The organism is Natronococcus sp. JC468, assembly GCF_012163165.1.
Taxonomy (GTDB): Archaea; Halobacteriota; Halobacteria; order Halobacteriales; family Natrialbaceae; genus Natronococcus; species Natronococcus jeotgali.
The window spans coordinates 57,672-112,838 of record NZ_JAAVUO010000004.1 but is presented as its reverse complement, the minus strand read 5'-3'; the positions used below and the strand labels follow the sequence as shown (position 1 = coordinate 112,838).

At 68.6% G+C, this 55,167-nt stretch carries 53 protein-coding genes (1 of these 53 cut by a window edge); 24 read left to right on the top strand and 29 right to left on the bottom strand.

What is annotated here, in order from left to right; translation table 11 throughout:
• Together GWG54_RS04085 and GWG54_RS04080 are read right to left on the bottom strand one after the other, a co-directional pair.
• Positions 1-56, bottom strand: partial view of a type II toxin-antitoxin system VapC family toxin gene (locus GWG54_RS04085; protein ID WP_167936561.1) — the 5' end (the start) only. The gene continues 337 nt to the left of window position 1, outside the view; the window shows 56 of its 393 coding nt (coding positions 1-56); its start codon is at positions 54-56; its stop codon lies off the left edge, out of view.
• Complete coding sequence (locus GWG54_RS04080; RefSeq protein ID WP_167936560.1) at positions 53-298, bottom strand: antitoxin VapB family protein; 246 nt, start codon at positions 296-298, stop codon at positions 53-55. The genes GWG54_RS04085 and GWG54_RS04080 overlap by 4 nt, the downstream gene beginning before the upstream one ends.
• Positions 299-497: 199 nt before the next feature.
• Between GWG54_RS04080 and GWG54_RS04075 the strand changes: the two genes are divergently transcribed.
• Together GWG54_RS04075 and GWG54_RS04070 are read left to right on the top strand one after the other, a co-directional pair.
• A complete protein-coding gene (locus GWG54_RS04075; protein WP_167936559.1) occupies positions 498-710 on the top strand; it encodes a hypothetical protein in 213 nt (70 codons plus the stop codon).
• Positions 711-758: 48 nt separating this feature from the next.
• Complete coding sequence (locus tag GWG54_RS04070; protein WP_167936558.1) at positions 759-2,324, top strand: cobyric acid synthase; 1,566 nt, start codon at positions 759-761, stop codon at positions 2,322-2,324.
• Here GWG54_RS04070 and GWG54_RS04065 read toward each other — a convergent pair.
• A complete protein-coding gene (locus GWG54_RS04065; protein ID WP_167936557.1) occupies positions 2,321-2,680 on the bottom strand; it encodes a CopG family transcriptional regulator in 360 nt (119 codons plus the stop codon). The genes GWG54_RS04070 and GWG54_RS04065 overlap by 4 nt on opposite strands.
• A 123-nt stretch (positions 2,681-2,803) precedes the next feature.
• On the opposite strand from GWG54_RS04065, the gene GWG54_RS04060 reads away from it, so the two are divergent.
• Both GWG54_RS04060 and GWG54_RS04055 read left to right on the top strand, forming a co-directional pair.
• Positions 2,804-3,055, top strand: a complete 252-nt coding sequence (locus tag GWG54_RS04060; RefSeq protein ID WP_008425199.1) for an MTH865 family protein — start codon at positions 2,804-2,806, stop codon at positions 3,053-3,055.
• Between the two features lie 169 nt (positions 3,056-3,224).
• The gene (locus GWG54_RS04055) at positions 3,225-5,198 is read left to right on the top strand and encodes a bacterio-opsin activator domain-containing protein (protein WP_167936556.1); all 1,974 of its coding nucleotides are present in this window, start codon (positions 3,225-3,227) and stop codon (positions 5,196-5,198) included.
• A 152-nt stretch (positions 5,199-5,350) separates the two neighbouring features.
• Here GWG54_RS04055 and hutH read toward each other — a convergent pair whose 3' ends face one another.
• On the bottom strand, positions 5,351-6,961 hold the full coding sequence (gene hutH / locus GWG54_RS04050) for a histidine ammonia-lyase (RefSeq protein ID WP_167936555.1): 1,611 nt from the start codon (positions 6,959-6,961) through the stop codon (positions 5,351-5,353).
• A gap of 92 nt (positions 6,962-7,053) precedes the next feature.
• On the opposite strand from hutH, the gene GWG54_RS04045 reads away from it, so the two are divergent.
• Complete coding sequence (locus tag GWG54_RS04045) at positions 7,054-7,407, top strand: DsrE family protein (protein WP_167936554.1); 354 nt, start codon at positions 7,054-7,056, stop codon at positions 7,405-7,407.
• 83 nt (positions 7,408-7,490) lie between these two features.
• Here GWG54_RS04045 and hutI read toward each other — a convergent pair whose 3' ends face one another.
• The 3 genes from hutI to hutU are packed head-to-tail and all read right to left on the bottom strand — an operon-like array spanning position 7,491 to position 11,520.
• Complete coding sequence (gene hutI / locus GWG54_RS04040) at positions 7,491-8,729, bottom strand: imidazolonepropionase (RefSeq protein WP_167936553.1); 1,239 nt, start codon at positions 8,727-8,729, stop codon at positions 7,491-7,493.
• Positions 8,726-9,733 (bottom strand): formimidoylglutamase, encoded by a 1,008-nt coding sequence (gene hutG, locus GWG54_RS04035; protein WP_167936552.1) that lies wholly within the window; start codon positions 9,731-9,733, stop codon positions 8,726-8,728. The genes hutI and hutG overlap by 4 nt, the downstream gene beginning before the upstream one ends.
• Positions 9,730-11,520, bottom strand: coding sequence for a urocanate hydratase (gene hutU / locus GWG54_RS04030; protein WP_167936551.1), 1,791 nt, complete (start codon positions 11,518-11,520; stop codon positions 9,730-9,732). The genes hutG and hutU overlap by 4 nt, the downstream gene beginning before the upstream one ends.
• Before the next feature lie 315 nt (positions 11,521-11,835).
• Between hutU and GWG54_RS04025 the strand changes: the two genes are divergently transcribed.
• Complete coding sequence (locus GWG54_RS04025) at positions 11,836-12,645, top strand: hypothetical protein (RefSeq protein WP_209438255.1); 810 nt, start codon at positions 11,836-11,838, stop codon at positions 12,643-12,645.
• 24 nt (positions 12,646-12,669) lie between these two features.
• Here GWG54_RS04025 and GWG54_RS04020 read toward each other — a convergent pair whose 3' ends face one another.
• The 3 genes from GWG54_RS04020 to GWG54_RS04010 form a co-directional block, all read right to left on the bottom strand.
• Entirely contained in the window at positions 12,670-13,044 is a 375-nt protein-coding gene (locus GWG54_RS04020) for a winged helix-turn-helix domain-containing protein (RefSeq protein WP_167936549.1), read from the bottom strand.
• 148 nt (positions 13,045-13,192) lie between these two features.
• A complete protein-coding gene (gene otsB / locus GWG54_RS04015; RefSeq protein ID WP_167936548.1) occupies positions 13,193-14,023 on the bottom strand; it encodes a trehalose-phosphatase in 831 nt (276 codons plus the stop codon).
• 1 nt (position 14,024) lies between these two features.
• Positions 14,025-15,620, bottom strand: coding sequence for a trehalose-6-phosphate synthase (locus GWG54_RS04010; RefSeq protein WP_167936547.1), 1,596 nt, complete (start codon positions 15,618-15,620; stop codon positions 14,025-14,027).
• A 160-nt stretch (positions 15,621-15,780) separates the two neighbouring features.
• Between GWG54_RS04010 and GWG54_RS04005 the strand changes: the two genes are divergently transcribed.
• Positions 15,781-16,941: a Xaa-Pro peptidase family protein gene (locus GWG54_RS04005; RefSeq protein WP_167936546.1), complete on the top strand. Its 1,161-nt coding sequence runs from the start codon at positions 15,781-15,783 to the stop codon at positions 16,939-16,941.
• A 133-nt stretch (positions 16,942-17,074) separates the two neighbouring features.
• Here GWG54_RS04005 and GWG54_RS04000 read toward each other — a convergent pair whose 3' ends face one another.
• Both GWG54_RS04000 and GWG54_RS03995 read right to left on the bottom strand, forming a co-directional pair.
• The gene (locus tag GWG54_RS04000; RefSeq protein ID WP_008418277.1) at positions 17,075-17,281 is read right to left on the bottom strand and encodes a cold-shock protein; all 207 of its coding nucleotides are present in this window, start codon (positions 17,279-17,281) and stop codon (positions 17,075-17,077) included.
• A 151-nt stretch (positions 17,282-17,432) separates the two neighbouring features.
• Complete coding sequence (locus GWG54_RS03995) at positions 17,433-18,266, bottom strand: alpha/beta fold hydrolase (protein ID WP_167936545.1); 834 nt, start codon at positions 18,264-18,266, stop codon at positions 17,433-17,435.
• A 107-nt stretch (positions 18,267-18,373) separates the two neighbouring features.
• On the opposite strand from GWG54_RS03995, the gene GWG54_RS03990 reads away from it, so the two are divergent.
• Entirely contained in the window at positions 18,374-18,601 is a 228-nt protein-coding gene (locus GWG54_RS03990; protein WP_167936544.1) for a DUF5795 family protein, read from the top strand.
• Positions 18,602-18,874: 273 nt separating this feature from the next.
• Here the strand turns inward: GWG54_RS03990 and GWG54_RS03985 are convergent, their stop codons facing one another.
• Positions 18,875-20,521, bottom strand: coding sequence for a hypothetical protein (locus GWG54_RS03985; RefSeq protein WP_167936543.1), 1,647 nt, complete (start codon positions 20,519-20,521; stop codon positions 18,875-18,877).
• A 355-nt stretch (positions 20,522-20,876) separates the two neighbouring features.
• Between GWG54_RS03985 and GWG54_RS03980 the strand changes: the two genes are divergently transcribed.
• The 3 genes from GWG54_RS03980 (at position 20,877) to GWG54_RS03970 (ending at position 24,211) form a co-directional block, all read left to right on the top strand.
• Positions 20,877-22,046, top strand: a complete 1,170-nt coding sequence (locus GWG54_RS03980) for a sugar phosphate nucleotidyltransferase (RefSeq protein WP_167936542.1) — start codon at positions 20,877-20,879, stop codon at positions 22,044-22,046.
• Positions 22,046-23,845 carry a glutamine--fructose-6-phosphate transaminase (isomerizing) gene (glmS, locus tag GWG54_RS03975; RefSeq protein ID WP_167936541.1) on the top strand — a complete coding sequence of 600 codons (1,800 nt, stop codon included), beginning with the start codon at positions 22,046-22,048 and terminating at the stop codon, positions 23,843-23,845. Before GWG54_RS03980 ends, glmS begins: the two co-directional genes overlap by 1 nt.
• Before the next feature lie 183 nt (positions 23,846-24,028).
• A complete protein-coding gene (locus GWG54_RS03970) occupies positions 24,029-24,211 on the top strand; it encodes a hypothetical protein (protein WP_167936540.1) in 183 nt (60 codons plus the stop codon).
• 184 nt (positions 24,212-24,395) lie between these two features.
• Here GWG54_RS03970 and GWG54_RS03965 read toward each other — a convergent pair whose 3' ends face one another.
• Both GWG54_RS03965 and GWG54_RS20760 read right to left on the bottom strand, forming a co-directional pair.
• A complete protein-coding gene (locus GWG54_RS03965) occupies positions 24,396-24,962 on the bottom strand; it encodes a metal-dependent hydrolase (RefSeq protein WP_167936539.1) in 567 nt (188 codons plus the stop codon).
• 46 nt (positions 24,963-25,008) lie between these two features.
• Positions 25,009-25,404, bottom strand: coding sequence for a hypothetical protein (locus GWG54_RS20760; protein WP_245242740.1), 396 nt, complete (start codon positions 25,402-25,404; stop codon positions 25,009-25,011).
• On the opposite strand from GWG54_RS20760, the gene GWG54_RS21130 reads away from it, so the two are divergent.
• Positions 25,388-25,513 (top strand): hypothetical protein, encoded by a 126-nt coding sequence (locus GWG54_RS21130; RefSeq protein WP_275040349.1) that lies wholly within the window; start codon positions 25,388-25,390, stop codon positions 25,511-25,513. The genes GWG54_RS20760 and GWG54_RS21130 overlap by 17 nt on opposite strands.
• A gap of 26 nt (positions 25,514-25,539) precedes the next feature.
• On the opposite strand, the gene GWG54_RS03955 is transcribed toward GWG54_RS21130, so the two are convergent.
• Positions 25,540-26,250, bottom strand: coding sequence for a CatB-related O-acetyltransferase (locus GWG54_RS03955; RefSeq protein WP_167936538.1), 711 nt, complete (start codon positions 26,248-26,250; stop codon positions 25,540-25,542).
• A 389-nt stretch (positions 26,251-26,639) separates the two neighbouring features.
• Here GWG54_RS03955 and GWG54_RS03950 point away from each other — a divergent pair, with 389 nt between their 5' ends.
• On the top strand, positions 26,640-27,926 hold the full coding sequence (locus tag GWG54_RS03950; protein WP_167936537.1) for a polysaccharide deacetylase family protein: 1,287 nt from the start codon (positions 26,640-26,642) through the stop codon (positions 27,924-27,926).
• A 59-nt stretch (positions 27,927-27,985) separates the two neighbouring features.
• Here the strand turns inward: GWG54_RS03950 and GWG54_RS03945 are convergent, their stop codons facing one another.
• The 3 genes from GWG54_RS03945 to GWG54_RS03935 all read right to left on the bottom strand — a co-directional run bounded on the left by GWG54_RS03945 (position 27,986) and on the right by GWG54_RS03935 (position 32,056).
• Positions 27,986-29,182, bottom strand: coding sequence for a nitrate/nitrite transporter (locus GWG54_RS03945; RefSeq protein ID WP_167936536.1), 1,197 nt, complete (start codon positions 29,180-29,182; stop codon positions 27,986-27,988).
• Positions 29,183-29,464: 282 nt separating this feature from the next.
• Complete coding sequence (locus GWG54_RS03940) at positions 29,465-30,811, bottom strand: orc1/cdc6 family replication initiation protein (RefSeq protein ID WP_167936535.1); 1,347 nt, start codon at positions 30,809-30,811, stop codon at positions 29,465-29,467.
• A 990-nt stretch (positions 30,812-31,801) separates the two neighbouring features.
• Complete coding sequence (locus GWG54_RS03935; RefSeq protein ID WP_167936534.1) at positions 31,802-32,056, bottom strand: PRC-barrel domain-containing protein; 255 nt, start codon at positions 32,054-32,056, stop codon at positions 31,802-31,804.
• Between the two features lie 559 nt (positions 32,057-32,615).
• Here GWG54_RS03935 and GWG54_RS03930 point away from each other — a divergent pair.
• Positions 32,616-33,074, top strand: coding sequence for a hypothetical protein (locus GWG54_RS03930; RefSeq protein ID WP_167936533.1), 459 nt, complete (start codon positions 32,616-32,618; stop codon positions 33,072-33,074).
• Positions 33,075-33,146: 72 nt separating this feature from the next.
• Here the strand turns inward: GWG54_RS03930 and GWG54_RS03925 are convergent, their stop codons facing one another.
• Positions 33,147-34,286: a sugar-transfer associated ATP-grasp domain-containing protein gene (locus GWG54_RS03925; protein ID WP_167936532.1), complete on the bottom strand. Its 1,140-nt coding sequence runs from the start codon at positions 34,284-34,286 to the stop codon at positions 33,147-33,149.
• A 299-nt stretch (positions 34,287-34,585) separates the two neighbouring features.
• Between GWG54_RS03925 and GWG54_RS03920 the strand changes: the two genes are divergently transcribed.
• Positions 34,586-35,302, top strand: coding sequence for a phosphoadenosine phosphosulfate reductase family protein (locus GWG54_RS03920; RefSeq protein ID WP_167936531.1), 717 nt, complete (start codon positions 34,586-34,588; stop codon positions 35,300-35,302).
• Between the two features lie 25 nt (positions 35,303-35,327).
• Positions 35,328-35,684, top strand: coding sequence for a hypothetical protein (locus GWG54_RS03915; protein WP_167936530.1), 357 nt, complete (start codon positions 35,328-35,330; stop codon positions 35,682-35,684).
• A gap of 29 nt (positions 35,685-35,713) precedes the next feature.
• On the opposite strand, the gene GWG54_RS03910 is transcribed toward GWG54_RS03915, so the two are convergent.
• The 6 genes from GWG54_RS03910 to trxA all read right to left on the bottom strand — a co-directional run bounded on the left by GWG54_RS03910 (position 35,714) and on the right by trxA (position 41,401).
• The gene (locus GWG54_RS03910) at positions 35,714-37,231 is read right to left on the bottom strand and encodes a tripartite tricarboxylate transporter permease (RefSeq protein ID WP_312854250.1); all 1,518 of its coding nucleotides are present in this window, start codon (positions 37,229-37,231) and stop codon (positions 35,714-35,716) included.
• A complete protein-coding gene (locus GWG54_RS03905; protein ID WP_167936529.1) occupies positions 37,210-37,743 on the bottom strand; it encodes a tripartite tricarboxylate transporter TctB family protein in 534 nt (177 codons plus the stop codon). The genes GWG54_RS03910 and GWG54_RS03905 overlap by 22 nt, the downstream gene beginning before the upstream one ends.
• A gap of 3 nt (positions 37,744-37,746) precedes the next feature.
• Positions 37,747-38,772, bottom strand: a complete 1,026-nt coding sequence (locus GWG54_RS03900; protein ID WP_167936528.1) for a tripartite tricarboxylate transporter substrate binding protein — start codon at positions 38,770-38,772, stop codon at positions 37,747-37,749.
• 319 nt (positions 38,773-39,091) lie between these two features.
• A complete protein-coding gene (locus GWG54_RS03895) occupies positions 39,092-39,796 on the bottom strand; it encodes a sugar phosphate nucleotidyltransferase (RefSeq protein WP_167936527.1) in 705 nt (234 codons plus the stop codon).
• A 196-nt stretch (positions 39,797-39,992) separates the two neighbouring features.
• The gene (locus GWG54_RS03890) at positions 39,993-41,045 is read right to left on the bottom strand and encodes an NAD(P)/FAD-dependent oxidoreductase (RefSeq protein ID WP_167936526.1); all 1,053 of its coding nucleotides are present in this window, start codon (positions 41,043-41,045) and stop codon (positions 39,993-39,995) included.
• The gene (gene trxA / locus GWG54_RS03885) at positions 41,042-41,401 is read right to left on the bottom strand and encodes a thioredoxin (protein ID WP_167936525.1); all 360 of its coding nucleotides are present in this window, start codon (positions 41,399-41,401) and stop codon (positions 41,042-41,044) included. Before trxA ends, GWG54_RS03890 begins: the two co-directional genes overlap by 4 nt.
• A gap of 470 nt (positions 41,402-41,871) precedes the next feature.
• Between trxA and GWG54_RS03880 the strand changes: the two genes are divergently transcribed.
• The 4 genes from GWG54_RS03880 to GWG54_RS03865 all read left to right on the top strand — a co-directional run bounded on the left by GWG54_RS03880 (position 41,872) and on the right by GWG54_RS03865 (position 46,404).
• Entirely contained in the window at positions 41,872-43,038 is a 1,167-nt protein-coding gene (locus GWG54_RS03880) for a glycosyltransferase (protein WP_209438254.1), read from the top strand.
• Complete coding sequence (locus GWG54_RS21260; RefSeq protein WP_167936524.1) at positions 43,035-44,198, top strand: glycosyltransferase; 1,164 nt, start codon at positions 43,035-43,037, stop codon at positions 44,196-44,198. Before GWG54_RS03880 ends, GWG54_RS21260 begins: the two co-directional genes overlap by 4 nt.
• Positions 44,195-45,097: a glycosyltransferase family 2 protein gene (locus tag GWG54_RS03870; protein WP_167936523.1), complete on the top strand. Its 903-nt coding sequence runs from the start codon at positions 44,195-44,197 to the stop codon at positions 45,095-45,097. Before GWG54_RS21260 ends, GWG54_RS03870 begins: the two co-directional genes overlap by 4 nt.
• 65 nt (positions 45,098-45,162) lie before the next feature.
• Entirely contained in the window at positions 45,163-46,404 is a 1,242-nt protein-coding gene (locus GWG54_RS03865) for an O-antigen ligase family protein (protein WP_167936522.1), read from the top strand.
• Positions 46,405-46,453: 49 nt separating this feature from the next.
• Here GWG54_RS03865 and GWG54_RS03860 read toward each other — a convergent pair whose 3' ends face one another.
• Positions 46,454-47,896: an O-antigen ligase family protein gene (locus GWG54_RS03860; RefSeq protein WP_312854249.1), complete on the bottom strand. Its 1,443-nt coding sequence runs from the start codon at positions 47,894-47,896 to the stop codon at positions 46,454-46,456.
• A 259-nt stretch (positions 47,897-48,155) separates the two neighbouring features.
• On the opposite strand from GWG54_RS03860, the gene aglF reads away from it, so the two are divergent.
• A complete protein-coding gene (gene aglF, locus GWG54_RS03855; RefSeq protein WP_167936521.1) occupies positions 48,156-48,893 on the top strand; it encodes a UTP--glucose-1-phosphate uridylyltransferase AglF in 738 nt (245 codons plus the stop codon).
• A 117-nt stretch (positions 48,894-49,010) separates the two neighbouring features.
• Here the strand turns inward: aglF and GWG54_RS03850 are convergent, their stop codons facing one another.
• Positions 49,011-50,438 (bottom strand): O-antigen ligase, encoded by a 1,428-nt coding sequence (locus GWG54_RS03850; protein ID WP_167936520.1) that lies wholly within the window; start codon positions 50,436-50,438, stop codon positions 49,011-49,013.
• A gap of 220 nt (positions 50,439-50,658) precedes the next feature.
• Here GWG54_RS03850 and GWG54_RS03845 point away from each other — a divergent pair, with 220 nt between their 5' ends.
• Positions 50,659-51,657, top strand: a complete 999-nt coding sequence (locus GWG54_RS03845) for an SDR family oxidoreductase (protein ID WP_167936519.1) — start codon at positions 50,659-50,661, stop codon at positions 51,655-51,657.
• A 116-nt stretch (positions 51,658-51,773) separates the two neighbouring features.
• A complete protein-coding gene (locus tag GWG54_RS03840; protein ID WP_167936518.1) occupies positions 51,774-53,237 on the top strand; it encodes a flippase in 1,464 nt (487 codons plus the stop codon).
• A 40-nt stretch (positions 53,238-53,277) separates the two neighbouring features.
• Here the strand turns inward: GWG54_RS03840 and GWG54_RS03835 are convergent, their stop codons facing one another.
• Positions 53,278-53,955: a hypothetical protein gene (locus GWG54_RS03835; RefSeq protein ID WP_167936517.1), complete on the bottom strand. Its 678-nt coding sequence runs from the start codon at positions 53,953-53,955 to the stop codon at positions 53,278-53,280.
• Positions 53,956-54,171: 216 nt separating this feature from the next.
• Between GWG54_RS03835 and GWG54_RS03830 the strand changes: the two genes are divergently transcribed.
• A complete protein-coding gene (locus tag GWG54_RS03830; RefSeq protein WP_167936516.1) occupies positions 54,172-55,128 on the top strand; it encodes a glycosyltransferase in 957 nt (318 codons plus the stop codon).
• The last annotated feature ends 39 nt before the right edge of the window (positions 55,129-55,167 follow it).

Sequence of the window (55,167 nt, the reverse complement as noted above, 5' to 3'; positions counted from 1 at the left end):
GTAGCGTTCTCGTTGCCCTGCATCAGGTGGATGAGGACGTCGGTATCGACGATCACGAGTCGAGTTGTTCAGTGAACCGATCGAGTCGCGCCCGTGACTGGGTTTCCCGCTCGTCGATCGCCTCTCGCATCTCTTCGGCTTCCTCGTCCGAGAGGATTCCTGCCAGGTCGAGCAGCGATCGTTCGCCGGCGATTCGTTCGACGGTATCCGAGAACGATTCTCCCTCCTGTTTGCGACTCTTGAGTCGCTGGTACGCCTCCTCGGTGAGTCGGACGTTCCGGTACTCGGTTTCTCCCATGCACACACATGTGTGCAGATCGGTGTTAACTGTTCTGTCGCAGATCGCGGAGCATCCACCTGTCTTACCAATACCGATCGAGCGGTGAACGATCGCCCCGAGCACGGGATCAGCCGCCTCGAGAACCTGTCAGGAGCGCCGAAAGCGCCCTTCGCCTGCAAGGGCAGGGAAAACCGGCCACGGCTGCGACGGCGTACACATGAAAGTCGTCTACAAGCCGGGCAACGCCTACGAGGAGATCAACTGCTACGACTTCCGGGAGTACGAACAGGGCGTCGTCCTCCACGACGAGGAGGGGTACAACATCGGCTACGTCCCCCACGAGATCCTGAGCCACATCGAACCCCACGCCGAGGAGGAGGTCGGCTTCGAGAGCGACGAGCGTGGCGGGGAGGAAGACGACGGGGAGTAATCGCTCGAACCGACAGGACGATACTCCGCCCCGCTCGAGTTCGGGGCGATGACGCGGACCCTTCTGGTCGCCGGCACCGCGAGCCACGTCGGCAAGTCGACCGTGGTCGCTGGCCTCTGCCGATACCTGGCCGACCGGGGCGTCTCGGTCGCGCCGTACAAGGCACAGAACATGAGCAACAACGCCCGCGTCGTGGTCCGTCCGGAAGCGAGCGACGACCCGGACGGTACGAGCGACGGGAACGACCGCTGGGGAGAGATCGGCGTCTCCCAGTTCGTCCAGGCTCGAGCCGCGCGGATCGCGCCGACGACCGACTCCAACCCCGTCCTGCTCAAGCCCCGCGGCGACGGCGAGAGCCAGCTCGTCGTCGGGGGTCGGGCCCGCGAGCACGTCCCCGCGGGCAGCTACTACGAGGAGCACTGGCGCGAGGCCCGCGCGGCCGCCGTCGACGCCTACCGTCGGCTTGCGGCCGACAACGAGGTGATCGTCGCCGAGGGCGCCGGCAGCATCGCCGAGATCAACCTCCACGATCGGGACCTGGCGAACCTCGAGACGGCCCGCTTCGCCGACGCCGACGTCCTCCTGCTGGTCGACATCGAGCGCGGCGGGGCCTTTGCGAGCCTCTACGGGACGATCGAGCTGCTGCCCGACGATATCCGCGAGCGGGTCGTCGGCGCCGCGATCACCAAGTTCCGGGGGGACCCCGCGCTGCTCGAGCCCGGCATCGAGGAGATCGAATCGCGAACTGGAGTACCAATCCTGGGCGTGCTCCCCTACGACGATCCGGGGCTGCCCGAGGAGGACAGCGTCGGCCTGCCCGGGCCCGGCGAACGGGGCGTCCTCGGCGCCGACGGCGTCCCCGCGGAGCGACGGCTCACGATCGCCGTCCCACGGCTCCCGCGGCTCTCGAACGCGACCGACCTCGAGGCGCTTTCGACCGAGTCCGGCGTCGCCGTCGAGTTCGTTCCCCTCGAGGAGAACGGCGCGGACGGGAGCCACGATCCCCTGGCCGACGCGGACGCGGTCGTCCTCCCGGGGACGAAAAACGCCGTCGACGACCTGCGCGCGCTCCGGGCGTCGGCCGTCGGTCCGGCCCTCGAGCGGTTCTCGGGCCCGATCGTCGGGCTCTGCGGCGGCTACCAGCTGCTGGGCGAGCGGATCACCAACGCCGCGCTCGAGGGGGTCGGCGACGAGGACGTCCTCGAGGGCCTGGGCCTGCTCCCGGTCGAGACGCGCTTCGAGCCCGACAAGCGCCTCGAGCGGACCGCGGTGACCGTCGACGGCTCGGCGTCGCCGCTGCTCGCGGCCGCCGACGGCGCCGTCGCGCGAGGCTACGAGATCCACGCCGGCCGCACCCGGGCGCTCGAGGCGGTCGACCGACCGCTGGGCGAAACGAGTGCGGCTCGCGGGACGGTCTTCGGTACCTACCTCCACGGGCTGTTCGACGCCGCGCCGGTCCGGGAGGCGTTTCTCGAGACCGTCGCGGCGTCGGCGGGGATCGATCGCCCCGACGACTCGAGCGGGGGCGACGACGCGCGGCCGGCGGATCGGGCCGCGTCGCTGGTCGCGGACAACGTCGACCTCGCGGCGCTCGGGGCGCCGTTCGACGACTAGTCGCGGTAGGTCCCGAGCAGTTCCTCGAGGACGAGACTCTCCCGGTCGGTCGGCTCGTAGTGGTCGTCGATGAAGGTCTCGGCGGCCTCGTAGTCGCCCCGAAGCCCGTGTTTGCGGACGGTGATGACCGCCTCGAGGAAGAACGATTCGCCGTCGTCGTCCTCGGGAATGTCGAGTTCGGCCTTGATCTCGTCGAAGTTGAAGGTCTCGACGTCGTGGTCCGGATCGACGAGCGTGAGCACGTACTCGGCGGAGAAGCGGTAGAACTCGGACTTGCTCTCGAACATACCGTCGTCGACGAGGCCGTCGATCCGGTCGACGACCGCGTCGGGATATCTGACGGTATCTTTCGCCATACCGGAACCGTTCATAGCGGTGACCTATTACTGTTTCGGGCGTCGAGCGCAGAACGAACCGGTCGCTCGCGGCTTGGAGTTCACAACAGGTTTATTATTTATCATCCGCAATTGGGGGACGCGATGGCAGACAAATCCGAACTCCGCGACCAGATGATCGACGCGTTCAAAGGCGCAGACTACCCCGTCTCGAGCCCGATGGACCTCGTTCCGGCCCTGCCGAACGGACCGGGAACGACGTTCGAGTCCGGCGATTTCTCGATGACGGCCATGGAACTCAACACCAAGACCACCGGCGGGGACTTCCCCTACGACGAGCCCGAACCGCTCGTCGACGACATCCTCGAGGACCTCGAGGAGCAGGGAGAGATCTGAGGCGAGCGGGACGTTCGAACGGGCCGTTTTCTCGCGGCGGGTCGCGGACCGGGCGGCGACCGCCGGATATGAGTACTGCGAATGGCCAAGCACTTACGTCGGTGGCCGGTGACGTTCCCGAAGAAGTCCGACCGACGCGGACGGTCGCCGGAAACTGGTTCGAGACGCTATGCAAGACGTAACCACCGACGCGACGGTCGCCCTGATCACGGAGTCCACCGAGAGCGAACTGTCGACGGCACTCGAGACGACGTCCTCGCTTCGCGTCCGGACGATCCCGCCCGATCGGGCCCTCGAGTCGCTTCGGGGGGCCGCCGGCGAGGAACCCGCGGCAGTCGTCCTCGCGTCCGATCGCCCGGCGACGATCCGATCGGTCCTCGACGGCGTGCAGTCGGCGCTGCAGGTGGCGCCGGTCGTCGTCGCGCCGCCCGAGGGCAGCGAACGCGCCGCGGCGGCCGCGCTGCGGGCGGGCGCGACCGAATACGTCGCGGCGGACGATCCCGAATCGAAGGCCGACCGGATCGTCGAGATGATCGCCGACCCGTCGATCGACGAGTCGGCGGCGTACCACCGCATCCTGGCGAACGAGCTCCCCGACGAGGCGTTCGTCATCGGCGAGGACGGCACGTACCTCGAGTCGAAGGTCCGTCCCGAGGCGGCGGCGCTGTACTCGACGCCCGTGGACGGGCTCGTCGGGCAGACGCTCGAGTCGGTGTTTCCCGAGGACGTCGGCGAGCGACTGCAGTCGTCGCTCGAGCGCGCGATCGAAACCGACGCGACCCAGTCAATCGAGTACGGCGCCGACACGACCGAGGGACGGCGCCGGTACGAGGCCCGGATCGTGCCGATCGACGGTCGGATCGGGGGACAGCGCGCGGTCGTCTGGCTGGCCAGGGACATCACGGAGCGGGCCGAGCGCGAGCGAGAGCTACAGTCCCGCCGGGATCAACTCGAGACCGTCAACCGGATCAACCAGGTCGTCCGGCAGGTGATCGAGACGCTCGTGGAGGCGCCGACCCAGGAGACCATCGAGCGGAAGGTCTGCGAGCAACTGGTCGAGTCGGAGCTGTACTGCGGCGCCTGGATCGCCGAGCGCACCGGGGAGGGAAAGCTCGCCTATCGAACCGGCGACGGCACCGCCCGGACCTACCTCGAGGCCGTCGAGAACTGCGACCCGCAGGATCAGCGGCCGGCCCAGCGGGCGGTCACGACCGGCGAGATCCAGTCGATCGACGACGTGCCCGGCGACGAGTCGGTTCCCGAGGAGATCCGCGAGGCCGCCCGCGCCGACGGGATCGACGCCGCCGTCGTCGTCCCGATCAGGCACGGCGGGACGACCTACGGCGTCCTCGCGGTGGTCGCGAACCGGAACGACACCTTCAGCGAGAGCGAGCGAAGCGGGTTCGAGCTGCTCGGGGAGACGACCGGGTTCACCATCAGCGCGGTCAAGAACCGACAGCTGCTGTTTTCCGACACCGTCCTCGAGCTCGAGTTCCGAATCGACGACGGCGATACCTTCTCGTTCGACCTCACGAGGGAGTACGACTGCAGGATGTCGATGGAGTGGGCCGGATCGACCGCCGACGGCCGAATCTTCCAGTACCTGACCGTCGACGGGCTCGACGGGGAGACCGCCCTCGAGGAGGCCGAGAACCACGACTCGATCGAGGCGTGTCGGCTCATCTACGACGGCCCCGACCGCTGTACGCTCGAGATCAGATTGCGGGAGTCGGGCGTGCAGACCCTCTTTTACCACGGCGCGACGATCCGGGACGTGGTCGTCGAGGACGGCTCCGCGTCCGTCCTGGTCGAGGTGCCCCGCGACGCCGACGTCCGGGAGGTCGCCGAGGCGTTGAAGTACGTCTACGAGGAGACCGAACTCGAGGCTCGCCGGGAGGTCGACCACCCCGTCAGGACGGCCGCCGAGCGCCGCGACGACGTGTTGGATCGGCTCACCGAGCGACAGCTGGCGACCCTGCGACTCGCCTACTACAGCGGCTTCTTCGAGTGGCCCCGCGAGAGCACGGGCGAGGAGATCGCGGAGGCGATGGAGGTCTCGCCGCCGACGATGCACCAGCACCTCAGGAAGGGTCTCAAGACGGTACTCGGCGAACTGTTCGAGGAGAACGGCGGCGCGATGTGAAAACCGGCGGCGGCGGTGGAAACGGTAGGTGGTGGCGTTTCGAACGGTTCCCGTCGCGCCGGCGCCTTCGACCGACGAAGGCGGATTCGGGTAGGTGCTCGAGCGCTATAAGGGTAAAGAATCGGCTGACAGCGCGGGGACACGACCGCTCGTCACTCCCGTTCCGACCGTCCGTCGGTCGCGCGGGCGATCGCCTCGTCGACCAGTCCACGCGCGAGCAGCGCCGCGGCTCGATCGACGTCGGTGTGGACGGGACGATCCGCCTCGAGGGAGGGGACGACCCCCCGAACTAGCTCGCAGACGGCGCTCGTCCCGACGCCGAGCGAGAGCGAGTCGTCGGTCTCGAAGGCGTCGTCGACGTACTCCGCGGCCTGGGCCGCACAGACGAGTTCGGCGCCGACGACCTGCGTCGCGTTCTCGACGGCCCGTCGGGCGTGCAGCGCCGACTGGGCGCTCATGCTGACGTGGTCCTCCTGGCCGCCGCTGACGGGCGTGTTGTCCGCCGAGGCCGCGCCCAGCGACCGAAGTTCGTTGACGAGCGCCGCCGCGGTGTACTGGGCGATCATGTAGCCCGACTCGACGCCGCCGTCGGCGGCGAGAAACGGCGGCAGGTGGGGTTCCTGGAGGTTGGGGTTCAGCAGGCGGTCGATCCGTCGCTCGCTGATCGCCGCGAGGTCGGTCAGCGCGAGGCGTGCGTACTCGAGACGTAGCGCCAGCGGCGTCCCGTGGAAGTTCCCGCCCGAGAGCACCGCCGCGCGGTCGGTGCCCGAGGCGCGGTCGTCGACCCGGTCGCCCGCGAACACCAGCGGGTTGTCCGTCGCGCTGTTGAGTTCGATGGAGACGGCGTCCCGGAGGTGAGTCAGGGCATCGCGGACCGCGCCGTGGACCTGCGGGAGACACCGCAGCGAGTAGGCGTCCTGGACCCGATCGCAGTTGCGGTGGGCCTCGACGATCTCGCTGCCCGCGGTGAGCTCGCGGACCGCCCGGGCGCTCTCGAGCTGGCCCGCGTGGGGGCGGGCCTCGTGGATCGCCGCGTCGGCCGTCGCCGTCGTTCCCAGTGACGTCTCGATCGTCAGCGCGCCCGCGGCGTCCGCGCCGCGGACGAGTCGCTCGCCGTCGACGACCGCGAGGGCCGCCAGTCCGGCGGTCAGCTGCGTTCCGTTGATCAGCGCGAGCCCCTCCTTGGGCTGCAACGAGAGGGGCTCGAGGCCGATTGCGGCGAGCGCCTCGTCGCCGGGGAGCCGGCGCTCGGCTTCCTCGCTCGTCCCCTCGACGACCGCTTCCCCCTCGCCGATCAGCACCAGCGACAGGTGAGCCAGGGGCGCGAGGTCGCCGCTGGCGCCGAGACTTCCGCGGGACCTGACGACCGGGTGGACCCCCTCGTTGCAGATCGCGACGAGGTGGTCGATCACGGTCTCGCGGATCCCCGAGTAGCCCGTCACGAGGGCGTTGATCCGGGCGACCAGCATCGCGCGGACCTCCTCGCGCTCGAGTTCGCGTCCCGCCCCGGCGGCGTGGCTGCGCAGCAGGTTCGTCTGGAGCTGCTCGAGCTCCTCGGGCGGGATGCGCTCGTCGACCAGCTCGCCGAAGCCCGTGTTCAGCCCGTAGACGGCCTCGCCGCTCTCGATCACGTCCTCGACGCGGGCTCGGGACTCCCTGACCCGCTCGCGGGCCGTCTCGGCGACCTCGATTCGAGCCCCGTCGCGTGCGACCGCGGCGACGTCTTCGGGCGCGAGCGACTCGCCGTCGAGGACGACGGTCATCGGAACACACCCCCGGTTGGGGCCGTCGCTCGTGGGCGGCCCGCACACGAACGCCCAACGGACATCGGTACGGGGATCCGAGTGGCGGTTACATGCCAAACGCAGCGATCGTCATTCTCGCCGGCACGGAATCGGCGTCCGACCTCGGCCGCGTCGTCAACGGCCTCCAGACCGCCAAGGAGTTCGACGACGCCGGCGACGACGTCGAGATCATCTTCGATGGAGCGGGCACCCAGTGGGTGGGCGAACTCGAGGACGAGGACCACGACTACCACGCGCTGTACGCCGACGTCGCGGAGCACGTACAGGTCTGTGAGTACTGCGCGGGCGCCTACGACGTCGAGGACGAGGTCGAGAAGAGCGAGGCCGACCCCATCGACGAGTACGAGGGCCACCCGAGCATCCGCTCGCTCGTCGACGACGGCTACGAGATCATCACCTACTGAGGCTCCCTTCTGCGGGTTCGATCCGACCGACGATCCGATCCGCGCGGTCGGCGATGGGTCGACCACCGCCGCCGTCGCAGCCGTCATTCGTACACCACCTCCCCCGACTTGAGCACCGCCTCGACCGCCGACGTGTCGAGCCGGTAGGCGACGTGGACGTACGACGGCGCCTCGAGTACGACGGCGTCGGCGGGCGCGCCCTCCCGGAGGGTTCCGGTCCCGTCCTCGAGGCCGAGCGAAAGCGCCGCGTTCCGGGTCGCGGCCAGCAGCGCCTCCGCGGGCGTCAGCCCCATCTCGACGGCGCCGAGCGTCTGGACGAACTCCACGCTCCGGGAGTGACAGTTGGGGTTGAAGTCAGTCGCCAGCGCGACGGGCGCGCCCGCCTCGAGGAACGCCCGCGCGTCGGCGTAGCCCTCGCCGAGGCCGAAGGCGGTTCCCGGGAGCAGGACGGGGACGACCTCGCTCTCGACGAGCGCGTCGACGTCCTCGTCGGTCGCACACAGCAGGTGGTCGGCGCTGACGGCGCCGAGCTCGGCCGCGAGCGCCGCGCCGCCGAGGCGGGTGAACTCCTCGGCGTGGATCTTCGGCGCCAGCCCGCGCTCGCGGCCGGCCTCGAGCACCCGACGGGACTGGTCGACGTCGAAGACCCCCTCCTCGCAGAAGACGTCGCAGAAGGCGGCGATCCCCTGCTCGGCGACCGCGGGGAGCTGCTCGCCGATCACCTTGTCGACGTACGCCTCGGCGTCCCGTCCCTCCGGAACCGCGTGGGCGCCCATGAACGTCGGGACGAGATCGACGGGCTGGACGGCGTCGGCGCGGTCGATTGCCGCGAGCAGCCGTAGCTCGGTCTCGGTATCGAGTCCGTACCCCGACTTCACCTCGGCCGTCGTGGTGCCGTGTTCGAGCATCGTCTCGAGGTGCCCGGTAAGATTCGCGACTAACTGGTCGTCGCTCGCCTCCCGGACCGCCCGAACGGTTCGAAGAATGCCGCCGCCCGCCTCGAGGATCTCCCGGTACTCGGTGCCCCGAAGCTTGGCCTCGAACTCGTCGGACCGATCGCCCGCGAAGACGGCGTGGGTGTGGGGATCGACGAATCCCGGTACGACCGCCCGCCCGTCGGCGTCGACCGCGGTCGCGGCGTTCTCCGGCGGGTACTCGCGGGTGATCGCCTCGCTCGAGCCGACGGCGACGACCGCCCCGTCGACCGCGGCGAACGCGGCGTCCTCGCGGATCTCGAGGGGGCCGTCGTCGGAGTCGTCCTCGCCCGGTCCGACGACGAGTTCGCCGATATCGTAGACCAGAGAGAGATCGCCTCCGCTCATCGTCGTCCCTCCGTATATCCCGCGAGGAAGTGTGCGATCGCTCGCGCGGCGGCGTCGGCCGTCAGCCCCTCGCGGTCCAGCGGCGGGGCGCACTCGACGACCTCGAAGCCGGCAACGCGGTCGTCGCTCGCGAGCAGGCGCAGCAGACGAAACAGCTCCCGGGTCGTGAGCCCGCCGGGCGTCGGCGCGCTGACGCCCGGCGCGGCGCTCGCATCGAGGACGTCGCAGTCGACGCTGACGTAGACGGCGTCGGCGTCGGCGACCGCCTCGAGGGCGCGGTCGGCGGCCTCGACGACGTCGTCGCCGACCTCCTCGCTCGTGACGACCTCGGCCCCGCGCTCGCGACAGTAGTCGTGGTACGCGGTGGACGTTTCGAAGTGGCGGGCGCCGACGCAGGCGTAGCCCGCGAGCCCGTCCGCGAGCAGCTGGCGGTACGACGTCCCGCTGGTAGGGCCGTCCGCGAGCGCGCGCACGTCGAGGTGGGCGTCGAGGTTGACGGCGCCGACCGCGCCGTCCGCGAGCAGCGGCGCGACGTTCGAATAGGTCAGCGAGTTGTCGCCCCCGACGAAGATCGGCAGGGCGTCGCTCTCGTGGACGCGTCGGGTCGTCTCGCGGAGTTCGGTCTGAACCGCCGCGGGATCGGGATCCGCGTCGGCGTCCTCGGACTCGAGGGCGTCGACCAGTCCGGCCACGTCACCGAGATCCGCGACCCCCGCGACGGGTCCGCCGTCGAAGTGGTGGGTCTTGGTCCGGGCCAGCGCCCGCCTGATCGCGGGCGGTCCCTCCCGGGCACCCCGTCGACCGAGGACGGCGCCGTCGTACGGTTCGCCGACGAGAACGGCCTCGTACTCGCCGGCGTCCTCGAGGGCGACCCGATCGACGATATCGCCGAACAGTTCGTCGTTGGGGTCGCCGTCGGCAAGGGCGTCCCAGCCCCCGGTGGACGCCCAGTCGGGGTTGGTCGCGAACCGGGCGGCGTCCGCGGGTCCTCGGTCGCCGCTCATCGGCGCTCCTCCATCGGGACGTGAACGTCGGACTCGCGGGCCTCCTCGAGGGCCGCGTCGTAGCCCGCGTCGGCGTGGCGAACGACGCCCGTTCCGGGATCCGTCGTGAACACGGCCTCCGCCTTCTCGGCGGCGAGTTCGGAGCCGTCCAGCACGACGTGGTTGTTCGCGTGCAGCGAGTTGCCGATGCCGACGCCGCCGCCGTCGTGGACGCTGACGATGTCGGCGCCGGCCGCGCAGTTGAGCAGGGCGTTGAGGATCGGCCAGTCGGCGACGGCGTCGGTGCCGTCGGCCATCGCCTCGGTCTCGCGGTTCGGGCTGGCGACCGAGCCCGCGTCGAGGTGGTCCCGGGTGACGACGATCGGCGCCGCGATCTCCCCCTCGGCGACGAGCTCGTTGATCCGCAGGGCGAAGCGGGCCCGCTCGGTCAGGCCGTCTGCATCGTCGCCCGCCCGGTACCCCAGCCAGCAGACCCGCGCGGGCAGCCCCTGAAACTCGACTCGCTCCCGTGCGAGGTCGATCCAGCGACGGAGGTGGTCCTTCTCGGGGAACAGCTCGAGGACGGCCTCGTCGGTGCGGCGGATATCGGCGGGATCGCCCGACAGCGCCACCCACCGGAACGGCCCCTTGCCCCGACAGAACAGCGGGCGGACGTACTCGGGGACGAACCCCGGGAAGTCGAACGGCTGGCGATCCTCCGGATCGCTGCCCGACAGGGGCCAGCGGCCCCCGTCGACGGACTCGTGGTCGCGGTGGTCGGCGACCTGGCCGCGGATGTTGTTCCCGTACTCGAAGGCGATCGCCCCCCGGTCCTGCAGCTCGAGGATGGCGTCGACGTGGCGCTCCATCGTCTCGAGGCTCTCGGCGACGTACGTTTCGGGATCGGTCTCGCGTAGCTCGTCGGCCTCGGCGACGGTGTACCCCGACGGGTAGTACCCCTCGAGCTCGTCGTGGGCGCTGGTCTGGTCGGTGACGACGTCGGGGACGAACTCGCGCTCGAGCATCGCCTCGAGTGTGTCGGCGGCGTTGGCGTGGACGCCCACGCTGTAGGACTCGCCAGCCTCGGCAGCCGCTTCGGCGTTTGCGATCGCCTCCTCGAGGTCGTCGGTCTTCTCCTCGCAGTAGCCCGTCTCGAGGCGACGATCGATGCGGGTCTCGTCGACCTCCGCGGCGATACAGACGCCGCCGTTCATCGTGACGGCGAGGGGCTGAGCGCCGCCCATCCCGCCGAGCCCGCCAGTGACGACGATCTTACCCGTCAGCCCCTCGGTCTCGGGGTAGTGCTTCCGCGAGAGCTCGGCCAGTGTCTCGTAGGTCCCCTGAACGATCCCCTGGCTGCCGATGTAGGCCCACGAGCCGGCGGTCATCTGGCCGTACATGATCTTGCCCTCGGCCTCGAGCTCGTGGAAGTGCTTCCAGTCGTCCCACCTGCCGACGAGATTGGAGTTGGCGATCAACACCCGCGGCGCGCGCTCGTGAGTCTCGAACCGACCGACGGGTTTGCCCGACTGGACCAGCAGCGTCTCCGTGTCGCCAAGCTCCCGGAGCTCCGCACAGATGGCGTCGTAGGCGTCCCAGGATCGGGCCGCACGCCCGGTGCCACCGTAGACGACCAGGTCCTCGGGTCGCTCGGCGACCTCGGGGTCGAGGTTGTTGTTCAGCAGTCGAAGGGCGGCCTCCTGGCGCCAGCCGCGACACTCGAGGTTCGTGCCCGTCGGTGCGCCCCGGTACTCCCGCCACTGGTCGCTCGGCTCGCCGACGGTGAACGACGCGTCCGATCGGTGCATACGACGGGAGTATGCGTCGCTGTCCCAAGGCTATTCGGGTCGTTCCGATCGACCCGCCCGGGAACGGACATAAAGCGCGGCCATAGTAACCCGAACGTCGAGGTGTGCGGGACTGTTTCGCTCGAGTACCGCGACGCGACGACCGACGGGCTCAACGGCGGGCGAACCGCCGTGGCCGACGACGCCGTCGGACTCGTCTCGAAGGCAGACAGTACGAGCGATCCGACCCGTCGTAGTCCGAATGTAACCGTTTTAGGACGAGCCGTCGTAGTGCGTAGGGAGCGACAAACGCGGATCGCGGACGGGAACGGAGACATGGACACCGAGGAAACGGACGAGGAGCGCGCGGGGTTCACGCGACGCCAGCTGCTGGCGGGACTGGCCGGTTCGACCGCCTCGGTGGCCACCGTCGGCACGCTGGGCTACGCGAGGCTGGATCCGGTCGATCGTCTCGAGGTCCGGCTGTGGTTCTCCGAGCGGGCCGCCGCCTACGGCGGTGTCGTCGAGCGCGTCCGGGAGTACCTCGAGGCCCTGCTGGCCTACGACTACTGGGAGCTCGAGCTCTCGGTTGGCGGGACGGTCGCGGTCTCGCGGGAGGACGGCGCCAGCGTAACCAGCGACGGGGAGTGGCCCGCGACGCTCGCGTCGGGCGCGGTCGGACTCGGCGGCGTCGACCCCGTCGCCGACGTCAACCTGCTCGTGACCGACGGCCAGATGACGACCGCGCCGACGGGCTTTGCCCTGCCCCACGTCGCCTCGGTCGGCGGCGCCCGCCATCTCGCGGCGCTGCCGCCGTTCGACGAACTGGAGGGGGTTCGCGACGGCGGCGCGGTCCACCGGATCGTCCCCGACGAGCGTCCGGTTCGGACGATCCAGGTCCTGTTACACGAGGTCGGACACGCACTGGGACTCGATCACGATCACGGCGTCGTCTTTCGTGACGGGGAGCGCGTCGTGGCGACGCCGATGCTCAGCAGCTACGCCTGGGATCCCGACTACGAGGGCGATCGGTCGCGGTGCGGACGCGAGTACCCGCCCGCCGACGGGCGAGAGCGAGCGCTGAGTTTGGCGTTCTCGACGTGCGCGCGTCGCGGCCTCGAGTCCTACGACGGGACCGGGCTGTAGCCCGGCGGGATCGGTCTCGAGGCGCTACTCCTCGTCGGACTCGCCGCGGGCGAAGCTCCGGCGCTCGCCGGCGTCGTCGATCTCCGGGGAGGGGTCCTCGGCGGACGCCTCGACGTCGCCGCGACCGTCGTTCCGGATGTACGCCTCGAAGTCGTCGACCTCGCCGTACCGGTCGCGATAGACCAGCGCCGCCTGCCCCAGCGACGTGATCTCGTACAGTCCTGACCGCTCGGCCGGGCCAATCTTCTCGACGAGCCCGTAGTCCTCGAGCACCGGCAGTCTGGTATTGATGTTCTTCCGGCTCTTGCCGGTGTGGGTCGCCAGGTTGGTCGCGACGTTGCGTCCCTTGTCCTCGAGTTCCTCGAGGATCAGGAAGTCAGTTGGCTGTCGTAGTTTCACTCTCGGTCACGCTCGTAGCAGCCACTATATTTCCAGTGGTGACTAATACTTTCGACTCCGACCGGTGTTTACTAGCGCTGTTCGAATCGGATCGAAAGGGTGCCTCGGGCCGACACGGCCGACCTCGGATCGTCTTCGGGGCGGGCGACTACGGCGGTCCGTTCGGGCCGGCCCGAACGCGTTCGAGCCCGTCGGTCGCCAGCCACTCGAGCAACTCGGCGACCCCCTCGGGCGAGCGGACGCGCCCGGAAGCCGCGGTCGGGGCGTCGTCGCCGACCCGGACGCCGATCCCGTCCGGTTCGACCGCGCGGAAGGCCGACTCGTCGGTGACGTCGTCGCCGACGTACACCGGCAGCGTGCCGTCGTTCCGGTCGGCGACGAGCAACTCGACGGCGTTGCCCTTCCCCCAGTCGATCGCGGGACCGATCTCGAGGATCGCCTTCCCGTCCGAGAGCTCGAGCCCGTCGCCGCCGAACCGCGCGACCGTCTCGCGGGTGAGCCGCTCGACCTGGGGTCTGGCGGGTTCGGGCACGGACCGGAAGTGGACCGTCGCCGTCAGGCGCTTGTTCTCGACGCGGGCGTTGGGCACCGGATCGAGCGCGACCTCCAGGGCCTCGCAGACCTCGTCGATGCGCGCGGCGCGCTTGCGGGCGATCGGGTGAACGGCGACCGAACCGCCTCGCTCGAGTTCGATGCCGTGGTTGCCGGCGTAGATCCGCGGGCCGTCGACCCGCTCGCGGACGTCCGCGAGCGCGCGTCCGCTGACGATCGCCGTCGTCACCTCGGGCTCGGCCGCGATCGCGTCGAGGGCGTCCTCGACGCGTTCCGTCGGCGCCGCCTCGTCGGGGTCGTCGACGATCGGCGCCAGGGTGCCGTCGAAGTCCAGACACAACAGCAACTCCGGCGTGTCGTCCAGTCGCGACCGCACGCGGGGTCGAAGCTCGTCGACCGGTTTCGGCTCGGTGCGTTGGCGTTGCATGTTAGACGAGCGTCGTTCTGGCTCCCCGCTCGTCGTCGTCGGACCCGCTCGAGCAGTGCAGGCGACCGATCGCGGCGAACTGGCTGTCCATCCACGCCTCGAGGTCGGCGCCGAATACGTCCTCGCGAAGGTTTCGCATCCGGCGTCGGCGCTCGCTCGCGGGCATCTCGAGGGCGGTCTCGAGGGCGGCGGCGAACGCGTCGGTATCGGTCGGGTCGATCGTCACCGCGTCGGCGCCGAGGCGTTCGTGGGCTCCGGTGTGCTCGCTCAACACCAGGACGCCGTCCTCGTCGACGCTCGAGGCGACGAACTCCTGGGCGACGAGGTTCATCCCGTCCAGCAGTGGGCTGATGACCATCGCGTCGGCCCGTCGGTAGAGGCCACAGAGGTGCTCCCGGGAGACGTACTCCTCGGTGTAGACGATCGGCTGCCAGTCGTCGGTGCCAAAGCGGCTGTTGATTCGGGTGACCTCGCTGCGGACCAGCTCGCCGAGGCGCTCGTAGGCCGGGATGCCGGTCCGCGAGGGCGTGGCCTTCTGGAGGAACGTGAACTCGCCGTGTCGGTCCGGGTTGCACTCGAAGAACCGCTCGAGCGCGGCGAGGCGTTCGGGGATCCCCTTCGAGTAGTCGAGGCGGTCGACGCCCAGCCCGAGCGTGACCTCGGGGGAGACGCCGAGCCGCTCGAGCAGCGCGTCCGTCCCCTCGACCTCGCGGGCGGTCTCGTCGTAGGTGTCGGCGTCGACGCCCATCGCGGCGGTCACCAGGCGGGTCGTTCCGCCGTCGTAGTCGACGAGCCAGCGGTCGTGGTCGACGACCGCGCCGTCGAGGTACTGCTCGACGCACTCCATGAACAGGCGCGCGTACCGGTCGACGTGGAACCCGAGCAGATCGTTTCCGAGTAGCCCCACGAGGAGTTCCTCGTCGGCCGGACACTCGGCGAACGTCTCCGGGGTCGGCCACGGGATGTGCCAGAAGTGCGCGATGGTGGCTGCCTCCGGGATCTGCCGGCGGATCAGCCGCGGCGCGAGTCCGAAGTGGTAGTCCTGGATCCAGACGACCGATTCCGCCGTCGCGTGCTCGGCGACGGCGTCGGCGAACCGTTCGTTGACGGTGCGGTACCACTCGAAGTCGTTCGCCCAGGCGTCCCCGTCGTCGATCAGGTCGGGGAACTCGTGACACAGCGGCCAGAGTACCTGGTTGCTAAAGCCGTAGTAGTAGGAGTCGACGGCCTCCTCGGAGAGTTCGATCCGGTGGAGCGTGTACGACTCCTCGTCCGGCGGGACGGCGACGCAGTCGTCGTCGTCCGTGACCGCGAAGTCGGCGTCGCCGTCGCCCCAGGCGATCCAGGTGCCGTTTGCCTCCCGAACGACCGGATCCAGACCGGCGGTCAGCCCGCCGGCGGGCTCGTCGACGACGATCGAGCCCTCGTCGCCCTCCCCGTCCTCGTACTCGTGGCGGTACGGCTGGCGGTTGGAGACGACGATCAGCGACTCCGGACAGCCCGGATCGTCGCCTTCGGTCTCGTCGGGGCGATTCCCCCCGTCGGCTCGTCGCCCGTCGTCACTCCCGTCGGGCGGCCGATGCTCCGTATTTCGCATTCGCTGAAGGAAAACATGGCCCTAGCGGGTCGGTTCGCGGCCTGCATCCGCATGGGCCTCTAATACCCCCCGACATCGTTTCGGCCGGGAGACGGGTCACTACCGCGTACCGTCCTCGAGACCCGAACGCTCTTTTCCCGACGGCGGGAACGCTCGAGGTATGCGCTCGCCGTTCGATGACAGAATCGCGGCCTGCCGCCGACGGCTCGAGGCCGTCGGCGCGGAGCTGCTCGTCTGCTCCCCGGGTCCGAACCTCGCGTACCTGACCGGATTCGTCGAGTCGCCGTCCGAGCGACACGTCCTGCTGGTCGTCCCGCGGAACGGCCCGCCGACGCTCGTGGCGCCGGCGATGTACGAGTCCCGACTCGAGCCCCTCGAGTTGCCCGACGTCCGGCTCTGGAGCGACGAGGCGGACCCGCTCGCGGTCCTCGAGGGCGTCCTCGAAGCGACGCTGCCAGAACGCGGCGACGGGGCGACCGTCCTGCTCGACGACCGCATGTGGACGACGTTCAACCACGACGTGCGCGCGCTGGCGCCAGACGCCGAGTTCGGGCTCGCGAGCGCCGCCCTCGAGGAGCTGCGGCTCCGCAAGGACGACGCGGAACTCGCGGCGCTTCGCCGCGCGGGAGCGATCGCCGACCGCGTCTCGCTGGCGATCCGCGCCCGCGGCGAGGACCTGCTCGGGACGACCGAGGCCGCACTCGCCGCGGAGATCGACTCGCTGCTGGCGAGCGAGGGCGGCGAGGAACCCGCCTTCGAGACGATCGTCGCCGCGGGGCCGAACGGCGCCCGACCCCACCACCACCCCGGCGACCGCGAGATCGAACGGGGCGATCCGATCGTGCTGGACTTCGGCGCGTTCGTCGACGCGGGCCTCGAGGCGGGAACCGCGCGCTACCCCGGCGACCAGACCCGGACGATCGTCGTCGGCGACCCGCCAGCCGAGTACGAACGGGTCCACGAGGTCGTCCGCGAGGCCCAGCAGGCAGCGGTCGAGGCGGTCGAACCCGGGGTCGAAGCCGGCGAGATCGATCGCGTCGCCCGCTCGATCATCGACGGGGCTGGCTACGGCGACGCCTTCGTCCACCGCACCGGCCACGGCGTCGGCCTCGAGGTCCACGAGCCGCCGTACATCACCGCGGGCAACGACCGCGAACTCGAGCCCGGGATGGTCTTCTCCGTCGAGCCGGGGATCTACCTCGGGGGCCGGTTCGGAGTCCGACTCGAGGACCTCGTGGTCGTCACCGAGGAGGGCTGCGAGCGCCTGAACGACTCGCCGCGCGGGTGGGAGGTCGGCGAGGACGTCGGTCGGGAGCAGTAGATCGTAGCACGGTTTCGTCGGCGTGAAACTCGCGTTCTGTACAGAGTGTAGAGATAGCGTCAGCTTGGACGGATAACCTGCTGAAAATTCGAGAGTGTTGTCTGTCGCTGTAAACGACAGTTGTGTTTCAGTATTACTGCCGGACGACGTTCGCCGCGCGAGGCCCCTTGGGCGAGGACTCGATGTCGAACTCGACCTCAGTACCTTCCGTGAGGTCTTCGCCGCCGACATCCTCCATGTGGAAGAAAACGTCTTCGTCGTCGTCGAGGTCGCCGTCGTCAGTCGAAATGAAACCGTAGCCGCCAGTGTCGTTGAAGAAATCAACCTTACCGTTTGCCATTACAACCAAATAGAGTGTTGGATGAGGGATAACCCTTCCGAGAGTCGAGGTACCACGACTCCCCACACGACGTTCACAACACAGTTCTCGATTCGGCATATTCGGATCCGCGATCCGGACTGAATACAGAACCCGCATCCTCAACTTCCGACTAGGTTTCGAGAAACGCCCGAAGCTCCTCGCGGTAGGCCTCGGGACGGTCCGCGGGCACCCAGTGGTTCGCCTCCTCGAGCCCGACGAGGTCGGCGCCGTCGATATCGCCCTCGAGTCGCTCGGCGTTCTCGATGGGCTGGAACTCGTCTTCGGCGCCCCACAGCAGGAGCGTTCGGGCGGTCACCTCGGCGGGATCGATCTCGGTCGTGTGGCTCGTGTTCGTGCCGATCGCGTTCCGGGACAGCGAGACCACGCCCTCCTCGGAGGCCCACTGCTCGACCAGCCCCGCGACGAGGGCGTCGTCGGCGTCGCCGTACAGCGTATCCCGAAACACCGACTCGAGCGTGTCGGTCAGGTCGTCGACGTCCATCCCCTCGATCGTCGAGGGCAGCCCGAGGTCGACGATGGTCTCGATCGGCCAGGAGTCGTAGCAGACGGCGTTCGAGAGCACGAGGTCGTCGACCGCGTCGGGCTCGTGGACGGCGTAGCGCAGGCCGACGCCGCCGCCGAGGTCGTGCCCGACGAACGAGACCGACTCGAGGCCGAGCCGATCGAACAGGTCGGCCACCGCCAGCTCCTGGGCCCGGATCGAGCGGTCGAACCCGTCGTCCATCGTCGACTCCCCGTAGCCGACCATGTCGGGGACGATCACGCGGTAGTCGTCGGCGAACGCGGGCGCGACGGCCCGCCAGAGGTACGACGAGGTCGGAATCCCGTGACAGAAGACGAGGGGCTGGCCGTCGCCCTCGTCGTAGTACGCCATCTCGAGGTCGTGGCCGTCGACGGTCACCGTCGCCGAGTCGAGTCGGTCGGTCCACTCGTCGTGGTCCATGCGGAGCGGTTCGGCGGACCGACGGATAGCGGTTGGCCCTGAACGCGACGCCGCAGCGTCGAGCCGGGCGAGAAACGCTTAGGAACGTCGGGGCCACACACTCGAGCGTGAGCGAAAATCGCGTCGTTCAGGGACGAATGGTCACGGCCGAGAAACTCGCGGAACTGATCGAGGACGACTCCGTCATGGAGGCCGAGGCGATCGCGGACGCCGATCGGGACTGCCCCGACTGCGGCGGGGACGTCCTCGAGGTCGGCTACATGCCCTCGGTCACCGAGTACGTCGTCGGCCGGAAGTGTCAGGACTGCGACTGGAGCGAGACCGACCGGGACTGAGACGGACTACTGTACGTTATCGACGGCGCAACTGCGAGCCGTCTTGCGGTTACGCCGGTACATCGTTACAGCAGACCGTGTGAGACGGACCGCGGGAGTACGGACCTCGCGCGGTCGACGGCCGCGGCGCTCGAGGCCGTGAAACGAGATGTGCGTCAGCGGTCGCAACGCGGGCCGCCCTCGAACAAAAGGAAGTCGCTTCGATCGGGAACGCATCCGTGGGACGGGAGATTGTCGGACCGAGCCGTTCAGCGGAGAGGTCGTCGTCGCGCGTTAGTTCTTCTTCTTGCGCTTCTTGCCCTTTTTCTTGCCCTTCTTACCCTTCTTCTTCCCGTCCTTGCCGTCCTTCTTTCCCTTCCTCTTGCCGTCTTTGCCGTCCTTCTTGCCCTTCTTTTCGTCCTCGCACTCGTCGTCGCCGCCGTCGCCCTCGTTGACCGCGCGGGCTTCGGCCAGCTGGACGTTCTGGTTGGCCTGGTAGCTCAGCTGCTCGGCCGTCGCCTTCCCGCAGTCGGCCGCGAACGCGATCGCGGTGTGCTGTTCGTTGACGTTCAGCTGCTCGACGAACTGGAGCTGCTCGATCTCGGCTGCGGCCGTCTGCTCGTCGGTGTCGCCGTTCTCGTAGGCCAGCGCCCAGGAGTTGTCGCCGCGGGCGTCGGAGCCGTTGAGCACCGAGCGTGCGCTGCAGTGGCCGTCCTCGACGTTCAGCCCCTCAGCGGAGGCCACCTGCGCGTTGAAGTTGCCCTGGTAGCTCACCTGTCGAGCCGTCGCGTAGCTCTCCTCGACGCCGAGAGCGATCGCCGCGTTCTGCAGGCTGATGTTCTCCTGGCCGACGCGCTGGACCTGGCTGATCTCCGCGGAGGCGTCCTGGCCGTTCGACTGCTTGCCGCCGTCGTCAGATCGCTTCACCGCGTCCTTCGGGAGCTCGCCGGCCATCTCGGCGCGCTCGAGGATGTCGTCGACCGACTCGACGTCGAAGTTGATCGCCGTCGCCTCGGCGACCTGTTCGTTCAGGTTGAGCTGTGCGCTCACCTGGTAGGCCTCCGCGTTACTGCACTCCCCGACGGCGATCGCGATGGCGACCCCCTGTTCGCTGACGTTGAGCTGGGAGACCTCCTGGGCCTGCTCGACCGACGCCTCGGCGTCCTGGTCGTCGGCCTCGCCGATGTTCACCGCGGCGGCCGCGGCGTGCTGGTAGTTCTCGTTGGCCTGCCAGCTTCGCTGGTACGCCTGGGCGCAGCTCCCGTCCTCCGCGACGGCGACCGAGGCGCTCTGGCTGCTGTAGTTGAACTGGTCGACGGTCTGTTCCTGCTCGATCGTCGCGGTGGCGGACTGGTCGTTCTCGTAGGTGTCCTCCCTAGCGACCCAGCCCGAGAACGTCCGGCAGCCGGTCTCCTCGGCGAACACGATGTACGCGCGCTTGGCCCCGTCGAACGTCTCGTCGCGGGTCTTCTCCTCGACGTTGAGGGAGGTGGCGCTTCCCGCCTGGGTGTTGACGTTGTCCTGCTCGGCCTCCTGGATCGCCGTCGCCTCGCCGCCGTCGATGGCGATGCTGATGGCGTTGCCCTGCTGGGTGACGTTGAGCTGGTCGACGTCCTGGTACTGGATGACGCTGCCGAACGAGTCCTGTTCCCCGGTGATCTCGTCGTAGTGGTCGTCGACCCAGCCGCCGAGATCCTTCTCCGAGGCGTCGGCCCCGAAGACCAGGAACAGGTCGTCGCCGTTGAGATCGTGGGAGTCCTTCGTTTCGTCGTCGCCCTTCCCGTGGCCGTCCTTCTTTTTCCCGTCGTCGTTCTTCTCCGAGCCCGCACGCGAGCGGCTCGTCGCCACCGAGAGCGCCCCGATGCCGGCGCCGCTCGCTGCGAGTCCGCTGAGGTACTTCCGTCGCTTCATCGTTCCGCGGTTCGTGTCTTTCTCTGCCATAGTGCACTCTGACCCACGAGAAATTCCTACTCTGTAATTGGCCGACTTATCGAAAGAATCGGACGTCTACCCGGAGTTCGCGGCGTCGCAACCGACCGTACGGTTCGACAGGGAAGCGATACAACTCGACAGGAGACGGATAATTATAGGCGGTCGGAAGGTACGAACGCGAGTCCGATCCCCGCCTCGAGCCGAGACCGGCAAGCGGAGTCGCTTCTATCCGACGCTCCGGCTTCGTCACCCGTTTTTCGGGGTGCTCGCGGGCTCGCGCTGCGTTTCGTTCGGGACCCGAACGGGTCGAAAACGGGATCTTCCAGTCGAAAGGAATAATAGCGGTTGCTAGCTGTCAAAGGACATGGGATACTCCGCAGTGGTGCTCGCGGCAGGGGAAGGGAAGCGCCTTCGGCCGCTGACGACACACCGGCCGAAGCCGATGCTTCCCGCGGCGACGAAGCCGATCCTCGAGCACGTCTTCGACGCGTTGATCGACGCCGGCGTCACCGATATCACGGTCGTCGTCGGCTACCGACGAACGCGCGTGCAGTCCGAGTTCGGGCCGAGCTACCGCGACGTGCCGCTGACCTACGTCACCCAGGACAAACAGCTCGGTAGCGGCCACGCGCTGCTGGCGGCCGAGCCCGCGACCGAGGGGTCGATGCTGGTCGTCAACGGCGATCAGTTGATCGACAGTCGGATCATCAGGGATGTCGTCGGCGCCCACGACGAGGGGGCGGCCGCGGCGACGCTGGGGCTGGTCCGGCGGGCCGACGTCACGCGGTACGGCGGCGTCCTCCTCGAGGACGGGTCGGTTACCGAGATCGTCGAGAACCCCCGGGACGACCGGAGCTACCGGCTCAACGCCGGCGTCTACGCCTTCGAGCCGTCGATCTTCGACGCGATCCGCGAGAGCGAGCCCCGCGCGGGCGAGCAGTCGCTGGTCGACGGGATCGCAACCCTGCTCGAGGACGGCGCCGAGGTCCGTGGAGCCGTCTCGGAGGGGACCTGGATCGACGCGACCTACCCGTGGGACCTGCTGCGGATCGCCGACGACCTGCTCGAGGCGGGCGAGGGACGCCGGATCGCCGACAGCGCGTCGGTCCACGAGAGCGCGACCGTCCTCGAGCCGGTCGTGATCGACGACGACTGCGTCGTCGGCCCCGGCGCGGTCGTCGGCCCGAACGTCTGTCTGGGCGAGAACGTGACGGTCGGCTCGAACGCGACCGTCGAGCGCTCGGTCGTCGACACCGACACGCGGGTCGACAACGGCGCCACGGTGCGGGACTGCGTGACCGGACGCGGCGTCGGGGTCGGCCCGAACTCGACGGTCGTCGGCGGCCCGGGCGACGTCGAGATCGGCGACCGCGTCCACCGCGAGACGATCCTCGGGGCAGTGCTGGCGGATCACGTCCGCGACGAGGGCGGGGTGACCTACGAGCCCGGAACCGTCCTCGGCAACGGCGCCGTCTGTCACGGCGGGACGACCGTCGGCGGGACCGTCCCCGCCGACACGGAGGTGTGGAGCTGATGTGCGGGATCATCGGCTACGTCGGCACCGACCGCTCGGACGCGGCCGACGTCCTGCTCCACGGGCTCTCCCAGCTCGAGTACCGCGGCTACGACTCCGCGGGGATCGCGCTGGCCGACGGCGACCTCGACGTCCACAAGCGCCAGGGCGAGCTCTCGGCGCTCGAGTCCGCGCTCGCGGGCGCCGAGATCGGGAACCAGACCACCGGGATCGGCCACACCCGCTGGAGCACCCACGGCCCGCCGTCGGACCGCAACGCCCACCCCCACACCGACGAGGACGGCCGCGTCGCGGTCGTTCACAACGGGATCATCGAGAACTACCAGCGCCTGCGCGACGAGCTCGCGGCCGAGGGCGTCGACTTTCGTAGCGACACCGACACCGAGGTCGTCCCCCACCTGATCGCGGGCTTTCTCGATGAGGGGCTCGATCGCGAGGCCGCCTTCCGCGCGGCGGTCGACCGACTCGAGGGCAGCTACGCCGTCGCGGCCGTCTTCGAGGGTTCCGAGACCGTCTACGCCGCGCGCAACGAGTCGCCGCTCGTGCTGGGTGTCGCCGACGACGGCACCTACCTCGCCAGCGACGTCCCCGCCTTCATCGAGTACACCGACCGCGTCATCTACCTCGAGGACGGCGAGTTCGCCCGCCTCGAGGGCGACGAGATCGCCGTCACCGACGCCGAGGGGCGGACCGTCGAAACCTCGATCGAGACCATCGAGTGGGACCCCGAGGACGCGGGCAAGAGCGGCTACGACCACTACATGCGCAAGGAGATCAACGAACAGCCCGCGGCGCTTCGGGACTGTTTCCGGGGGCGACTCGACGAGCTCAGTGGCCGCGTCACCCTCGAGGAGTTTGAGGGCGTCGAGCTGGATCGACCCGTGACGCTGGTCGCCTGTGGCACCTCCTACCACGCGGCGCTGTTCGGCGCCCAGCTGCTCCGGGAGTGGGGCGTGCCGGCCCAGGCGTTTTTGGCCAGCGAGTTCGAGGCCGACGCAGTGCCGATCGACGCCGACTCCGTCGTCGTCGGCGTCACCCAGAGCGGCGAGACCGCCGACACCTTGCGCGCGCTCCGGGAGGCCAGCGCCGCGGGCGCGACGACGATCGCGGTCACGAACGTCGTCGGCAGCTCGGCCGCTCGCGAGTGCGACCGCGTGCTGTACATCCGAGCGGGTCCGGAGATCAGCGTCGCGGCGACGAAGACATTCGCCTCCCAGCAGGCCGCGCTGACGATGCTCGCGGCCTCGCTGAGCGACCACCGCTCGCGGGAGCTCGTCCGCGAGCTGCGGTCGGTCCCCGACCGCATCCAGTCGGTCCTCGACGAGGGCGCCGCCCGCGAGGTCGCCGCGACCTACGCCGACGCCGGCGCCTACTTCTTCATCGGTCGGGGGTACAACTACCCCGTCGCCCTCGAGGGCGCGCTGAAGATGAAAGAGATCACGTACAAACACGCCGAGGGCTTCGCCGCGGGCGAGCTCAAACACGGGCCGCTGGCGCTCGTGACCGAGCAGACCCCGGTGTTCGCGATCGTCACCGGCGACGGTCGCCGCGCCGAGAAGACCATCGGGAACGTCAAGGAAGTCGAGGCCCGCGGGACGCCCGTGGTCGCCGTCACCGACGGCCAGTCCGAGGTCGGCCGCTACGCCGACCACGTCCTCGAGGTCCCCCCGGCCGGCGAGATCACGTCCTCGATGGTCGCGAACGTCCAGCTCCAGCGGGTCGCCTACTGGACGGCCCACGAGCTCGGTCGCTCGATCGACAAACCCCGGAACCTGGCCAAAAGCGTCACGGTCGAGTAAGCCGATCGTAACGTATATGTTTTCGATTTGTCGAGTGACTGTACGGAGTCCGTAGATGCCAGTGCAATCCCGGAAAAGTGGTTCCGATCGAGTGCGAGCCGGCGAACGGACGGTTCGGAGACGGGCGTGCGGGCGGCGTTCGCCCGGTCCTCTCGGATCGAGTGATCGGTCGGGTGAGCGCGAGTGACCGTCGTCGTCCTCGCCGACGGCACTCGCGAGGCGTTCGAGACCGTCGAGGAACTCGAGTCGGGGTGGCTGCGGTGTCGGCGTCCGCGCGACGAGCCGCGGTCGGATCTCCCCGGCGAGACGACGACGAAGTACTACCCGCTCGAGAGCGTCGAGACGGTCAGCCGCGAACGGAACTGAGCGGGGGAGTCGGCTCGCGGTCGCGCATCGATCACACGCCGGCCAGAATCCACCCACTGGCCGTTGCCGGATCGGTGTGCCCTAACGGTCGGTCTCCGGCGGTCGCAGTCCCCGCAGTAGCGTCGTCACCCCCTACCGGAATAGTTCTGTCGGCCGTCTGAATAGATTGAGAATTCGATAGGACTCAGTTCGATCCCGACGCCGAGCGGTCGGGGCGGACGCGGTCCGCCAGCGCCCGCACCGCCGCGAGTCCGGGGGCGCCGTCCCGCCGCCAGAGCGCGAGTGCGACCGCCGCGAGGGCGAACTCGAGCAGGAAGTACGGATCCCCCAGCGACTCGCGGAAGAGCCCGATGACCGACGGGGCGCCCGACTCGTAGGGCTCGACGGGCGTCAGGGGCCAGAGCAGGTGGTTCGGGTCGGCCGCCCCCCACAGCGACGGCGCCGCGTCGGCGAGCGTGTGAGCGAGCGCTCCGAGAGCGAACGCGATCCCGTACTCGGCGCGGGCCGTCCGCCGCGCGAGCGCGACGGCGGCGACCGAGACGGGGAGCAACACCAGCAGCGTGTGCGCGAGCGTCCGTCCGGTCGGGAGGACGGCCAGGTACCACGCCAGCGGCTTGTCGAGCAGGTCGGGGAACTGGGTGCCGACCAGCAGCGCGAGGACGGCGATCTGCCCCGGAGGCTGATCGAACCGGGAGCGAGTGGCAAGCGTGTACAGGAGATACCCGACTGCTGCGTGTCCGAGCGGCCACATACGATTTCAGCGACGCGTGCGAGGCCTATAACCGACCTGGTTCGGCTCAGGCCTCGAGCGCCTCGAGCGGGAGCGACGCGACCGTCGCCGAGTCGGGGCCGGGAACGGCGCCGATCAGCGCGAGGTAGGCGCCGTCGCCGTCTCCCGCGACGCGGATCGGCTCCTCGAGGACGGGCGAGGCGTGGTCGATCCCGTCGTGGTCGGCGAGTCGGGCCGCTCGATCGCGGCTCTCGCCCAGGCGGGGCTCGCCGGCGCCGGCGATCGAGCCGTGGATCTCGCCGTCCTCGGCGACGATCCGCGCGTCCGTCGTTCCGCGACGCGAACGGCGCCGCGGCTCGGACGCGTTCGGCGGCGACCCCTTCGGAACCGGTGTCGTCGCCGACCGTCCGATAGCTTTATAGTGGTCATTGTTGACACCCCACACGATGGTCGGAAGACTCATCGCCGCACTGATCCTCGTCCTCCTGCTCCTGTTTCTGGCCGGCGCGCCGGCTGTCGCCGAGTTCACGGCGGGCCAGCTATGCGGTCCCCTCGAGTCGATCCAGTGCTGATCGAGCCGCCCGCGGCGGACGCCGTCTCAGTCGGTCGGCGCGGACGGCCGCTCGAGGCGGACGTCCTCGGGCCCCTCGAGCGTTCGCTCGAAGAAGGCCCGGTGCTCGCGGATGCGTTGCTCGCTCCACTCCCACCACTCGAGTTCGAGCAGGCGGGATCTGACCGCCGGGGGGAACCGCCAGCCGATCCGCTTGGCCGGCACCCCGCCGACGATCGCGTAGGGCTCGACGTCACCGGTGACGACCGCGCCCGCCCCGACGACGGCCCCGTCGCCGATCGTCACCCCCGAGAGGACCGTCACTCCCGTGCCGATCCAGACGTCGCTGCCGACGGCGATCGGCCCCTCGGCCGTCGGCGGGAGCTCGCCGTCGAGGACCTCCTCGTGGAGCCGGATCTGTAGCGACGGCCGATCGATCCGGTGGTTGGTCTGCTGGAACGTGCTCTCGCGGGCGATCGCACAGTAGTTGCCGAGTTCGACCTCGCCGACGAGATCGCAGTCGGGCTCGAGGTTGGTCCGTCGTCCGATCGTGACGTCGCCGTCGAGGATACACCCCCGGCTCAGCCGCGCGTGGGGGCCGATGTCGACCCGTCGGCGGAGCAGACAGCCGACCGAGATCCGGGCGGACGGAGCGATATCGAACTCGGTCGACTCGAAGTGATGGGTGAGTAGCTCGTGGGTTACCCGGGGATAGCCGAGGAGGGAGGCCGACCGTTCGACGAGGGTATCGAGGTCCATGCGTATAGATACCAGCCAACGCAGCTCCGCATAATACTTTATTCGACCGCGCGGTAGAGTCACCGCGCAGAACTGTTCGCAGCCCCCGGTTACCGAGGGTAGGGGCCTCCTGTCACCGTTTCCGTTCCGGAAACTCGACTCGAGCGTGCGGGGCCGAACGGGTCGACGAGCCGGTTCCGGACCGCTCGATTCGCGCGCTCGGCCGCTCACCAGATTTGGCGTCTCGCACTCGTAACCTACGGCGTCTCGCACCCTAACCCACCTCCGCGGGACGAGCGGGTCGAGTGAACGGTCCGGCTACCGTTACTATCGTCGCTGTAACACCGGTTGGAAATACGGGAGGTCGGTCCATAACAAACCGTGGGTCGGGGTTGGTGTCGTGTGGACCAATGGACCGACGAACCTATCTCGTGACCGCGACGGGAACGGTCGTGGCGCTGGCCGGCTGTTCGGAAATGGGCGGGCCGGGCGAGAGCGACAACGAGACCGACGACAGCGCGTCGAACGGAACCGACGGCGGCGACGACGGTGGAACCGACGAGACCGAAAACAGCGACTCCAACGGCGAGCTGCTCGGAACCTACGACGACTTCGAGGACCTCGAGCCCTGGCGGGCGTTCCAGGACATCGGCGCGATCGAGGCCGACACAGGCCAGTCCTACGACGGCTCGCAGTCGGCGCGGCTCCTCCCGGGATCCGAGGACGGCCAGGTCAGGGTGCGCCGCGAGACCGACGAGCCGATCGACGTCCGAGACGTGGCGCCGGGACTGGCCATGACCGCGTCCGACGACGGGATGGTGCGGATCCAGCTGCAGGACGAGGACGGCGACTACGTCGAGTACAGCCAGCAGGTGATGAGCGACATGCCGCTGACGCGGCACAACTTCGGGCTCACCCGCGTTCGCGGCGAGCCGAACCTCGAGGAGGTCATCGTCCTGCAGATCATCCGCTGGTTCGGTCAGTCCGGGGACGGCAGCTCCGGCCAGGAGATGTGGGTCGACGACTTCCACTTCGTCCCCAAGCCCGACACGCCGAAGGTGATGTTGCAGTTCCACGGCGGCTACGAGACCCACTACGAGGAGGCGATGCCCCGGGTCGCCCAGTACGACTTCCCGGCGACGGTGTTCGTCCCGACCGACCGCCTCCGTGCCGACGCCGCCGTCGACGGCGACCGACTCACCGAGGGACAGGTCGAGGAACTGGCGTCGAACGGGTGGACGATCGGCGGCCAGACCGCGAACGCGGCGCAGGCGGGCTCGATCGGCGAGGATCAGGCCGAGGAGCTCGTCACCGAGCCCGCGGAGTGGCTCGACGAGCAGGGGTACGCCGACGACGGGCGGTTCTTCGCGTACCCCGGCTCGCAGTACACCGAACCGGTCTACGAACTCGTCCAGGACAACTACGACCTGGCGTTCGCCGGCCAGACCCAGTCCCAGGGGTACGCCGGCAACCCGCACCTCTGCTCGGTGGTCTCGAACCCCAGCGGCGACGAGGGCGCGAGCCTCGTCGAGTGGACCGCCGAGATGGGCGGGATCACCTCGATCGGCTTCTACCAGCTCCAGGAGGGCGAGGCCATCAGCGGCCTCGAGTCGACGCTGGCCGCCCTCGAGGAGTACTCGGGCGAGGTCGACGTGATCACCCCCGGCGAGATGGCGAGCGAGTACGTCTACGAGTGACTCGCTCGAGCGCGCGACGGTCGCTTTCGCGGACGCCGGCGTGACGCGATCCGAACGCTCTACTCCCGCGGTATCCGGAGCGTCAGCAGCGTTCCGACGCCGACGATCAGTGCCAGCAGCAGGTAGCCGGCGTCGAAGTACCCCCGCTCGGCGATCGCGCCGAAGACGACCGGGCCCGACGCGCCCAGCACGGAGGCGCTCGAGCGGACTACGCCCAGTCCCGTCCCCTGGATCTCCGCGGGGATGAGCTCCGCGAGGTACGACTGGGTGATCGCTCCCGAGCCGAGCATCGTGCTCGCGAGGACGGTCACGCCCGCCAGCCCCGCGAGTCCGTCGACGAACGGCAACAGCGCGAGCCCGACGACCGATCCCAGCAGGACCAGCGGGAGCGATCCCCGGAGCCCGACGCGGTCGTAGGCCGCTCCAGCCAGTGGCTTGACGACGACGCCGACCGCGAAGAAGAGTCCGAACAGCACGCCGGCGACCGTCGAGGATAGCCCCTTCTGCTCGACGAGGTAGGTCGGGTAAAAGGCCGAAAACGTCTGCCAGACGAAGATGAACAGAAAGAGGATCACGCCCACGACCGCGAGGGTGGGGCTGCGGAGTTCGCCGACCACGTACCGCAGGCTCTCGCTCGAGGCGTCGTCGCCGTCGTCGGGGTCGGCGGCCGGCAGCGTCAGCCAGATGACGGCCGCGGTGAGACAGAGCAACGGAAGCACGAAACCCAGGCCGAGCCGCCAGGCGACCGCGGCGGCGAGCACGCTCGCGATCGGCGGCAACACGGTCTGGCCGACGTCGCCGGTCGCCATCGTCACGCCCAGCGCCCGCCCGATCCGATCGGGGTAGAGCTCCGACAGCGCGGTGATCCGGGCGACGGGGTACTGCGAGTGCCCCAGGCCGACCAGCGCCGTCGCCCCGAACAGGACCGCGGCGGTCGGCGCCAGCAGGACGACGACCAGCCCGACGACGACCGTCGAGACGCTCGCGGTCAGCACGGACCGTTCGCCGCGGCGGTCCGCCAGCATCCCGCCGGGAACCTGCCCGACCGCGTAGCCGAGCCAGAGGAGCGTAACGAGCAGCCCGGCCGTCGAGAGGGTGAGGTCGTACTCGGCGCTGAAGGAGGGCAACAATACGGGGTAGATCATCCGGGTGCCGTTCAGCAGTCCCCAGCCGAGCGCGATCGTCAGCAGCGTCTTCCCGGCGCCGTCGGCCCACAGACCGACCAGCTCGAGACGGATCGAATTCAGGCGACTCATTCGGCGTGTGCGTGGCAAGGCCGGTCCCGTTGAAACCGTTTTAGTTCGAGGCGGGGGTTGCTGATTCCGGCTTCGCTCTCCGCGGCTCGAGCGTCGAGAACGGTCGATCGGCCGTTCGAGTCGACACTCCCCGTGTGCGAAGTGAAACGGTACCACGCCGATCGCCCCCCGTGTGCGAAATGAATTATCCGGACCGAGCGCGGACTCGCTCGGCGGAAACCGTCTCGAGCGACGACCGGATCGACGACGCCCCGTGTGCGAAGTGAATATCGGCGGGGGGACTCAGTCCCGATCGAAGAACTCGTCGACCTGGGCGTTGACCACCGACTGGATCAGTTCGTCCTCGCCCTCGATCTCCTCGAGTCGGAAGTCGGCCTGCAGCGTCTCGGCGACGACGGCCGGGTCGTCGACGAAGGTGTACTCCTTGTGGACGCCGCTGCCGTAGCCCCGGCCGCGCTTCTCCGAGGTGACGAAGTTGTACGTCTCGGCCTCGGTCATGTACCGCAGGTAGGAGTCCCGGGATTTCTTGTCGGCGTCCAGTCGCTCGGTCAGGTACTGGTAGACACGGTAGGCGACGGTACTCGGGATCGCGTTCAGCTTTCGCTCGGCGTGAACGGGGACGATCGCGGTGGCGTACAGGGAGAGCTTCTTCTGGGTCGAGAGCCCCTGCATCTGGGTCAGGGTGCGGTCGCGCTCGGCTTCCTGCTGGGCGTCGCGGACGTGGTCCTCCCGAACCCGTTCCTCGCCGCGCCGGTTGGCGATCTCGCCGGCCTTCCGGAAGAGGTCGATCGCCTTCCGCGCGTCGCCGTGGTCCTGGGCGGCGAAGGCCGCGCTCAGCGGGATGATTCCGGCCTCGAGCACGCCGTCTTGGTAGGCGTCGCGTCTGCGGTCGAGGATCGCCTGGAGCTGGTTGGCGTCGTAATCGGAGAAGACGACGTCCTGCGGATTGAACGAGCTCTCGGCGCGGCCGTCGAGATCCTCCATGAACCGGGGATCGTTCGTGAGCGCGGCGACCGAGACGTGGCCGTCGATCCGGCCGAGCTGGGAGGCCCGCGAGAGCTGGTAGAGGAGCTTCGAGTAGGCGGGTTCGTCGTTGGGGTCGCGCTGGCGGCCGACCAGGAGATCGACCTCGTCGAGGATGACGATTACGGAGTCGAACTCCCCGCTCAACAGCCCGTACAGACGGTTTAACTTCCGATCCGTCGAGACGCCGCTCTCGGGGACGCCCGCCTCGACGCCGGCCGTCGTCGCCGCGTTTTCGACGAGGCGGTACACCGCCCGATCGTGGGACTTGATCGTCTGGCAGTTGATCTGGATGACGCCGAAACGGTCACCCTGGGCCTCCGCGAGTTCGACGACCTGCTCGCAGACCGCGTTGATGATCAGCGACTTCCCGGTTCCCGAGGGACCGTATAACAGCATGTTGGGCGGCCGATTGCCCTGGAGCGCGGGCCGGAGGTAGGTGATGATGTCCTCGAGCTGTTGGTCCCGTCCGACGATCCGGTCCTCGTCGATGACGGCGTCGGGATCGAGTAACCCCCGATCCCTGAACACCGACTGCTGGACGCCGTCCTGCAGCCGCCCCTTGATCGACTCCGAGAGGGAGTGGCGGTCGTCGCCGTCGGTCATACCCCGTCACTCGCGCCGCCCTCGTAAATACGTGACGAGTACCGCGTGCGAGAGCAACGGCCGCGGAATCGCAGTCGAGAGCCATCGTATACGGAAACGGGCCTCGAGGTTCGAAACCGTGGGCGAAGTCAATACAAAAGCGCGTCCGCCGGACGGGGGACACCCCGTGTGCGAAATGATTTTCTCCGCAGGGACTGCGGGGTTCACCCCCTGCCGTGAACAGACGGTGCTCCCCGCTGCGGACTGACGGTTCGAACTGCTCCGTTCCGCCACGAGTCGGCCGTTCGAACGGCGGTTCGCTTTCGAACAGGGATCGCGCTCGCTGCGGAAGGACTCGAGGGGCGGACGGACGGAACCCCCTCCCCCCGTGTGCGAAATGAAATCGGCGACGAACGAGGGGGAGGGGGAGGGTGGGGTGAACGCTCGAGACGCGTTCTGTCGGTCGAAATCCCTGCGAATGAGCGCCGATCCGGCACGTCACGCGATCGGACCACCGATCATCGCGAACGAGCTACTCTAGAAGCGGTGGTTTTATTGTCTTCCTATAGAAACAGGAACCATACTGGATACAGACCGTGTCGAAGGAACAGCCACTGTTCCGAGACCGGTCCGGAGCGGATCCGAACCTACAGAATTCGACGACCATCCCTCTCGCGCCCGACGTGCTGTTCGGAGTTCGATCCGGCATATCTCGTGGCTCGCCCGGCTCCGGCCCTCGAGTCGGATCCCCGTCGGTCCTCCTCTCCCGTTCGTAGCCGGCCCGTCGACCCCCCACCCCCGTTCGTCGCCGATTTCATTTCGCACACGGGGGGAGGGTCACGCACGCGGAAAGGGGAAGGGTTCCGGACGTGGAAAGGGAAAGGGTCCCGGACGTGGAACGCCTCGAGTTCGTAGCGCACCGTGAGGACCGTACCTACGGAGCCGTACCCGACGGGTCCTCGAGGCGCGGACCCGGAGTGCGTCGCCGCCGACCAGCCGGGAGCCGTCCCGCTAGTCGGACGCCGAGTCGCCCGGCCCGATAACGATCCTGTCGTCGATGTTCTCAATCCGATCGAGCGGAAGCCGGAACCGTCCGTCGGAGTCGGTCTCGATTCGCGCGGGTGGCCGATCCTCCGGTCGGATGACCAGCTCGCTGATCCGGCCCGACTCGACACCCATCGTGATGTTGTCGAGCGTTCCGTAGTCGGTGCCGTCGATGCCGACGATCGGCTTTCCCTGCAGTTGTCGCGCCAAACAGGTCGTCATACCCGTCGTTTCACGGACGCCCACTAAACATCGTGGGATCCGTCGCAGCTTTCGAGAGCGGTCCGTTCCGCCGACGGCTCTCGACCTCGTCTCGACCCATTGCCTCGAGAATCGGCAGCGCCGAAACCGGCGGCGCGGCCGCTATCGAGCGTCGAACGGAAGGAAGCCCCCGACGGTCGGTCGGGGGGCACCACTGAACCACGATTGCGAACCAGCAACGGAATGTCGCCCGAACGGGAGACACCTGGGATGCGCTGCTGGTCATACGAGAGTTGCTCCGAGCGCAAAAGTACCTCTCGGTTCGCGCCGCGGAACCACCGATTGTCCCAACCCGACGGCGGGCGATCGCTCGCGCTGGCCACACGGGTCCGACAGATTGCAATAGGTTGAGTGACTACAATATGTAACTACAATAGGTAGCTAAACTCACTCAGCTACTCTCCAATAGCCACCTATTGCAACCGTCACTAGTCGCCTCCTACCAGCTCGAGGGCGGATCGGCGGTTTCGACTAACAGTGCAAGCCCCACACTCATCGGTCGGATCGTGGAATAATCGGTATGGCATCGCTCGAGACGACACAGGAGCGGACCCGATCGGAAATCGCCGCGTACCTCCGGGAGTTCGCCGACGAACTCGATCCGGAGACGCGAACCGAGGACGCGACCCGCGGCACCGCCGCCGGAACGAGCGGAACCGACGCGACCGACACTCCAAGAACGGATCGCCGGACCGCCGACACCGACGCGACCGACACCTCGAAAACGAATCGCCGAACCGACGACGCCGACGCGGCCGGAGACCGCGACCCGGACCGCGCCGCGAGCGTCGGCGACAAGGTCACGGTGATCGCGGGCAACGAGAGCGCGACGATCAACCCGCCACGGACGTGCGCGTTCGACGTCGCGATCGATACCGATTCCGACCTCCTGAACGCGGGCGCCGAACGAAGCACCACGTTCACGATCCGCTGGGACGCCGAGCACGTCGAGAACGACGACGAACTCCGCGTCGAGTAAGTTCCCCACAACTACAGTCGTGGGCTTCCTCCTCGAATCATGTGAGCCGGCAGTCGGCGTTCGTCCGCCGTCTCAACGGACGCCGTGGCGCTCGTAGAACCGCCGAACGCGATCGTCAGTCAGCAGCGGCTCGTGGACCTGCATCGCCTTGAGCCCGGGGTAGCTGTTCGCCTCGATGACCTTGAACGACCCCTCGTCGTCGGTGACAACCAGATCCCACCCGACGTAGGGGATCGTCGGAAGGCTCGAGGCTAACTCGAGGATGTCCTCGCGGATCGTCTCCCAGGCAGGCACTCGCGCGCCCTCGATTTGTGCTCCGGTCTCGGGGTGGCGGACGTGCCACTCGAGGCGGCCGCTACCCTGCGGGAGCTGTGCGGCCCGCCCGAACTCTCCGGTCTCGAGGTCGATCCGGGCGCTGAGTCCGCCCTGCGAGAAGTTATCCATCGAACCCGAGGCGTCCGTTCCGATCCGCTGGACCGCGGCCGCGATGAACGCCTCCTCGCGGTCCTCGTCGTACATCGTGAGCGCGCGAATCGTGTTCGGCGTCTCGGGGTAGAGCTCGGCCGCGTACGGACCCTGTTCGACGTGTTCGCAGACGAGGTAGTCCTCGAGGTCGTCGATCCGCGCGATCAGCGCCTCCCGATCGTAGGGCTCGCCGTTGATCTCGTAGCCGTCGTCGGTCCGCGAGCACAGCAGGACGTTGTTTCCGCCGCCGCCTCTGACCCACTTGAGGACGAGCTTGCCGTCCGCGTCGAGTCGGTCGGCGACCCGCTCGCCGGCGTCGGCGACGGCGCTCGTCCTCGCGTCGACGGTCGCCTCGAGCGCGGCCGATTCTCCGCCGCCGATCGCCGGCGGCGACGGGTCGCCGGCGTCGTCGATCTCGTGGAAGGTTCCGCTCCGGACGAGCCCGTGAACGACCATCCGATGGTCGGGGGAAGAGCGCATCAGCCAGTCGAAAAACAGCTTGTTCGAGAGCGCGATCGACCACGTCCCGTTGATGGTTTTCGTCCCCACGTACCGCTGGTAGTCGCTGACGAAGGCCGCGGGATCGTACCGCTCGAAGTCGTAAATCACGCCGGCCCTGCTCAGAAAGCCGCGCCGCCAGAGCGCGAGCCGGCGCGAGAGCGACTGCGAGTACGATGGGAGTTCCCGCTCGGTGGCGAGGAAGTCGCGGATCCCCTGTGCCGTGAAGTACGCCTCGCGAACGTTCATAGCGGGTACCTCTCGGGCATCGATCGTGAACGTTGTGCTTCCACCCACGGGGGAGCGTCCGGCGGCCTCGGTTCTCGTCTCGACGCGATGTCGGACGGTTCGGCTTGTTCGGCCTCGAGAGCGCGCCGAGATGCGCCGTTCGAGTCCCTCGAACCCGTACTCGAGCACCCCGGACTTGCAGGCACAACCCCCTTCCGACCCACGGTAATGGGGTTCTGTACCGCGAGAGAGACTCAATACCATGCACTCCGATCCACCGCACCGGCGCGTTCAGCACGGCCATCGTCCCAGATTCACCCATGGCAGTTAACATCGACATCGAATCCGCCAGCCTCGACGAGAAGCTCGAGAAGTCCCTCGAGGTGCTCGAGGAGACCCGAACCGAGTTCGACGACCCCACCTTCACCTGCAGTTTCGGAAAGGACTCCAACGCCGTCTTGGACCTCCTCGCGCGCTCGAGCGTCGACCTCGAGACCGACGTCGCGCTGTCCTTTCTCGACCACGGGAACCACTTCGAGGCGACCTGGGGGATGAAGGAGACGCTCGAGGACCGCTACGGCGTTACCTTCGAGACCTACGAACCGGACTCGAGTTACGAGGAACTCGTCGCCGAGCACGGCCCCCGCGTGAACCAGCGAAAGCCGGATCTGTGCTGCCAGACGCTCAAGTCGGCGCCGATGGAGCGGATGGTCGACGGCTACGACGGCTGGATCACCGGCTACCGGATCGACGAGGGACTCGACGACGGCGAGGGCGAGGGCAGTTATGACTGGCGCAAGCACCTCGACTTTTTCGAGGAGAAAGCGGAAGTGACCCGGATCAACCCGATCGTCCACTGGACGACCGAGGACGTCTGGGAGTACCACGAGCGCCGGGAGATCCCGTACAACGACCTCTACGACGAGGGGTTCGAGTGTCTCGGCTGCAAGCAGTGCACCCTCGACGGCGACCCGCTGTTCGCCTACGACAGCATCCGTCGGGTCGGCGACGGGACGGAACCGGAGGCGAGCGACTGATGACGATTGAATCCACCGATCCACGATGACCGCCGAAAAACAGTCCCCGGACGAGATCGCGGACCGCCTGCTCGAGAGGACCGACGACGACGAACTCGTCCTCCACCTCGAGGACGGAACCGAGCTCCCGGTCTCGATCAGGCGTCCGCTCTACCTGCCGAGCTCGGTCCAGGAAGGCGTCGAGGGCGGGAGCGTCCGCTACTCGGTGCTGGCCGACGAGGAGGCGGTCGAACGGCTCGAGCTGCCCGCCCGCGAGGGCGTCATCGCGGCCGAGGAGCTCGAGGTCGGCTCTTGGACCCGATCGCGCGTCGAGTTCCACGAGCGGGTCGACGGCGAGTTCGGCGACCTCGAGCGCTCCGAGGAGCTGCGCGCGGTCTCGTAAGCGAAGCGAACGCCGGGATCGGCGACCCGTCAGTTTTTGATCGCGGTAACGACCAGCGAGAGCGCGATAAGGACGAGCAGCCCGATGGCGATGTAGCTGTTAAAGAGGAAGGCGGTGGCGCTCTCGCCGGTCAGCAGCCACCCGGTGACGAACCCCGACTCGGCGATGTCCCCGAGGATCACCCCCAGCACGAGGCTGACCAGCGGGTAGTCGTAGACGACGAGCACCACGCCGAGCAGCCCGAACAACAGGACGATGTAGAGGTCGACCGGCGCGTTCCGAACCGCGAACCCGCCGACGACCGCGAGCACCGCTACCGAAGGAATGATATAGCGAATAGGGATGTACGCGAACTTCCCGAAGTACCGCGAGCCGGCCAGCCCGTAGACGAGGATCAGGGCGTTGCCGACGAACAGCGAGAGGATCATCGCGTAGACGATGTCGCCCGAGGAGTCGAACAGCGCGGGACCCGGGTTCAGCCCGTGTAAGGAGATCGCACCCAGCAACGCCGCCGTCGCGCCGCTGCCGGGAATCCCGAGGGTCAGCGTCGGAATCAGCGCGCTGCCCTGGGTGGCGTTGTTGCTCGAGTCCGCCGCGATGACGCCCTCGATGATCCCGCTGCCGAAGCGGTCGGCCAGCTCGTCGTTCGCCCAGCGCTTGGCCTCGTTGTACGAGACGAAGTTCGCCACGTCCGCGCCGGCGCCGGGCAGCGCTCCGATGAACGTCCCGATGAGGGCGCCGCGGAGAAACGCCGCGGGGCGGGACGCGACCGCTCGAGCCGCGTCGTACACCTCCGAGACGCCCCGCTGGACGGTGTGATCTCCGGTGACGACGGTCCCCCGGTAGGCCAGCCAGAAGACCTCCGCCAGCACGAACAGCCCGATGAGGACGACGACGAAGTCGACGCCCTCGAGCAGCGCCGTCTGTCCGAACGTAGCGCGGGGCTGGGCGAGCTGGGGGTCGTTCCCGACGGTGCCGATCAACAGCCCGAACGCACCGGCGAGCAGGGCCTTCGAGAGCGAGGATCCCTTCGCCGCGGGGATGATCGTCAGGGCGAACACTGCGAGCAGAAACATCTCCGGGTTGCCGAAGTTCAGCGCGAACTCGGAGATCGGCGGGGCGAAGATCAGCAACACGGTCGCCGCGATCAGCCCAGCGAGCCCGGAGACGATCGCCGAGACCGCGAGCGCGTAGATCGCCCGTCCCTGTTTGGTGAGCTCGTAGCCGTCCCAGCAGGTGACGATCGAGCCCGGGGCGCCGGGGGTGTTGATGAGGATCGCCGGGATCGAGCCGCCGTAGACGGCCCCGCCGTAGGCCGAAACCAGGAAGATCAGCGCCGTGGTCGGCTCGAAGGGAATCGTCACGGGGGTGAAGAGGATGATCGTCATCGTCGCGGAGAAGCCGGGGATCGCCCCGAAGACGATCCCGACGGCCGTCCCCAGCAGGATCGCGAACAGGACGTACGGGCTCGCGAGGATGCCGAGCGCGCCGTCGATCGCCGCGGGAGCGAGGAGTCCGAACATGGTCACAGGGGGATCATCAGCCACTGGACGAACACGAGCCAGATGCCGACCGCGAAGCCCAGCGAGTACCCCGCCAGCGCCAGCGGGTTGCGCTCGCCGAACAGGTACAGCGCGGCCGCGAGGAAGGCGACCGTCGCGGTGAGAAAGCCGATCGGCTCGAGGGCGAGGACGTACCCCGCGGTGAGCGCGACCAGTAGCGCCGCGCTTCGTACGGTAAAGATCCCCCCGTCGTCCGGCCCGGCGTCGGTGTCCGGATCGAACGCGGCGGCCGCGCTCTCGACTCGCTCGTCGGACGAGCCGTCCCCGCCGTCGACCGAGACGGCCTGAACCGCCGCGGTGACGAGCGCGAGCGCGATCGTCGCGTACAACAGCGGCCCCGCGTACAGCATCGACAGCTCCGGTAGCGCCCGCGTATTCCAGTAGTAGAACAGACAGAACGCCAGGACGAGCCCTGGAAACAGCAGTTCGCCCGTGTCGATCTCGACCGTCCGCGAGCCGGCCGCGACGGTGACGACCGGCGGTGTGATCCCTGTCATACGTTATTCGTTGTAGATGAAGCTCTCGACGACGTCCGCGTACGTTTCCATGAACTGCGAGGTGGCCTCGACCTCGGCCGCGGTCTCGTCGGGGCCGCGGTACTCCAGGATCTCGTCGAGTCCGCCCTGATTTTCCGCTTCGGTCAGGAACGACTCGTCGTCGAACACCGCCGCGTAGGTCTCGGCGAGCCGTTCGAACCGATCGGGATGGTTCTCCCTGAGACCGCCGGGAACGACCACGAGTTTCCACTGGCCGAGTCCCTCCTCGACGAGGGGGACGTCCTCGAGGCCGAGGTCGGCGAACGACGGCGTGTCGGGCCACAGGTCCTGGGGTTCGGCGGTGTGCGAGCCCAGCGCGAGCACGTCGCCGACGTAGTCGGGGTTGAACGCCCACGGCTGGTTGACGCCCGCGTCGACGTCGCCCGCGAGGACGGCCTGTCGGACCCCGGAACCCCCCTCCATGTTGACGATCGTCAGATCCAGATCGTACGTCTCCGCGACCAGTAACGCCGACAGCGCCGTGTTCCCGATCGCGGAGGTGATCCCCACGGTCGCGCCGTTCTCGCGGGCGTACTCGACGAACTCCTCGAGGTCGTCGTACGGCCGGTCGGACGGGGCGAACCACATCGTCGGGTCCCAGTGGTGGGTACCCAGGTAGTCGAACGACTCCATCTGGTAGGGCGCGTTCTGAAACAGCCAGGTAGCCTGCATCTGGGGCATGTTCCACATCGCGACCGTGGCACCGTCCGGATCGGCGTTGTACAACTCCTCGCCGCCGACCTGGGTCGAGCCGCCGGGGTAGTTCTCGACGACGAACTCGATGCCGAGGCGATCCGACCACGCCGGCGTCGTGATCCGCATCGATCGATCGGTGCCCCCGCCCTGCGCCCAGGGGACGATCGCCGTAACCCGCTGCTCGTCGAACCGTTCGGTGACACCGAGCGCGTCGGCGCCGTAGGCCGCCGTTACCGAGAGCCCCGTGACGCCGGCCGCGAGAAACTCCCGTCTACCGAGATCTGTGAGTGACATGGTTGCCGTTCGTCGCCCCCTCGAGTACGCCCGTTCGCCCGGCCGGGGGCGGTCGCCGGGCCGATTCGCGACGAACCAGTACCGAACCGCACGCGTCGGCGTCGGAACCGGCGGCGTTCACGGGTTCCCGCCGCCGATTCGACCTCCGACCGTCCGCGGTTCGAATTGTTACTACTATTACGTCTGCTAGTAACAACTCAGTTAGGGTTGGGGGTTCTGCCTGCATATGCAAAGAAAAATAGTGATGGATTCAGCGAACGCTCCGACCGGTACGGAACGCGCCTCGAGACGGGATCCGATCTCGCGTGCGGAACGGTGCCTATTCGAGCAGTCGCTCGGCTCGCTCGAGGTCGGCCGGCGCGTTGACGTTGACTCGCGAGCCCGACAGCCGAACGGCGTCGACGCGTCGCCCCGCTCGCGCCAGGAGGCCGACCGCCTCGCTGAGTTCGCACTCGCCGCTGTCGGCGGGGCGGACGAGCGCGAGCGCGTGGAAGATCTTCGGCGGCAGGACGTAACACCCCGTCGTCACCAGCCGCGAGGGCGGGTCGTCGGCCTTCTCGACGATCCCCGCGACGCGGCCGTCCTCGAGGGCGACCGCGCCCGTCTCGCGGGCGGTCTCCCGACCGACCTCCTCGACGAGCACTGCGGCCTCCGCGTCGGTTGAGCGGACGCGCTCGACGGCGGGATCGATCCCGCCCTCGAAGACGTTGTCGCCGTTCAGAACGACGAACGGCTCCTCGACGCGGGACTCCGCGAGCGAGACCGCGTGGCCGAGTCCCCTCCGTTCGCGCTGGTGGACGTAGGTGATCGGCACGTCCCGGTAGGCGTCGCCGTAGCGGTCGACGATCTGTGCCTTGCGGTAGCCGACGACGACCACGAGCCCGTCGACGCCGGCCTCGAGCAGCGTCTCGAAGACGCGGCTCAGGATCGGTCGGCCGTCGACCTCGACGAGTCCCTTGGGTTTGTCCTCGGTCAGCGGACGCAGTCGCGTCCCCTCGCCTGCGGCTGGAACGACTCCCTTCATACGTTCACGTAGCCCCGCGGTCGAGAAAAGTCCCGAGGACGATCCGTGCCGCGGGCGCACACTCGAGGACCGCACCGCAACGCAAACCACAAAACAGATACCCGCGCTCCCCGGTCGTCCACTCGGTCGGGGCGTTCGCACGGCGCCAAGTGACGCTTGTTCCGACCCTCCTGTTTCCGATCGGCCAGCGCCGGGTCTAGACGCTCGGCGCGGGGTCGGACGGCTGCAGCTCCGAACGCGCGGCTTCGGCCTCGAGCCACGCCTCCGCGTCGAGGGCGGCCATGCTCCCGGCTCCTGCCGAGGTTACGGCCTGGCGGTAGTCGGGGTCTATCACGTCGCCCGCGCCGAAGACGCCTTCGACCGCGGTCTCGGTCGTCATTCCCTCGAGGGTCTCCAGGTGGCCCGAGTCGGCGAGTTCGACCGGGGTGTCCTCGAGGAAGTCGGTGTTCGGGACGTGGCCGACGCCGTAGAAGATCCCGCCGACGTCGACCGTCTCGCGCTCGACCTCGCTCGGGGCCCGCGGCGCCGCGCTCCCCTCGAGCTTCTCGGTCGGGTGGCCGTCGGGGTGGGAGACGAGCGTCGCGCCGGTGACCCCCTCCTCTCGGGAGCCGTGGATCTCGAGCAGCTCCGTATTCCAGCGGAAGGCGATCTTCTCGTGGTCCCGGGCCCGGTCGGCCATGACCTCGGAGGCGCGCAGCTCGTCGCGCCGGTGGACGACCGTCACCGAGTCGGCGAACTTCGCGAGGAACAGCGCCTCCTCCATCGCCGAGTCGCCCCCGCCGATCACGAGGACGTCGTCGCCGCGGTTGAAGGCGCCGTCGCAGGTCGCACACGTCGAGACGCCGTAGCCCATCAGTTCGTCCTCGCCGTCGGCGCCGACCCAGCGGGCGCTGGCGCCGGTCGCGACGATCAGCGCGCGGGTCCGGACGGTGTCGCCGTCCGAGAGCTCGAGTTCGAACGGTCGGTCCTCGAGCGTCGCATCCTCGACGGTGCCATGTTCGAACTCGGCGCCGAACCGTTCGGCCTGTTCCTTCCCGCGCTGGATCAGCTCCATCCCGCCGACGCCCTCGGGGAAGCCGAGGTAGTTCTCGACGTCGGTGGTCAGGGTGAGCTGGCCGCCCGGTTCGGGTCCCTCGAGGACGAGGGGCTCGAGGTCGGCCCGCGCGGCGTAGACGGCGGCCGAGAGGCCGGCGACGCCGGAGCCGACGATTACGACGTCGCGAACGGCCGCGTTCGAGCCCCCGCTCATTCGGTGTAGCGCTCGATCAGGCTGCGGAGTCGGTCCTCCGGCAGGGCGCCGGTGTGCTGTTCAACCTGCTCGCCGTCGGCGAACACCAGCAGCGTGGGGACGCCGCGGACGCCGTAGGCGGCGGCGAGTTGTTGGTTGGCGTCGACGTCGACCTTCGCGACCGTCGCGTCGGTCTCGGCTGCGATCGTCTCGACGACGGGCTCGAGCATCTTGCAGGGGCCACACCAGTCGGCGTAGAAGTCCACGAGCACGACGTCGCGGTCGCTCACGACCGTCTCGAGGTGGTCCTCGCCGTCGACGTGGAGCGGTTCGTTCGTCGGTCCGTCCGCCGAGGGGCTGGTTGCATCGGTTGTCATCACGTCATCGTACGAGTCGGAGCCGCTTAAAGATTTTGCAGGTAGTGTACAATATAGTACGCTCTAATCCGATCGAACGTCTTCCCGTCCGAAGAGGAAGATATCTCACTAAGACGAGTGTGCGCAGTATAGGCGATCTAGGCGCTACTTCTGCAGCTCCCTCCGTTCGGAGGCCCACCTAGAATTGTACGCTATATACAAAGCATTGCGAACGTCGAACCCGTATCGCGGACCGCGACCGAACGATCCGACGCGGTTCGTCCGGTTGGTCGAGCGAACCGAGAGCGACGCCTCTCGAGTTCGGCCGAGCGCCTCGAGCCCGACCGCGAACGACGTCGCGACGCTCGCAGTAGAATGGATCGTGGCCCCAGTAGCGTTCGGCCCATGTCGGAAGGTTGAACTTGACGTTGGCGCAAAGCGGGTGTACGGCGTTCGTTTCGACCCGTTCCGGGCGGGTCCGTTCCGACACCATGCTCGAACTCACGCTTCTGGTCGTCCTCGGCACCTCCGCCCTCCTGCTGGTCCACTCCTATTTTCTCTACCCCGCGACGCTGGCGCTGCTGGCCCAGCTGATTTCGACTCCCGACTCGACGGGATCCGACACCCTCCCCTCGGTCGCGCTCGTGATCGCGGCGTACAACGAGGAGGAGATCATCGCGGAGAAGATCGAGAACAGCCTGGCGCTCGAGTACCCTGCTGACCGACTGTCGATCGTCGTCTTCTCCGACGCGTCCTCGGACCGAACCGACGAGATCGTCCGCTCGTACGCCGACGAGGGGGTCGAACTCGTCCGCGTCGAGGGACGGGTCGGCAAGACCGAGTGCCAGAACCGGGTCGTCGACCGCGTCGACGAGGAGGTCGTCGTCTTCTCCGACGCCAACAGTATGTACGAGCCCGACGCGATCCGGGAGCTGGTGGCGGCGTTCGGTCCGGACGTGGGCTGTGTCGTCGGCGAACTCACGTACCGGGACTCGAGCGCGGTCGACGGCGAGTCCGTCTACTGGCGCTACGAGTCGCTGCTCAAATGCCTCGAGTCGGCCGTCGGCTCGTCGGTCACCGGAAACGGCGCGATCTACGCGGTTCGGGCCTCCTCGTACGTCCCCCTCCGTCGGGACGCGATCAGCGACTTCGCGGAGCCGCTGGCGATCGTGCGCAACGGCCAGCGGGTCGCGTACACCGCCGACGCGGTCGCCCGGGAGCGCACGGAGGCGACGGTCGACGACGAACTCGCCCGCCGGTGCCGGATCGTCACTCGATCGTGGCACACCGTCGCGAACAACGCCGCGTTGCTGAACCCGGTTCGGTACCCGCTGTTCTCGTTCCAGTTGCTCTCGCACAAGGTGCTCCGGTGGCTCTCGCCGCTTTTCCTTGCGGGCGCGTTCCTCTCGAACCTCGGACTCGTTCTCGTCGCTCCGAGCCCGCTTTACCTCGCCGCGTTCGGGGCCCAGGTCGTGTTCTACGGGCTCGCAACCGTCGGCGCGGCCCTCGATCGCGCCGCGGTTTCGCCGCCGACGATCGTCCACGTCCCCCACTTCTTCCTCGTCGCGAACTACGGCATGCTCGCCGGCCTGTGGAACTTCCTGCGTCGGGAGAACATCGTCACCTGGAACACGACCTCGAGGGAATCGGAACCGTGACTCACGTCGTCCACCTCTCGTCGGTCCACTACCCGTTCGATCCGCGCATCTTCCACAAGCAACTGCGAACGCTGTCGACCGCAGGATATCGGACGACGCTGCTCGTCCACCACGAGGAGTCGACGGAGCGAAACGACGTCCGCGTGCGCTCGGTCGGCGACGTCGAAACCCGCTTCGAGCGCTGGCGGAACCTCCCGACGCTGTTTCGGGCGGCCCGGGCCGAGGACGCGGCCGTCTACCACCTCCACGACCCGGAGCTGTTACCGATCGGCGTCCTGCTGTCGCTGACGACCGACGCGAAGGTCGTCTACGACGTCCACGAGGACTACGCGGACGCGATCCGGGTTCGCGAGTGGATCCCCGACTCCGTCAAACCCGCGTTACGGCGGGCGTTTCCGGCGATCCAGGCGGCGTTGACCCGAGCGTTCGACCTCGTCGTCACCGCCGACGACTCCACCCGAGAGCGACTCGAGGCGCGCACGAGCACGCCCGTCGAGACGGTCCGAAACCTGCCGACGGTCGGCGAAATCGAGACCGACCGCGTCGACGTCGAGCGCACCCACGAGCACGTGCTGGCCTACGTCGGCGGACTCGACCGGGAGCGGGGGCTGATGAACATGCTTCGGGTTACCGCCCGGCTACGGGAGCGGGGCCTCGGCGTCGGGCTCTGGCTGCTCGGCCCGTTCCAGGACGAGGCGATCGAGCGCACCGCCCGGGCGTTCCTGGAGCGGGAAGGGATCGCCGAGCACGTTCGACTGTTCGGCTACGTCGACTACGACGAGCTCTTCTCGTCCCTCGCGGCGGCCGACGTCGGACTCCTGCTGGTCGACGAGGACCGTTTCGCCCGTAACGTCCCGACGAAGTTCTTCGAGTACCTCTACTGCGAGCTCCCCGTCCTGTCGACCGAGGTCGCGTCGCTCGAGCCCTACGCCGACGACGCCTACTGCGTTCGGGTCCCCGAGGCCGACCTCGAGCGGGCCGCCGAGGAACTCGCGGCGCTGCTCGCGGAGCCGGAGACCAGAGCGCGGATGGGCGAGGCCGGCCGCGAGGCGGTCGTCTCGGAGTACAGCTGGGAGATCGAGCGGGATCGACTGCTGGCCGCCTACGAACGGCTCACGGTCGAGAGCGCGACGAGACCGACGAGATCCGAACACGAATGACCACCGTTTCAGTTATCACCCCGACGTACAACCGAGCGGAGACGCTCCCGCGAGCGATCGAGAGCGTCCTCGCACAGGACCACGAGGAGATCGAGCACGTGATCGTCGACGACGGCTCGACCGACGACACCCCGGCCGTCGTCGCCGAGTATGACGACGACCGCATCGAGTACCGTCGACTCGAGGACAACGTCGGGGCCAACGCCGCCCGGAACGCGGGGATCCGCGCGGCCTCGGGCGAGTACGTCGCCTTTCTCGACTCCGACGACGAGTTCTACCCCGGCAAGCTCGGGGCCTGCGTCGACGCCCTCGAGTCGCTGCCCGAGCGCTACGGCGGCGTCTTCCACGGCTACGACATCTACCGCGGCGAGACCTACCTCGGACCGGAGGCGACCGCCGAGGGCCGCGTGACCCTCGCCGACCTCGGCGAGGCGAACGTCCCCGGCAGCTTCGTCGCGACGGCGTTCAGACGCGAGGTCTTCGACGCCGTCGGCGAGCTCGACGAGGCGATGGCCGCCTCGCAGGACTACGAGTTCTACCTGCGGGTCGCCCGGGAGTACGACCTCTACGGGCTCGGGGCGGTGCTGGCGAGACACTACCGACAGCCCGACTCGATCTCGCTCGATCTGGACGCGAGGCGCGCGGGGAAAGCCCAGCTCGTCGAGCGCCACGGCGACGTGTTGACCGATCGGCGCCACGCCCACCACCACTACCTCCTCGGGCTGGCCCACGCGAAGCGCGACGAACTGGGGCCGGCGCGGCGGGAACTCGTCAGGGCGATCCGACTCCACCCGACGAACCCGTTCCCGTACGTCCACCTGGTGACCTGCGTGACGCCGACGACGTTCGCGCTCGGCACGGCGGCGAAGCGACGAGTGAAGCGCCTGCTGGGGCGATGAGAGGCGCTCAGCGGCGAGTTCACGATAGCAAGACCCACCAGCAGACGTAGGAACCCCTCACCACGATGGACAATCGCTCGAAGACCCTGGACGCGGCCGCCGCGATCTGTTACGTCGCGTTCGTCTTCGCTGGCGTGTACAAGAGCGCCCCGTTCCTCGAGTGGGTCCCGATCGACCTGACCGCGCTGCTCGGCTCGGCGGCGCTCGCGGTCTCCGCGGCGCTGGTCGCCCGGGGCGGAATCGCGCCGACGGTGCCGTCGCTCGTCGTCCCGACCCTGTTCGGGCTCTTCGCCGGGTACGCCGTGCTATCGGGACTCTGGACGCCGAGTACCGAGTACTACTTCTCGAAGTCCCTCCGGCTGGTCGCCGTGACCGGACCGGCGCTGGGTCTGGGTTCGGTCGTGATCGCGACGTCGGCTCGACGGCTGCGGTACGCCGGGTTCGCCACCGCGGGCCTCGCGTTCGCGACCGCCCTCGAGACGCTCTCTCGGTACCGCCTGGCCGGCGCCGGCGCCGAGCTCACCCCGTTCGGCACGAACTACCTCATCACGGGACGGGCGGTGGGGCTGGGGCTGTTGCTGGCGGTCAGCTACCTCGTCCTCTCCCGCGAGGACCGAACCCTCGCCGCCGCGGCTGCCGTCGGCGCGGTCCCGATGGGGTACGCTCTGCTGGTCGGCGGGGCCCGCGGTCCGACGGTCGCCGCGGCGGGAGCGATCGGACTGCTGGTTCTGGCCGGGGTCGCCCTCGGCACGCTGCCGAACGGTCGGCTCGCCCTGATCGGGTACGTCGCCACCGGGTTCGTCTCGCTGATCGCCCTCGTCACCGTCGCCCGACAGCTGCGGGTCGTCCAGCGCCTCCTCACGCTGGTCGACGGCCCGGGTCGGTCGCTCGGGCTCCGCCTCGAGTACTGGACGGACACCCTCGCGGCCCTCCGCCCGGGCGCGCTCCTCCTCGGGGAGGGACTGGGCGCCTGGCCGGTGCTGGTGACCCCCGGGGCCGACGTCCGGTACTACCCGCACAACGTCGTCCTCGAGGTGCTGTTCGAGCTCGGAGTCGTCGGCCTCCTGGCCCTCGGAGTGTTGCTGGGGTACGCCGCCTCGCACCTCGTCCGGGAGTGGCTCGCCAGCCGCGACCCGACGCATCTCGTCCTCGCCGTCTTGTTCGCCTACATGCTGGCGAACGTGCTCGTTACGGGGGATCTGAACGACAACCGCTACCTGTTCGCGATCGTCGGCGCGATGGCCTACGACGCCGGGAGCCGTCGATCCGACGCCGTTCGTTCGGCGCTCGAGGGTCGGATCGCGTAGCCGTCCTCGAGGGCGGAGCGGGCGCGACGCGGACGAACGGATCCGACGACTACCGGGTCGGCTCGGTCCGGCGGCCGAACAGGAGGTAGCCGATCGCGGCGGTCGCGAGCACCGCGCCGATCGACCAGTCGAACAGCGTGTACGACTCGAAGAACTGGTGGATCGCCCAGCCGACCGCGAGCGCGAGCATCGCGACGTCGACCCGCCGGTAGTCGAGCGTCGCGGTGGCGACGCTGCCGGCGACGAGCCCGACGTAGGCGAGCCCGCCGACGAGGCCGGTCTGGACGAACACGGCGAGATAGGAGTTGTGCGGCGTCGGCGCCGCGTCGCCTGCGAGGTAGGGTTCGATGGCGACGCTGGGCGGACCGCTGCCGTGGCCGAAGAGCAGGGGGCCGTCGACGATCGCGCGCAGGCTCGCGGCCCAGAGTTCGAACCGGCCCGAGGCCGTGACGTCGACGGCGCCGACGGCCATCCCCGCGAGCACCCCGGCGACGGCCAGGACGGAGCCGACGACCGCGATCGGGACGGCGCGGCGACCGACGGCCACGGAGGTGCCGTAGATGCCGACGGCGACCGCGGCGGCGAGCATCGCCGCGCGGGCGTTCGAGAGGAAGAGCCCGAGCCCGCAGACGGCGGCGAGGACCCCGGCGGCGGTCGCCCCGAGCGGTCGGCGGGCGACCACCGTGCGGTGGAACTCGACGACTGCGGCGACGAACCCGCCGAACGCTACCAGTCCCAACCCGTTCGGGTTCGGGAAGATCGACCGTAGCGTCGGCACGTCGGGATCGATCCCCGGAACGCTCGGCGAGGAGGCGGGGTACTGGCCGACCTCGAAGATCCACAGCGAGTACTCGCCGACGGCGTAGGTCGCAAGGCCCGCCAGAACGACAAGTGCCGCGAGCTGGGCGAGGAGCCAGAGAAACGCGCGCTCGGGGACGAGCCGGGGAATTACGAAGAGACCGCTCCCCATCAACGTCGCGGCCCAGATCGGCCACCGGGACTGCGAACTCGAGGGAACGAACGCGAGGGTGTGTGCGAGGTAGAGCCCGGTTAGTACGGCGAAACAACCGACGGCCGCCCACTGGCGGGCAGTGAACCGCCTGGCGTCGCCGACGACGAGAACGTACGAGACCGTGAGCGCGAACGCGAGAACGATCGCGAACGCCCGGTTCGGACCGAACCCGAACCCCGGGGAACTGGTCTGGTAGACCAGTCCGAGGAGGGCGAACGCGATTCCGAGGACCGAGAGGAGCGCCGCCTGGCGGTGTTGGCTCTCCCGATAGGTGGCGACGGCGAGACGCGCCCCGAGGATCACTCCGAGGACGATCGCGGCGACCGATAGCTGCCACGCCAGGACGGTATCGGTGGTGTGCGCGACCACCACGAGAGCCAGAAAGAGACCGAACAGCCCGTAGACCGCGCCGTCGACGATCCGATTCCCGGCCACTCGTCGGGAGAGCGCCGTCGACGGATCTCCTGTAGCGGTACTCACTGGACTAGCAATTCGACGGATCCAATAAGTATCTACTTCATCGCCGCCCTCGCACCGTGACGGCTCGGCCGTGCGGACTCGTAACCGGGAGCTCGGACGAAAGCGAGCGGCTCGGACGTCCCCGCCCCGCCTCGAGACGACCCCCGAAGGCGGTGCCGACCCGATGCGCGACCGACAGCTCGCCGACGGGGACAGTCACGAACGCGTACCGATCCGTACCAGAACGTTATTGTAACAAGAGACTTACCACTTAGTATCAATGCAAGCCGTCGTACTCGCCGCCGGAGAGGGAACGCGACTGCGCCCGCTGACGGAGGACAAACCGAAGGGACTCGTCGAGGTCGACGAGAAGCCGATCATCACGCACTGTCTCGACCGCCTCGTCGAACTGGGCGCAAGCGAGTTCGTCATTGTGGTCGGCTACCTCAAGGAGAAGATCATCGACCACTACGGCGATGAGTACCGCGGGGTGCCGATCACGTACGCCCACCAGCGCGAGCAGAAGGGACTCGCCCACGCCCTGCTGTGCGTCGAGGAACACATCGACGACGACTTCATGCTGATCCTGGGCGACAACATCTTCGAGGCGAACCTCGAGGACGTCGTCCGTCGCCAGCAGGAGGATCGCGCGGACGCGGCCTTCCTCGTCGAGGAGGTCCCCTGGGACGAGGCCTCGCGGTACGGCGTCTGTGACACCAACGCCTATGGTGAGATCACCGACGTCGTCGAGAAGCCCGACGATCCGCCGTCGAACCTCGTAATGACCGGATTCTACACGTTCACGCCCGCGATCTTCCACGCCTGCCACCTCGTCCAGCCCTCCAACCGCGGCGAGTACGAGATCAGCGACGCGGTCGATCTGCTCATCCAGTCGGGCCGGACGATCGACGCGATCGGGCTGGACGGCTGGCGGATCGACGTCGGCTACCCCGAGGACCGCGACCGGGCCGAAGAACGATTGCAGGGGAAGGTTCCGGCCGAAGCCAGCTCGGACTGAGTTCGTCTCGGCGCCGAGTGGCTCCGACGGTATTCGAGCGACCGCCCGTTCGCCGGCGCGCTCGAGACCGACGATCGAATCGCGTGAGCGGTCGACGGCGGCCCGCACGTCCCGCGTTCAGTCCTCTCGTCGAACCAGAAGGTAGCCGATCGTGATACTCGCCAGGGCGCCGCCAATCGACCACTCGAAGAGGGTGTAGGACTCGAAGAACTGGTGGACCGCCCAGCCGACCGCGAACGCGAGCGTCGCGACGTCGACCCGTTGGTAGTCGATCAGCCCCGCGACGACGCTGCCGGTGACGAGCCCGAGGTAGGCCAGCCCGCCGACGAACCCGGTCTGGACGAGCACCGTGAGGTAGGCGTTGTGCGGCAGGGGTGCCCCCTCCCCCTGGAGGTAGGGTTCGATGACGAGGTTCGCCGGGCCACTGCCGTGGCCAAAGAGCAGGGGGCCGTCGGCGATCGCACGCAGGCTCGCGGTCCAGAGTTCGAACCGGCCCGATGCCGTGATGTCGACGGCGCCGACGTACATGCCGACGAGCAGTCCGGCGGCGCCGAGCAGCCCCGCGACCGAGACGACGGGAACGGCGAGGCGACCGCCGACGGCGTAGGCCGAGTAGATCGCGACCGCGATCGCCGAGGCGAGCATCGCCGCGCGGGCGTTCGAGAGGAAGACGCCGGCGGCACAGAGCCCGGCGAGCGCGAGCGCGAGTCCCGCGCCCAGCGGACGGCGCTCGAGGACCGATCGGTGGAGCTCGACGGTCGCGCCGACGAGTCCGGCGAACGACACCAGACCGAAGGCGTTGGGGTTCGGGAAGATCGACTGCAGCGTCGTGACGTCGACGTCGACCAGCGGCACCGACGGCGTGCCCGACCACTGGCGAACCTCGAAGATCCACAGCGAGTACTCGCCGACGGCGTAGGTCGCGAGCCCGACCAGTACGAGAACCGCCGCCAGCCGCGGGAGAACCCAGAGATAGACGCGCACGGGAACGAGCCGGGGGACGACGAAGAGGTTCACCCCCAGCACGGCGGCGGCCCACAGCGGCCACCGCGACTGCGTGCTCGAGGGATCGTACTCGAGGGTGTGGACGAGATACAGCGCCGTCAGCACGGCGAAACAGCCGATGGCGGCCCACTGACCGACCGTGTACCGCCTGGCGTCGCTGACGACCAGAAAGAAGGCGACCGTGGCGCCGAACGCGACCGCGATCGCGAGGGGTCGATTCGGTCCGAGGCCGAGCCCCGGCGAACTGCTCTGGTAGAGCACGCCGAGGACGACGAACGTGACCCCGAACACCGAGAGGACGGCTGCCTGGCGGCGCTCGAACTCGGGATAGGCGTCCGCGGCGAGCCGACAACCAAGCGCCGCACCCAGCAGGACGCCGAAGGCGGCGACCTGCCAGGCTACCACCAGGTCGGTCGCGTACGCCAGCAGGATCAACAGCAGGTGGAGCCCGAACAGCGCGTAGACGATCCCGTCGACGAGCCGATCGGCGTCCCAGTCCCGGGCGAACGGCGTCGCCGGCTCGCGTTCGACAGCGCTCACGATTCGATAATTACCGCCAGTCAATAAATATCTATTCCAGAACCTGTCGTCGACTGCGACGGTCGCGCCGGAACCGAAACTCCGGGCGCCCGATCGAACCGTCGCCCTGCGATCGGGTGCCCGCTCGGGGCTCGAGGACGCGGCCGAGACGGAGGCCACCGGGCGGCGAACGTGTATCGGATCGTATATGTTTTGAACCTCGACCGTCTGCTCTCGAGCAATGCGCGTTCTCGTAACCGGCGGGGCCGGATTCGTCGGGGGCAACCTCGCCGAGTCCCTCGCTCGGGAGGGACACGACGTGACGGTGCTCGACAACCTGGATCCGTACTACGATACCGGAATCAAGGAACGAGCCGTCGACGCCGCGGCCGCCGCGGCCGAGAGCGGCGGCGGGGCCTACGAGTTCGTCGAGGGCGACGTTCGGAACGCGGCGCTCGTCGAGGATCTGGTCGGCGACGCGGAGATCGTCTACCACCAGGCCGCACAGGCCGGCGTTCGGACCAGCGTCGACGATCCGCAAAAGCCCAACGAGATCAACGTCGGCGGCACGCTGAACCTGCTGGACGCCGCGCGGAACGCCGATATCGAACGGGTCGTCCTGGCGAGTTCGTCGTCGGTGTACGGGAAACCGGAGTATCTCCCCTACGACGAATCCCATCCGACGACGCCGGTCAGCCCCTACGGAGTCTCGAAGCTGGCGGCCGATCAGTACGCCCGCGTCTACCACGAGGTGTACGGGTTGCCGACCGTCTCGCTGCGGTACTTCACCGTCTACGGGCCGCGGATGCGGCCGAACATGGCGATCTCGAACTTCGTCTCGCGGTGTCTGAACGGGAGACCGCCGGTCGTCTACGGCGACGGCTCCCAGACGCGCGATTTCACGTACGTCGACGACGTCGTTGACGTGAACCGGGCGCTGCTCCGGGACGGCTCGGCCGACGGCGAAATTCTCAACGTCGGCAGCGCCGACACCATCACTATCCGGACCCTCGCGGAGCTCGTCCGGGACGAACTCGCGCCCGACCTCGAGATCGAGTACGCCGAGGCCCGCGAGGCCGACGCCGAACACACCCACGCCGACGTCGGGAAGGCCACCGAGCTGCTCGGCTACGAACCCTCGACCGACGTCCGCGAGTGGGTCCGGAAGTTCGTCGACTGGTACCGAAGCAACCGGGAGTGGTACGAGCCGCTGGTGCTCGACGCCTATAGTAATAACTGAAACTGTTTGCACACCGATCGCGCAGTAGTCGTGCGATCGGGTGCGCACTGACTTTCAGTGGCTACTACAGCCCGAACCAGTAGCCTTATTCTCGGCTGCCCGGATAGCGTTCGTGAATGTCCCTCGCCGCGAAGATTCGGTCCGGACTCGAGGCGGATCTCCTCTCCCGTCTCGCGACCAACCTCTCGAGCGGGCTCCTGGTCGTCGTCCTGGCCCGTCTCCTCCGGCCCGACGAGTACGGACTGCTCTACCTCGCGATCTCGGTCTTCTCGATCGCCGCGGTGGTCGGCCGACTCGGCCTGGGCAAGTCCGCGGCCCGGTATCTCACCGAGTACGAGGAGAGCGACGCCGGACAGATCCCCCACGTCGTCGAGACCGCGGCGGTCGCGCTGGCGATCACCCTCGGGGTCGCGACGCTCGCGCTCGCCGTCGCCCGCGGACCGATCGCGGCGCTGCTCGGCGAGCCCGGCCTCGAGCCGCTGTTGCTCGTCGGCGCGGTCTACGTCGCCTCACACGGGCTGGTCAACGCCGGGCGGAACCTCTGTCAGGGGTTCAAGGAGATCGAACGGGCCGCCCACATCACGCTCCTCGAGGCGCTCGTCCGGCCCGCCGTCGCGGTCGGACTCGTCCTCGCCGGCTTCGGGGCGGTCGGCGCGCTCGTCGGCTATGTCGTCGCCTCCGTCCTGGCGGCGGCGCTGTTCGCGGTCGTCCTCTACCGGCGCTCCGCGAGCGTCGAGCGCTCCCCGCTCGAGGGCGGCCTCCGCCGTCGAATCGTCGAGTACGCGATGCCGATCACGCTGACCGAGAACGGCAGCGCGGTCATCAAACGCGTCGACGTCGTCCTGATCGGCGCCTTCCTGACGCCGCTCGCGGTCAGCTACTACGTCGTCGCCAAACAGATCACGACGGTCCTCAAGTCGCCCGCGAACTCGCTGGGGTTCGCGATCTCGCCGCGGTACGGCGAGCAGCTCCGGCGGGGGAACCTCGAGACCGCGTCGCGGCTCTACGCCGAGGCACTGACGGGCGTGCTCGCGTTCTACGTGCCGGCTGCCGTCGGGCTGGCGATCGTCGCCGAGCCGACGCTGACGCTGCTGTTCGGGTCCGAGTACGCCGGCGGCGCGATAGTGTTGCAGATCCTGACGGTCTACCTGGTCGTCCAGGCGGTCTCCTACGTCACCAGCGGCGGGCTCGACTACCTCGGCCTGGCGAGGCGTCGCGCGTACGCGAAGGGGGCGACGGCGGTCGCGAACCTCCTCCTGAACCTCGCGCTCATCCCGCCGATCGGGATCGCGGGCGCGGCGCTCTCGACGGCCGGAACGTACGCCGCCTACGTGGCGGCGAACGTCTACCTGATCCATCGTGAGCTGGCGCTTGACTGGTGGGCGATCGGTCGCCGCTGCGCCAAGGTCGCCGCCGTCACGGGCGCCATGACCGTCGCCGTGGCGCCGCTCGCGCCCGCGATCGGCGGATTCGTCTCGCTGTTCGCGGTCGTCGCCCTCGGCGCGGCGGTCTGGCTCGGCGCGACCGTCTCCGTCGGTCTGGTCGAGCGGCGGCAGCTGCGGTCGGCGGTTCCCTTCTGAACCCCTCGCCCGCCCGCGGGTGCGCTCGAGGCGGCGACGATCAGTCCCGCGCGACCCCGAGGACGTCCCGCCAGCGGATCGACAGCCGACCGACGTGGGCGAGTTCGGGGTGGTCGTCGAAGGGGGTCGACGACCCGCGGCGGGCCCGCCACCACCGCTCGTGGACCGCGTTGATCCGTACCGGGATCGCCTCGAGCCCCACCAGCCGCGCGGTCACGAGTCGGTGGAAGCCACAGGAGTTGAACACGAGCGCCCCGTCGCGGCCGACGTTGACCGCCACCTGGTCGTACCTGTCGGCGGTGCGTTCGGTCCCCGAGTCGCCGCGGCTCGTCACGACGCCGCGTTCCCGGATCGAGTCGAACAGCTCGTCGAGGTACGCGCCGTAGCCGTAGTCGGCGTAGAACTCGGCCTCGCGCTCGGGGTAGCCACACTCGCGCAGGCGCTCGCGGGTGAGTTCGTCCGCGTCGATCTCGCCCTCGTAGTAGCCACGGAGCAGCCGGTACTTCGGGCTCTCGGCCAGCGGTTTCGCCTGCAAGTCCCACGGCCCGGACTTCACCCGGCCGGCACACCGGTACTTGGTCAACACCGCGTACTCGAGGTAGGTCTCGATCGCGCCGGGGTCGACCCGACAGATCGGAAACGGCGGGAACGTCGGCCCCGTGATCGAGGACGGGAGCGCGTCCCTGAGCTTCAGCCGGAGGAGGTTCCTGTCGATCATCTCGGAGCGGACCGACGCGATCCCGCTTTCGCACCGCGTCGGTTCGGGACCGGGCGGGGCTCGCGTTCGGCGGCGTTCACGGCTCGAGTAGCGCCTCCAGACCCATAGCTCCCGGTGGTCGCGGGTCCGCGGGCCGCTCGGGGTCGTCCGTGGAATCCGATCGCGGACCTCTCGTGGAAGCGACAGGTTGAATACGGCGGGGAAATCCCACACTGTATGCGCGTCAGCGTCGTGATCCCGACCTACGAGCGACCCGGCTTCCTCGAGGGGGCCGTCCGAACCGCGCTGGCCCAGACGTGCGACGACCTCGAGGTGGTCGTCGTCGACGACGGCTCCGAGCGAGCCTACGCCCGGGAGGTCGTCGCGACGTTTCCGGACCGCGTGAGCTGCGTCGAACACGACGAGAACCGGGGGCTCTCCGCGGCGCGCAACACCGGGATCGAGCGTGCGAGCGGCGAGTACGTCGCGTTCCTCGACGACGACGACCGCTGGCACGAGATCAAGATCGAGCGCCAGGTCGAACGGATCGAGGCCGACGACCGTCCCGGACTGGTGACCTGTCTCTCGGTGTCGGTCACCCCCGAGGGAGAGGTCATCCACGTCGAGCGCGACGCGCCCGACGGCGACCTCGCGGCGCCGATCCTGCGGAAGAACCTGATCGGTTCGCCCTCGCGGGTCCTCGTCCGCGCGTCCGTCCTCGAGGACGTCGGCGGGTTCGACGAGGACCTCCCGACCAAGCAGGACTGGGACCTGTACATCAGGCTCTGCCAGCGCCGACGGGTCGGCGCGGTCCGCGATCACCTCTGCTTTCGAACCGCCCACGAGAGCATGTCCAGCTCGCCGACGGCCGTGACCCGGGACTACCGGGCCGTCCTCGAGAAACACGAGGATCTGATCCGCGAGCGGGGCTACTGGACGTCGGCGAAAGCGGCCATCGCCGAACGCGCCGGGCGGGCCTACCTCGACTACGGTGAGTTGCGAAACGCCCGCAACGCGCTCCGGGCGTCGGTCTCGGCCGAGCCGACGAAACGCCGGGCGGCGCTGCTGGCGCTGTCGTACACGCACCCGACGGTGGTTCGGTCGGCCGTCGCCGCGACGCGGTACCTGCGATCCAAGCGCGGTCCCGACGCCTTCGAGTACAGGGAGCGTCTCGACGGCGTCGCCGGCGCGTAACCGATCGACGCCTTTAGGGTTCTGATCGGAAATCCCTCG

What these genes read in the sequence shown, in the direction of transcription:
- GWG54_RS04080 (WP_167936560.1), bottom strand. Translation starts at nt 298, where the DNA reads ATGGGAGAAACCGAGTACCGGAACGTCCGACTCACCGAGGAGGCGTAC.
- GWG54_RS04075 (WP_167936559.1), top strand. Translation starts at nt 498, where the DNA reads ATGAAAGTCGTCTACAAGCCGGGCAACGCCTACGAGGAGATCAACTGC.
- GWG54_RS04070 (WP_167936558.1), top strand. Translation starts at nt 759, where the DNA reads ATGACGCGGACCCTTCTGGTCGCCGGCACCGCGAGCCACGTCGGCAAG.
- GWG54_RS04065 (WP_167936557.1), bottom strand. Translation starts at nt 2,680, where the DNA reads ATGGCGAAAGATACCGTCAGATATCCCGACGCGGTCGTCGACCGGATC.
- GWG54_RS04060 (WP_008425199.1), top strand. Translation starts at nt 2,804, where the DNA reads ATGGCAGACAAATCCGAACTCCGCGACCAGATGATCGACGCGTTCAAA.
- GWG54_RS04055 (WP_167936556.1), top strand. Translation starts at nt 3,225, where the DNA reads ATGCAAGACGTAACCACCGACGCGACGGTCGCCCTGATCACGGAGTCC.
- hutH (WP_167936555.1), bottom strand. Translation starts at nt 6,961, where the DNA reads ATGACCGTCGTCCTCGACGGCGAGTCGCTCGCGCCCGAAGACGTCGCC.
- GWG54_RS04045 (WP_167936554.1), top strand. Translation starts at nt 7,054, where the DNA reads ATGCCAAACGCAGCGATCGTCATTCTCGCCGGCACGGAATCGGCGTCC.
- hutI (WP_167936553.1), bottom strand. Translation starts at nt 8,729, where the DNA reads ATGAGCGGAGGCGATCTCTCTCTGGTCTACGATATCGGCGAACTCGTC.
- hutG (WP_167936552.1), bottom strand. Translation starts at nt 9,733, where the DNA reads ATGAGCGGCGACCGAGGACCCGCGGACGCCGCCCGGTTCGCGACCAAC.
- hutU (WP_167936551.1), bottom strand. Translation starts at nt 11,520, where the DNA reads ATGCACCGATCGGACGCGTCGTTCACCGTCGGCGAGCCGAGCGACCAG.
- GWG54_RS04025 (WP_209438255.1), top strand. Translation starts at nt 11,836, where the DNA reads ATGGACACCGAGGAAACGGACGAGGAGCGCGCGGGGTTCACGCGACGC.
- otsB (WP_167936548.1), bottom strand. Translation starts at nt 14,023, where the DNA reads ATGCAACGCCAACGCACCGAGCCGAAACCGGTCGACGAGCTTCGACCC.
- GWG54_RS04010 (WP_167936547.1), bottom strand. Translation starts at nt 15,620, where the DNA reads ATGCGAAATACGGAGCATCGGCCGCCCGACGGGAGTGACGACGGGCGA.
- GWG54_RS04005 (WP_167936546.1), top strand. Translation starts at nt 15,781, where the DNA reads ATGCGCTCGCCGTTCGATGACAGAATCGCGGCCTGCCGCCGACGGCTC.
- GWG54_RS04000 (WP_008418277.1), bottom strand. Translation starts at nt 17,281, where the DNA reads ATGGCAAACGGTAAGGTTGATTTCTTCAACGACACTGGCGGCTACGGT.
- GWG54_RS03995 (WP_167936545.1), bottom strand. Translation starts at nt 18,266, where the DNA reads ATGGACCACGACGAGTGGACCGACCGACTCGACTCGGCGACGGTGACC.
- GWG54_RS03985 (WP_167936543.1), bottom strand. Translation starts at nt 20,521, where the DNA reads ATGGCAGAGAAAGACACGAACCGCGGAACGATGAAGCGACGGAAGTAC.
- GWG54_RS03980 (WP_167936542.1), top strand. Translation starts at nt 20,877, where the DNA reads ATGGGATACTCCGCAGTGGTGCTCGCGGCAGGGGAAGGGAAGCGCCTT.
- glmS (WP_167936541.1), top strand. Translation starts at nt 22,046, where the DNA reads ATGTGCGGGATCATCGGCTACGTCGGCACCGACCGCTCGGACGCGGCC.
- GWG54_RS03965 (WP_167936539.1), bottom strand. Translation starts at nt 24,962, where the DNA reads ATGTGGCCGCTCGGACACGCAGCAGTCGGGTATCTCCTGTACACGCTT.
- GWG54_RS21130 (WP_275040349.1), top strand. Translation starts at nt 25,388, where the DNA reads ATGGTCGGAAGACTCATCGCCGCACTGATCCTCGTCCTCCTGCTCCTG.
- GWG54_RS20760 (WP_245242740.1), bottom strand. Translation starts at nt 25,404, where the DNA reads ATGAGTCTTCCGACCATCGTGTGGGGTGTCAACAATGACCACTATAAA.
- GWG54_RS03955 (WP_167936538.1), bottom strand. Translation starts at nt 26,250, where the DNA reads ATGGACCTCGATACCCTCGTCGAACGGTCGGCCTCCCTCCTCGGCTAT.
- GWG54_RS03950 (WP_167936537.1), top strand. Translation starts at nt 26,640, where the DNA reads ATGGACCGACGAACCTATCTCGTGACCGCGACGGGAACGGTCGTGGCG.
- GWG54_RS03945 (WP_167936536.1), bottom strand. Translation starts at nt 29,182, where the DNA reads ATGAGTCGCCTGAATTCGATCCGTCTCGAGCTGGTCGGTCTGTGGGCC.
- GWG54_RS03940 (WP_167936535.1), bottom strand. Translation starts at nt 30,811, where the DNA reads ATGACCGACGGCGACGACCGCCACTCCCTCTCGGAGTCGATCAAGGGG.
- GWG54_RS03935 (WP_167936534.1), bottom strand. Translation starts at nt 32,056, where the DNA reads ATGACGACCTGTTTGGCGCGACAACTGCAGGGAAAGCCGATCGTCGGC.
- GWG54_RS03930 (WP_167936533.1), top strand. Translation starts at nt 32,616, where the DNA reads ATGGCATCGCTCGAGACGACACAGGAGCGGACCCGATCGGAAATCGCC.
- GWG54_RS03925 (WP_167936532.1), bottom strand. Translation starts at nt 34,286, where the DNA reads ATGAACGTTCGCGAGGCGTACTTCACGGCACAGGGGATCCGCGACTTC.
- GWG54_RS03920 (WP_167936531.1), top strand. Translation starts at nt 34,586, where the DNA reads ATGGCAGTTAACATCGACATCGAATCCGCCAGCCTCGACGAGAAGCTC.
- GWG54_RS03915 (WP_167936530.1), top strand. Translation starts at nt 35,328, where the DNA reads ATGACCGCCGAAAAACAGTCCCCGGACGAGATCGCGGACCGCCTGCTC.
- GWG54_RS03905 (WP_167936529.1), bottom strand. Translation starts at nt 37,743, where the DNA reads ATGACAGGGATCACACCGCCGGTCGTCACCGTCGCGGCCGGCTCGCGG.
- GWG54_RS03900 (WP_167936528.1), bottom strand. Translation starts at nt 38,772, where the DNA reads ATGTCACTCACAGATCTCGGTAGACGGGAGTTTCTCGCGGCCGGCGTC.
- GWG54_RS03895 (WP_167936527.1), bottom strand. Translation starts at nt 39,796, where the DNA reads ATGAAGGGAGTCGTTCCAGCCGCAGGCGAGGGGACGCGACTGCGTCCG.
- GWG54_RS03890 (WP_167936526.1), bottom strand. Translation starts at nt 41,045, where the DNA reads ATGAGCGGGGGCTCGAACGCGGCCGTTCGCGACGTCGTAATCGTCGGC.
- trxA (WP_167936525.1), bottom strand. Translation starts at nt 41,401, where the DNA reads ATGACAACCGATGCAACCAGCCCCTCGGCGGACGGACCGACGAACGAA.
- GWG54_RS03880 (WP_209438254.1), top strand. Translation starts at nt 41,872, where the DNA reads ATGCTCGAACTCACGCTTCTGGTCGTCCTCGGCACCTCCGCCCTCCTG.
- GWG54_RS03870 (WP_167936523.1), top strand. Translation starts at nt 44,195, where the DNA reads ATGACCACCGTTTCAGTTATCACCCCGACGTACAACCGAGCGGAGACG.
- GWG54_RS03865 (WP_167936522.1), top strand. Translation starts at nt 45,163, where the DNA reads ATGGACAATCGCTCGAAGACCCTGGACGCGGCCGCCGCGATCTGTTAC.
- aglF (WP_167936521.1), top strand. Translation starts at nt 48,156, where the DNA reads ATGCAAGCCGTCGTACTCGCCGCCGGAGAGGGAACGCGACTGCGCCCG.
- GWG54_RS03845 (WP_167936519.1), top strand. Translation starts at nt 50,659, where the DNA reads ATGCGCGTTCTCGTAACCGGCGGGGCCGGATTCGTCGGGGGCAACCTC.
- GWG54_RS03840 (WP_167936518.1), top strand. Translation starts at nt 51,774, where the DNA reads ATGTCCCTCGCCGCGAAGATTCGGTCCGGACTCGAGGCGGATCTCCTC.
- GWG54_RS03835 (WP_167936517.1), bottom strand. Translation starts at nt 53,955, where the DNA reads ATGATCGACAGGAACCTCCTCCGGCTGAAGCTCAGGGACGCGCTCCCG.
- GWG54_RS03830 (WP_167936516.1), top strand. Translation starts at nt 54,172, where the DNA reads ATGCGCGTCAGCGTCGTGATCCCGACCTACGAGCGACCCGGCTTCCTC.